The 56,812-nt window shown below is 74.8% G+C and carries 50 protein-coding genes and 1 riboswitch (1 of these 51 running past the window's edge); of the genes, 32 read left to right on the top strand and 18 right to left on the bottom strand.

All coding sequences use genetic code 11. The annotated features are described in order from the left end of the window. Positions 1-142 precede the first annotated feature (142 nt). Complete coding sequence (locus ACFWPT_RS00275; protein ID WP_380423767.1) at positions 143-574, top strand: Rrf2 family transcriptional regulator; 432 nt, start codon at positions 143-145, stop codon at positions 572-574. A gap of 96 nt (positions 575-670) precedes the next feature. Next, positions 671-1,408, top strand: coding sequence for an SDR family NAD(P)-dependent oxidoreductase (locus ACFWPT_RS00280; RefSeq protein ID WP_380368869.1), 738 nt, complete (start codon positions 671-673; stop codon positions 1,406-1,408). A gap of 91 nt (positions 1,409-1,499) precedes the next feature. Here ACFWPT_RS00280 and ACFWPT_RS00285 read toward each other — a convergent pair whose 3' ends face one another. From ACFWPT_RS00285 to ACFWPT_RS00295, 3 genes are all read right to left on the bottom strand, one after another. After that, positions 1,500-2,606: a serine hydrolase domain-containing protein gene (locus ACFWPT_RS00285; RefSeq protein WP_380478334.1), complete on the bottom strand. Its 1,107-nt coding sequence runs from the start codon at positions 2,604-2,606 to the stop codon at positions 1,500-1,502. Between the two features lie 376 nt (positions 2,607-2,982). Beyond that, entirely contained in the window at positions 2,983-3,927 is a 945-nt protein-coding gene (locus tag ACFWPT_RS00290; RefSeq protein ID WP_380478336.1) for a hypothetical protein, read from the bottom strand. Then, positions 3,924-4,457 carry a SigE family RNA polymerase sigma factor gene (locus tag ACFWPT_RS00295; protein WP_063349820.1) on the bottom strand — a complete coding sequence of 178 codons (534 nt, stop codon included), beginning with the start codon at positions 4,455-4,457 and terminating at the stop codon, positions 3,924-3,926. Before ACFWPT_RS00295 ends, ACFWPT_RS00290 begins: the two co-directional genes overlap by 4 nt. A 105-nt stretch (positions 4,458-4,562) precedes the next feature. Here ACFWPT_RS00295 and ACFWPT_RS00300 point away from each other — a divergent pair, with 105 nt between their 5' ends. Next, entirely contained in the window at positions 4,563-5,324 is a 762-nt protein-coding gene (locus ACFWPT_RS00300; RefSeq protein WP_380368876.1) for an alpha/beta fold hydrolase, read from the top strand. A gap of 20 nt (positions 5,325-5,344) precedes the next feature. Here the strand turns inward: ACFWPT_RS00300 and ACFWPT_RS00305 are convergent, their stop codons facing one another. Next, the gene (locus tag ACFWPT_RS00305) at positions 5,345-5,992 is read right to left on the bottom strand and encodes a MarR family winged helix-turn-helix transcriptional regulator (protein ID WP_380478338.1); all 648 of its coding nucleotides are present in this window, start codon (positions 5,990-5,992) and stop codon (positions 5,345-5,347) included. Beyond that, entirely contained in the window at positions 5,989-7,797 is a 1,809-nt protein-coding gene (locus tag ACFWPT_RS00310; RefSeq protein WP_380478340.1) for an MFS transporter, read from the bottom strand. Before ACFWPT_RS00310 ends, ACFWPT_RS00305 begins: the two co-directional genes overlap by 4 nt. A 616-nt stretch (positions 7,798-8,413) precedes the next feature. Here ACFWPT_RS00310 and ACFWPT_RS00315 point away from each other — a divergent pair. The 10 genes from ACFWPT_RS00315 (at position 8,414) to ACFWPT_RS00360 (ending at position 17,203) form a co-directional block, all read left to right on the top strand. Continuing rightward, positions 8,414-9,385, top strand: coding sequence for an urea transporter (locus ACFWPT_RS00315; RefSeq protein WP_380368885.1), 972 nt, complete (start codon positions 8,414-8,416; stop codon positions 9,383-9,385). Positions 9,386-9,475: 90 nt separating this feature from the next. Beyond that, positions 9,476-9,781 (top strand): urease subunit gamma, encoded by a 306-nt coding sequence (locus ACFWPT_RS00320; RefSeq protein WP_063349823.1) that lies wholly within the window; start codon positions 9,476-9,478, stop codon positions 9,779-9,781. Positions 9,782-9,784: 3 nt separating this feature from the next. Next, complete coding sequence (locus ACFWPT_RS00325; protein ID WP_380478342.1) at positions 9,785-10,645, top strand: sirohydrochlorin chelatase; 861 nt, start codon at positions 9,785-9,787, stop codon at positions 10,643-10,645. A 38-nt stretch (positions 10,646-10,683) separates the two neighbouring features. Further along, positions 10,684-11,082 carry an urease subunit beta gene (locus ACFWPT_RS00330; RefSeq protein ID WP_063349825.1) on the top strand — a complete coding sequence of 133 codons (399 nt, stop codon included), beginning with the start codon at positions 10,684-10,686 and terminating at the stop codon, positions 11,080-11,082. Then, positions 11,082-12,806: an urease subunit alpha gene (ureC, locus tag ACFWPT_RS00335; RefSeq protein WP_063349826.1), complete on the top strand. Its 1,725-nt coding sequence runs from the start codon at positions 11,082-11,084 to the stop codon at positions 12,804-12,806. Before ACFWPT_RS00330 ends, ureC begins: the two co-directional genes overlap by 1 nt. Continuing rightward, complete coding sequence (locus tag ACFWPT_RS00340) at positions 12,803-13,573, top strand: urease accessory protein UreF (protein WP_380478344.1); 771 nt, start codon at positions 12,803-12,805, stop codon at positions 13,571-13,573. The genes ureC and ACFWPT_RS00340 overlap by 4 nt, the downstream gene beginning before the upstream one ends. Positions 13,574-13,670: 97 nt before the next feature. Further along, positions 13,671-14,291: an urease accessory protein UreG gene (gene ureG / locus ACFWPT_RS00345; protein ID WP_063349828.1), complete on the top strand. Its 621-nt coding sequence runs from the start codon at positions 13,671-13,673 to the stop codon at positions 14,289-14,291. After that, positions 14,288-15,271 (top strand): urease accessory protein UreD, encoded by a 984-nt coding sequence (locus ACFWPT_RS00350; protein WP_380478346.1) that lies wholly within the window; start codon positions 14,288-14,290, stop codon positions 15,269-15,271. The genes ureG and ACFWPT_RS00350 overlap by 4 nt, the downstream gene beginning before the upstream one ends. A gap of 336 nt (positions 15,272-15,607) precedes the next feature. Beyond that, the gene (locus ACFWPT_RS00355; protein ID WP_380478348.1) at positions 15,608-16,132 is read left to right on the top strand and encodes a hypothetical protein; all 525 of its coding nucleotides are present in this window, start codon (positions 15,608-15,610) and stop codon (positions 16,130-16,132) included. Between the two features lie 165 nt (positions 16,133-16,297). Next, positions 16,298-17,203: a class I SAM-dependent methyltransferase gene (locus ACFWPT_RS00360; RefSeq protein WP_380478350.1), complete on the top strand. Its 906-nt coding sequence runs from the start codon at positions 16,298-16,300 to the stop codon at positions 17,201-17,203. A 41-nt stretch (positions 17,204-17,244) separates the two neighbouring features. On the opposite strand, the gene ACFWPT_RS00365 is transcribed toward ACFWPT_RS00360, so the two are convergent. The 5 genes from ACFWPT_RS00365 to ACFWPT_RS00385 form a co-directional block, all read right to left on the bottom strand. Next, positions 17,245-18,384: an alcohol dehydrogenase catalytic domain-containing protein gene (locus ACFWPT_RS00365; RefSeq protein WP_380478542.1), complete on the bottom strand. Its 1,140-nt coding sequence runs from the start codon at positions 18,382-18,384 to the stop codon at positions 17,245-17,247. Between the two features lie 27 nt (positions 18,385-18,411). After that, positions 18,412-19,815 (bottom strand): aldehyde dehydrogenase family protein, encoded by a 1,404-nt coding sequence (locus ACFWPT_RS00370; RefSeq protein ID WP_380478352.1) that lies wholly within the window; start codon positions 19,813-19,815, stop codon positions 18,412-18,414. Between the two features lie 8 nt (positions 19,816-19,823). Further along, a complete protein-coding gene (locus tag ACFWPT_RS00375; protein ID WP_063349831.1) occupies positions 19,824-20,579 on the bottom strand; it encodes a (5-formylfuran-3-yl)methyl phosphate synthase in 756 nt (251 codons plus the stop codon). A gap of 252 nt (positions 20,580-20,831) precedes the next feature. Next, a complete protein-coding gene (locus ACFWPT_RS00380; RefSeq protein ID WP_380478354.1) occupies positions 20,832-21,296 on the bottom strand; it encodes a protein-tyrosine phosphatase family protein in 465 nt (154 codons plus the stop codon). Between the two features lie 13 nt (positions 21,297-21,309). Next, positions 21,310-22,740, bottom strand: a complete 1,431-nt coding sequence (locus tag ACFWPT_RS00385) for a LuxR C-terminal-related transcriptional regulator (RefSeq protein WP_380478356.1) — start codon at positions 22,738-22,740, stop codon at positions 21,310-21,312. A gap of 166 nt (positions 22,741-22,906) precedes the next feature. Here ACFWPT_RS00385 and ACFWPT_RS00390 point away from each other — a divergent pair, with 166 nt between their 5' ends. Both ACFWPT_RS00390 and ACFWPT_RS00395 read left to right on the top strand, forming a co-directional pair. Further along, entirely contained in the window at positions 22,907-23,836 is a 930-nt protein-coding gene (locus ACFWPT_RS00390) for an NADP-dependent oxidoreductase (protein ID WP_380478358.1), read from the top strand. A gap of 115 nt (positions 23,837-23,951) precedes the next feature. After that, complete coding sequence (locus tag ACFWPT_RS00395; RefSeq protein ID WP_363366819.1) at positions 23,952-24,740, top strand: SDR family oxidoreductase; 789 nt, start codon at positions 23,952-23,954, stop codon at positions 24,738-24,740. 3 nt (positions 24,741-24,743) lie between these two features. On the opposite strand, the gene ACFWPT_RS00400 is transcribed toward ACFWPT_RS00395, so the two are convergent. Continuing rightward, on the bottom strand, positions 24,744-25,724 hold the full coding sequence (locus ACFWPT_RS00400; RefSeq protein ID WP_380478360.1) for an NAD(P)-binding domain-containing protein: 981 nt from the start codon (positions 25,722-25,724) through the stop codon (positions 24,744-24,746). Between the two features lie 132 nt (positions 25,725-25,856). Here ACFWPT_RS00400 and ACFWPT_RS00405 point away from each other — a divergent pair, with 132 nt between their 5' ends. Further along, complete coding sequence (locus ACFWPT_RS00405; RefSeq protein WP_380478362.1) at positions 25,857-26,276, top strand: MerR family transcriptional regulator; 420 nt, start codon at positions 25,857-25,859, stop codon at positions 26,274-26,276. A gap of 96 nt (positions 26,277-26,372) precedes the next feature. Then, the gene (locus tag ACFWPT_RS00410; RefSeq protein ID WP_380478364.1) at positions 26,373-27,215 is read left to right on the top strand and encodes a GNAT family N-acetyltransferase; all 843 of its coding nucleotides are present in this window, start codon (positions 26,373-26,375) and stop codon (positions 27,213-27,215) included. A gap of 13 nt (positions 27,216-27,228) precedes the next feature. Here the strand turns inward: ACFWPT_RS00410 and ACFWPT_RS00415 are convergent, their stop codons facing one another. The 3 genes from ACFWPT_RS00415 to ACFWPT_RS00425 all read right to left on the bottom strand — a co-directional run bounded on the left by ACFWPT_RS00415 (position 27,229) and on the right by ACFWPT_RS00425 (position 30,247). Next, entirely contained in the window at positions 27,229-28,431 is a 1,203-nt protein-coding gene (locus tag ACFWPT_RS00415; RefSeq protein ID WP_380478366.1) for a PP2C family protein-serine/threonine phosphatase, read from the bottom strand. Positions 28,432-28,569: 138 nt separating this feature from the next. Then, on the bottom strand, positions 28,570-28,992 hold the full coding sequence (locus tag ACFWPT_RS00420) for a MarR family winged helix-turn-helix transcriptional regulator (RefSeq protein ID WP_063349838.1): 423 nt from the start codon (positions 28,990-28,992) through the stop codon (positions 28,570-28,572). Positions 28,993-29,023: 31 nt separating this feature from the next. Continuing rightward, positions 29,024-30,247 (bottom strand): M48 family metalloprotease, encoded by a 1,224-nt coding sequence (locus ACFWPT_RS00425; RefSeq protein WP_380478368.1) that lies wholly within the window; start codon positions 30,245-30,247, stop codon positions 29,024-29,026. A gap of 281 nt (positions 30,248-30,528) precedes the next feature. Here ACFWPT_RS00425 and ACFWPT_RS00430 point away from each other — a divergent pair, with 281 nt between their 5' ends. The 7 genes from ACFWPT_RS00430 to ACFWPT_RS00460 all read left to right on the top strand — a co-directional run bounded on the left by ACFWPT_RS00430 (position 30,529) and on the right by ACFWPT_RS00460 (position 37,583). Beyond that, positions 30,529-31,707, top strand: coding sequence for a CapA family protein (locus tag ACFWPT_RS00430; RefSeq protein ID WP_380478370.1), 1,179 nt, complete (start codon positions 30,529-30,531; stop codon positions 31,705-31,707). A gap of 286 nt (positions 31,708-31,993) precedes the next feature. Beyond that, positions 31,994-32,779, top strand: a complete 786-nt coding sequence (locus ACFWPT_RS00435) for a 2,3-dihydro-2,3-dihydroxybenzoate dehydrogenase (RefSeq protein WP_063349841.1) — start codon at positions 31,994-31,996, stop codon at positions 32,777-32,779. A gap of 291 nt (positions 32,780-33,070) precedes the next feature. Further along, positions 33,071-34,222 carry an isochorismate synthase DhbC gene (dhbC, locus tag ACFWPT_RS00440; RefSeq protein ID WP_380478545.1) on the top strand — a complete coding sequence of 384 codons (1,152 nt, stop codon included), beginning with the start codon at positions 33,071-33,073 and terminating at the stop codon, positions 34,220-34,222. A 20-nt stretch (positions 34,223-34,242) separates the two neighbouring features. After that, positions 34,243-35,934 (top strand): (2,3-dihydroxybenzoyl)adenylate synthase, encoded by a 1,692-nt coding sequence (locus ACFWPT_RS00445; protein ID WP_380478373.1) that lies wholly within the window; start codon positions 34,243-34,245, stop codon positions 35,932-35,934. Between the two features lie 13 nt (positions 35,935-35,947). Next, positions 35,948-36,589 (top strand): isochorismatase family protein, encoded by a 642-nt coding sequence (locus tag ACFWPT_RS00450; protein WP_363366835.1) that lies wholly within the window; start codon positions 35,948-35,950, stop codon positions 36,587-36,589. Positions 36,590-36,594: 5 nt separating this feature from the next. Further along, entirely contained in the window at positions 36,595-36,819 is a 225-nt protein-coding gene (locus ACFWPT_RS00455) for a phosphopantetheine-binding protein (RefSeq protein WP_063349844.1), read from the top strand. Beyond that, entirely contained in the window at positions 36,819-37,583 is a 765-nt protein-coding gene (locus tag ACFWPT_RS00460; protein WP_380368951.1) for an AMP-binding protein, read from the top strand. Before ACFWPT_RS00455 ends, ACFWPT_RS00460 begins: the two co-directional genes overlap by 1 nt. Positions 37,584-37,715: 132 nt before the next feature. On the opposite strand, the gene ACFWPT_RS00465 is transcribed toward ACFWPT_RS00460, so the two are convergent. Beyond that, a complete protein-coding gene (locus tag ACFWPT_RS00465; protein WP_380368954.1) occupies positions 37,716-38,840 on the bottom strand; it encodes an amidohydrolase in 1,125 nt (374 codons plus the stop codon). Between the two features lie 124 nt (positions 38,841-38,964). Here ACFWPT_RS00465 and ACFWPT_RS00470 point away from each other — a divergent pair, with 124 nt between their 5' ends. From ACFWPT_RS00470 to ACFWPT_RS00485, 4 genes are read left to right on the top strand one after another with little or no spacing between them, the layout of a single operon-like run. Further along, positions 38,965-46,314: an amino acid adenylation domain-containing protein gene (locus ACFWPT_RS00470; protein ID WP_380478375.1), complete on the top strand. Its 7,350-nt coding sequence runs from the start codon at positions 38,965-38,967 to the stop codon at positions 46,312-46,314. Then, positions 46,307-46,492, top strand: a complete 186-nt coding sequence (locus ACFWPT_RS00475; protein ID WP_063349847.1) for an MbtH family protein — start codon at positions 46,307-46,309, stop codon at positions 46,490-46,492. Before ACFWPT_RS00470 ends, ACFWPT_RS00475 begins: the two co-directional genes overlap by 8 nt. Further along, positions 46,489-47,877 carry a DHA2 family efflux MFS transporter permease subunit gene (locus ACFWPT_RS00480; RefSeq protein WP_380478377.1) on the top strand — a complete coding sequence of 463 codons (1,389 nt, stop codon included), beginning with the start codon at positions 46,489-46,491 and terminating at the stop codon, positions 47,875-47,877. Before ACFWPT_RS00475 ends, ACFWPT_RS00480 begins: the two co-directional genes overlap by 4 nt. A 47-nt stretch (positions 47,878-47,924) precedes the next feature. Next, complete coding sequence (locus ACFWPT_RS00485) at positions 47,925-48,476, top strand: Uma2 family endonuclease (RefSeq protein WP_380368963.1); 552 nt, start codon at positions 47,925-47,927, stop codon at positions 48,474-48,476. A 24-nt stretch (positions 48,477-48,500) separates the two neighbouring features. On the opposite strand, the gene ACFWPT_RS00490 is transcribed toward ACFWPT_RS00485, so the two are convergent. The 3 genes from ACFWPT_RS00490 to fhuB form a co-directional block, all read right to left on the bottom strand. Continuing rightward, on the bottom strand, positions 48,501-49,355 hold the full coding sequence (locus ACFWPT_RS00490; RefSeq protein WP_380424015.1) for an MBL fold metallo-hydrolase: 855 nt from the start codon (positions 49,353-49,355) through the stop codon (positions 48,501-48,503). 12 nt (positions 49,356-49,367) lie between these two features. Continuing rightward, positions 49,368-49,435, bottom strand: a riboswitch (guanidine-III (ykkC-III) riboswitch). 73 nt (positions 49,436-49,508) lie between these two features. Beyond that, positions 49,509-50,624 carry an alpha/beta hydrolase-fold protein gene (locus tag ACFWPT_RS00495; protein WP_380478380.1) on the bottom strand — a complete coding sequence of 372 codons (1,116 nt, stop codon included), beginning with the start codon at positions 50,622-50,624 and terminating at the stop codon, positions 49,509-49,511. Positions 50,625-50,645: 21 nt separating this feature from the next. After that, positions 50,646-52,811 carry a Fe(3+)-hydroxamate ABC transporter permease FhuB gene (gene fhuB, locus ACFWPT_RS00500; protein WP_380478382.1) on the bottom strand — a complete coding sequence of 722 codons (2,166 nt, stop codon included), beginning with the start codon at positions 52,809-52,811 and terminating at the stop codon, positions 50,646-50,648. 105 nt (positions 52,812-52,916) lie between these two features. Here fhuB and ACFWPT_RS00505 point away from each other — a divergent pair, with 105 nt between their 5' ends. The 4 genes from ACFWPT_RS00505 to ACFWPT_RS00520 all read left to right on the top strand — a co-directional run. Then, complete coding sequence (locus tag ACFWPT_RS00505; protein ID WP_380368973.1) at positions 52,917-53,942, top strand: ABC transporter substrate-binding protein; 1,026 nt, start codon at positions 52,917-52,919, stop codon at positions 53,940-53,942. 135 nt (positions 53,943-54,077) lie between these two features. Further along, positions 54,078-54,863 carry an ABC transporter ATP-binding protein gene (locus tag ACFWPT_RS00510; RefSeq protein WP_380478384.1) on the top strand — a complete coding sequence of 262 codons (786 nt, stop codon included), beginning with the start codon at positions 54,078-54,080 and terminating at the stop codon, positions 54,861-54,863. Positions 54,864-55,055: 192 nt separating this feature from the next. Further along, on the top strand, positions 55,056-55,913 hold the full coding sequence (locus ACFWPT_RS00515; protein WP_380478386.1) for a DUF4132 domain-containing protein: 858 nt from the start codon (positions 55,056-55,058) through the stop codon (positions 55,911-55,913). After that, positions 55,910-56,812, top strand: the 5' portion of a protein-coding gene (locus ACFWPT_RS00520; RefSeq protein ID WP_380478388.1) for a hypothetical protein. It continues 4,266 nt past the right edge of the window; 903 of the gene's 5,169 nt are visible here — the first part of the coding sequence; its start codon is at positions 55,910-55,912; its stop codon lies beyond the right edge, outside the window. Before ACFWPT_RS00515 ends, ACFWPT_RS00520 begins: the two co-directional genes overlap by 4 nt.

The following is a 56,812-nucleotide window of genomic DNA, read 5'->3' on the forward strand; positions in this document are numbered from 1 at the left end:
ACCACCCCCCCACCCCCACCCCCCCCCACACGCTCGTCTTGTGGTTCGCGCCCCCCCCCCACACCCCCCTCGACTCCGCCGGGGCTTGTCGTAGGCCGATGTAACTATTACAGTTACGACATGGAGAGGGGTGATGGGCGGCATGAGTGCGAACAGTAGGTTGACCGTCGCCGCACACGCCCTGACCTGGATCGGGCTGTACCAGCGCCGTGGCCACGAGGTCGCCACCTCCGAGCAGATCGCGACGAGCGTCAACACCAATCCCGTGGTGATCCGCCGCCTGCTGGCCCAGCTGCGCAAGGCGGGCCTGGTCGACTCGCGAAGGGGTGCCGGGGCCGGCTGGACGCTGTCGCGGGACCTGTCGGCGATCACCCTGCTCGACGTCTACGAGGCGGTGGAGCCGGGACCGATCTTCGCCCTGCATCCCGCCACGCCCGACCCCGAGTGCGTCGTGGGCCACGGCATCGCTCCGGTGATGGCCGCCGTCTACGGCGGGATCGAGGCCACCCTCCGCCGGGAGCTGGCGGGGACCACGCTGGAGGATGTGCTGCGCGACGTGCTGAAGGCCGCCTAGCCTCGGCCGTGGCAGTGCTTCCTGCGTCGCTTCCTGCGCCGCTTTTTGTGCCCAAAAATGTAACAAGAATAGTTACGTCAAGATTCGGAGAATCTCATGGGACAGCTGGACAACAAGACCGCCCTCGTCACCGGCGCCTCCACCGGCATCGGCCTGGCCATCGCCCGCCGCTTCGCCGCCGAGGGGGCGACCGTGTACCTCACCGGGCGCCGCGAAGCCGAGCTGGCGGCCGCCGTCGAGCAGGTCGGCAGCCGGGGTGTCGGCATCCGGGGCGACGTGTCGAAGCTCGACGACCTCGACCGGCTCTTCGCCGAGATCACCGAACGCAGCGGCCGGCTCGACGTCGTCGTGGCCAACGCCGGCCTCGGGGACTTCGGCCTGCTCGGCGAGATCACCGAGGAGGAGTACGACCACACCACCTCCGTGAACCTCAAGGGCACGGTCTTCACCGTGCAGAAGGCCCTCCCGCTGCTGTCGGCCGGCGCCTCGGTGATCCTGCTCTCCTCCAGCGCGGCCCTGCGCGGCGTCCCGGGCCTGGGCGTCTACGCCGCCACCAAGGCCGCGATCCGCAGCCTCGCCCGCACCTGGGCCACCGAACTCGCCGGTCGGGGCATCCGGGTCAACGCCCTCACCCCGGGCCCGGTCGCGACCCCCGGGGCCGACGAGCTGCGGGCGGCGTACCCCCAGGTCGATCAGGCCGTCGCCACGACCCCGCTCGGCCGCATCGGCCGACCCGAGGAGGTCGCCGCCACCGCCCTCTACCTGGCCGGGGACCAGAGCTCCTTCACCACCGGCGCGGAACTGCTCGTCGACGGCGGCGTCACCCAGCTCTAGGGGATTCACCTCGGGACAGAACCTGAGCGGAGTGGAAAAGCGGAGTGGGAAGTCGGACCCGCCGACTTCCCACTCCCTCACCGGACTTCGGTCAGCGGCACAGGGCCGTGTCCACGACGTTCTCGACGTGCTCCGAGCCGGCGGCGTCCGGCGGGACGGTGGTCACCGCGATGTTGACGGCGCGGCCGTCGTCCGTCGCCCCGCCCCGGGTCTCGTAGCCGGGGATGTCGCCGCCGTGGCCCCAGTAGACGCCGCCGCAGGACAGCGGCCGGCTGATGAGCCCCAGGCCGTAGGCGGCGCCGCTGTCGCCGATGGGGACGGTGGTGCGCATCTGGGCGAGCTGGGCCGGTTGCAGGAGGCGGCCGCCGAGGAGGGCGGTGAAGAACTGGTTGACGTCGGAGTTGGTGGAGATCATCTGGCCCGCCGCCCCGCCCGCGGAGGGGTCCAGCTCGGTGAAGTCGATCAGGTGCCCGTCGGCCGCGTCCTTGCGGTAGCCCTGGGGGTGGGCCTCGCGGATGGTCCGGTCGCCCTGGGCGGGGTAGTAGGTGTGTCGCAGGCCGAGGGGCTTGATGATGCGCTGGTCGATCTGCTCGGCGATGGGGCGGCCGGTGACCTTCTGGACGACCAGGCCGGCGAGCACGTAGTTGGTGCTGCTGTACTTGAAGCTCGCCCCCGGGGCGAAGTCGGCCTTGTGCTGGAAGGCGATGTCCAGCAGGTCGCGCGGCTCGAAGTACCGGTGCTGGAGGGAGGGTTCGTCGAGGTATCCCTCGTAGTCCGGGAGTCCGCTGGTGTGCTGGAGGAGCTGACGGACCGTGGTGTGGCGCCCGTCGATGCCGTCGCCGCGGACCAGGCCGGGGAGGTAGGACTCGACGGGCTCGTCGAGGCCGATCTTCCCCTCGCCGACCAGCTGCAGCACGACCACCGCCGTGAACGTCTTGGTGTTGCTGCCGATCCGCACCTGGCCGTCGACCGGCACCTTCGCGCGGGTGGTGACGTCGCCGACCCCCGTGGTGTAGGTGCGGGTGCGGCCGTCACGGCCCTGGACGCTGGCCAGCGCGGCGGGCAGGCCGTCGTCGCGGACCAGCGCGTTCAGCCCCTGCTGGACGGTGTCCGGGCGGGGGGCGGCGGCGGCCGTGGACGGCGCCAGGGCGGTGCCCGCGGTCATGACGCCGACGGCCACCGCGGCCGCCGCCGCCACGACGACCCCGCGCCGACCGGCCTGCGGGCGCCGGGAGGAAAGTCCGGAGGAAAGCCGGGACGAACGCCAGGAGGAAGGTCGGGAGGAAAGCGGCTGCCACATCTGCTCACGCACGAGTCAACTCCGGTGCAATCAAGGGGAGGCCGGGAAGTCCTCCCCGGCTGTGATCGCCAGTCTGCTCGGGCGGCCCGCCGATGACCTCCCTCGACCGGGGGAGCACTTTCTCCCACGTTTCCGCGATGCGCACCGACCGCCCCGCACGCCGACCGCCCCGCGCACCGACGAGGGGCCGGCCCGCCGGGGGAGCGGGCCGGCCCCGCGGGCCTGGTCGGGCGGTCGTGGCCGCCCGGTCGTGTTCAGCCGATCGCGCCGACCGCTACTCGGTCAGCATCTTCTCGCCGGCGTCCGGCAGCTTGGTGCCGTTCTTGTCGAAGAACTGCCACGACGTCACCTTCTTGCCCGGCTGCTCGGGGACCACCAGCCGCTGGTACGGGGAGTCCCCGACGGCCTTCAGCCACGGCTCCATGACCGTGCCGTCCGACCAGGTCACCAGGACCTTGCCGACGTCCGGGCCGAGGGCCATCACGGCGAGCTTGATCGGGAGCGGACCGGGCGTGCCGGACTTGTCCCGGGCGCCCATCAGGCCGCCGCTGAACGTGTCGGCCATCCGCGGGTCGAGGTGGCCCGGCGCCGGGTAGCTGCCCGCGTTGTCGTGCGGCTGGCGCACCCCGTCCAGGGTGACGTAGTCGTTCACGACGTCCTCGTTGGGCTGCCAGTACTGCTGGACGTACGCCTCCGTCGGCTTGTCGAGCGAGGGGTCGACGGCGTGGCGCTCCTCCCAGACGGCCACCGCCTGCTCGTACGCCCGCTCCTTCGGGGCGACCGGCCAGAGCGCCGTCCAGAGCTTCCACGTCTTGCCGTCGGGGGTGTTGCCCTGGGCGAGCGTCACCCGGACCGGGGTGAACGGGTCCCGCTCGGCCGTCGCCGTGCCGGACGGCTGGGCGGCCGGGCCGCCCCCGGTGCCGCCGCCGGGACCGCCGTTGGCCGGGACGAGCGCCTGGGCGCCGCTGCTCGCGGGGGAGCTGTGCAGACCCGCCATCGTCCCGCCGCCCAGCACCACCACCGAGGCCAGTGCGAGCGCGCCGACCACCGACCGGCGCCGGCGCCGGATCCGGCGGCCGCCCGCCATGATGTCCGCCATCGGCGCCGGGCTGATCGTGGCCCCGGCCGCCACCTCCGCCAGGCCGAGTCCGACCCACACGTCGCCGTCGTCGCCCGCCGCGCCCATGCCGACCGTCCCGCCGTTGCCGCCCGCGCTCATACCGCACCTCCGATGCTCGTCATGCCCTTGATTTCCTTCAGCGCTGCGGCCCCCCGCAGTCTCGCGATCCCCTTGGCCGCGTGGCTGCGCACGGCGCCCGTCGAGCAGCCCATCGCCTCGGCGGCCTGGCTGTCGCTCAGGTCCTCCCAGTAGCGCAGCACCACGGCCTCGCGCTGGCGGGCCGGCAGGGCGGCCAGCGCCGTCATCAGCGCGCCGCGCTGGTCGGAGCGGGCGTAGCAGTCCTCTGCTCCGGCCTCGTCCGGCACGGCGTACACCAGCAGTTCCGGCGCGCGGCGGCGCCAGCGGCGGGCGTGTTCGTTCACCAGGATCCGCCGCACGTAGCTGTGCGGATCGCCGGCCCGTCGCACCTTCGCCCAGGCCGCGCAGGCCTTCTCCGCCGCGGACTGCACCAGGTCCTCGGCCGCGTACTGCTCCCCGGCCAACAGGTACGCCGTCCGCAGCAGCCGTGGCCAGGCCCCGACGATGAACGCCTGGAACTCCTCGTCCCGGTCGGTCTTCGTGCCTCCCATGAGCACCTCCTCACCCACCTAGAGCCCGGAAGCGGCCCAAAGCGCTTACTCCCTCCGATCACCAAACCGGTTGGCGTCCCCCAGAGGCGTCGATACGATCCGCGGATGATCCTCTCCCATGACGTATCTCATGACCTGCCGGGCGACCGCCCCACCGTGGTGCTGCTGCACTCGTCCGTGTGCGATCGGAGGATGTGGGACCCGCAGTGGCAGGGGCTGGTCGACGCGGGCTACCGGGTGATCCGGGGCGACTTCCGGGCCTTCGGCGACACGCCGCCGGCCGACGCCCCGTACAGCGACGCGCAGGACGTGCTGGCGCTCCTCGACCACCTGGGCGTCGAGAGCACCGCGCTGATCGGCGCCTCGTACGGGGGGAAGGTCGCCATGGACGTGGCGGCGCTGCGCCCCGGGGCCGTCACCGCGCTGGCCCTGCTCTGCTCCGGGGCGGCCGAGCACGTCGCCGGTGACGCCCTGATGGCCTTCGCCGCACGGGAGCGGGAACTCCTCGCGACCGGGGACGTCGAGGGCGCCGTCGAGCTCAACGTGGAGACCTGGCTGGGCCCGGAGGCGGGCGACGAGGCCCGCGAACTCGTCCGCCGGATGCAGCGGCGCGCCTTCGAGGTGCAGACGGACGCCGAGATCGGCCCCACCGACGACGAAGCGGACCTCTCCCGGATCACGGCGCCCTGCCTGGTCGTGACCGGCGGCCACGACGTGGACGACTTCCGGCAGATCGCCGACTCCTTGGCGACCCGGATCCCCGGCGCCCGCCGGCTCGAACTGCCCTGGGCCGGCCACTTCCCCGGCCTCGAACGGCCCGAGGAGACCTTCGAGTTGCTCACCGGATTCCTCCGCGAGACGGCGTAGGCGCCCCGAGGAGCGCTGCCTCAGCCGGCGGAGTCGCGCCGGTCGGGGTAGGCCGGGTCGGGGCAGGGCGGGTCGGGGCAGGCTTGGCCGGGGAAGGCCGGGTCGGGATCGTCCAGCAGCAGCTCCAACAGCGGTACGGCCGCCTCCAGTTGACGGCACTGCTGCGGGGTGAGGCGCGCGCTGCGGCGGGCCAGCAGGGCGGAGCGCTCCCGGCGGATCCGGGTGATCGCCGCCAGGCCGGCCGGGGTGAGTTCGAGCAGCTGGGAACGGCCGTCCAGCGGGTCGGGGGTCTTGGCGATCAGGCCGTCGGCGGTCAGCGGGGCGATCGTGCGGAGCACGGACGGCACGGCCACCCCCTCCCGCGCGGCGAGTTCGCCGAGCCGCAGCGGGCCGTGCACCTCCACCCGGGCCAGGGCGGAGAGTTGGGCGACGGTGAGGTCCTGGCCGCCGGAGGCGCGGGCCATCTGCCGGTTGAGCCGGCCGATCGCCAGGCGCAGCCGGACGACGGCCTCGGCGGAGAGACCGGCCCCGGCTCCGCCGTGGCTCCCGGCCTGGGCGTCGGCGTCGGCGGCGGTTGCGGCCTCGGCGTCGGTCGCGGTGTCGGCGCCGGTCGCGGTGTCGGCGTCGGCGCCGGTCACGGAGTCGGTCACGGCATCGTGCCCGGTCATGGCCTGCGGGCCTTTCCGCGCGGTGCGGGCCGGCGCACGCCGGGCCGTTCAGCGGGCCCGACCGTGCCCGGCCGGGTGCGGCGGGGCCGGCGCGGCCCGGTCCGCTCGCGGACCAGCGAGGCCGCCGCGGCGACCAGCGACATGGCGATCGCCAGCCAGAACACCACGACCAGGCCGTCGTGGAAGGGGCCCGAGATCAGTTGCGGGAAGAACTCCCGGCCGGTCAGCGTCCGGGCGTTGGCCGCCGGCAGCATGCCGAGCACGTGCGGGCCCAGCAGCTGCTGGATCGGGTTGTACCCGAGGAACGCGGCGAAGAGCGTGCCGACCGGTGGCAGCGAGGCGATGGTGTGCGCGTCGGCGGCGGGCACGCCCTGCGCGGTCAGTCCGGCGGTGAGGGTGTGCGGCAGCGAGTCGGCCAGGCCGGCCACCATCAGCGAGAAGAAGACGCCGATCGAGAGCACCATGCCGGCGTTCTGGAAGGTGGCCCGCATGCCGGAGGCGGCGCCGCGGGCCTCGGCCGGCACGCTCGACATGATCAGCGAGGTGTTGGGGGCCGCGAACAGGCCGCCGCCCAGCCCGTTGAGGAACACCAGGACGGCGAACCACGGGTAGCCGAAGTCGGTGGGCAGGAGCAGCAGTCCGGCGAAGGACAGGGCCATCACCACCAGTCCACCGGAGGCGAACAGCCGGGCCCCGGCCCGGTCGGAGAGGTAGCCCGAGACCGGCCCGGCGGCCAGGAAGCCGACGGTCAGCGGGACGAGGTAGATGCCCGCCCACAGCGGGGTGTCGGCGTAGTCGTAGCCGTGCAGCGGCAGCCAGATCCCCTGCAGCCAGATGATCAGCATGAACTGGAGGCCGCCGCGGGCGATCGAACCCAGCAGGGTGGCCGCGTTGCCGCCGGCGAAGACCGGGTCGCGGAACAGCGCCAGCGGGAACATCGGCTCGGCGACCCTGGACTCGACCAGGCAGAAGGCGATCAGCAGCGCCACGCCGCCGAACAGCCCGCCCATCACCCAGGGGCTGGTCCAGCCCATGGTGTGGCCGCCGTAGGGCTGGATGCCGTAGGTGATCGCGGCGAGCAGGGCGGTCAGGCCGACGGCGAAGGAGACGTTGCCCCACCAGTCGATCCGGGCGGGCCGCCGTACGCCGGTCTCGCGCAGCGACCGGTAGGCCCAGACCGTGCCGAGGATGCCGATCGGCACGTTGACCCAGAAGATCGACCGCCAGTTCCACTCGGCCAGCAGCCCGCCCAGCACCAGGCCGATGAAGGAGCCGGCGATGCCCGCGACGATGTTCACCCCCAGCGCCATGCCGCGCCGGTGGGCGGGGAACGCGTCGGTGATGATCGCGGCCGAGTTGGCCATCAGCATCGAGCCGCCGATCGCCTGCACCACCCGCCAGCCGATCAGCCACAGCGCGCCCGGCCCGCCGTGCAGCGGGTCGAGGGAGAGGGCCACCGAGGTGAGGGTGAAGATCAGGAAGCCGGCGTTGTAGATCCGGACCCGGCCGTGGATGTCGCCCAGCCTGCCGAGGGTGACCACCAGGACGGCGGTGACCAGCATGTAGCCCATCAGCATCCACAACAGGTAGCTGACGTTGCCGGGTTGGAGCGGGTCGAGGCCGATGCCGTTGAAGATCGCGGGGAGGGAGATCAGGACGATCGAGGCGTTGACGGTGGCGATCAGGGTGCCGAGCGTGGTGTTGGAGAGGGCGACCCACTTGTACCGGGGATGGTCCGCCGCCACGGCTCCGCGGACCGCGCGGACGGGCCGGCGCCTGCCGTTGTTCGGGATCTTCGTCGCCACCGCTGCCCCCAGGTGAGTGGCAGACCGGGGCCGCCAGTCGGAGAGTACTTCGATAGCTTTCGCTAACTAACGATAGTCCGACCACCCCACTGCCGGTAGCCCGCAGGCGTCCCGGAGGCCGCCACCGGCCACCGGCCACCGGCCATCGGTCCGCTCCCGCGCTGCCGGGAGCCCGGCGGCCGGTTCGTGCTCGCGGGCCCGCGTTCGCCGACCCGGCTGCTTTCCGACGCGTCGCATGCACATTTCCGCCACATTCCCGCAGTGCTGCGCCGCCTTTCGCGGCGCCGGATGTCCGAATTGCCTGACCGGGGCGGCTTCGTGTCGAATTCCTTGACATGACCACCTTCTCGTTTTCGTCTGTCGCAAGTAAAACTTCGCAAAGAATGGCTCTCCACAGGGGGGTCACTGACCTGCGCAATCAACATATTGTTGCAGCTCAGAGGCCTGATGATCACCCTTCGCCATACGGGTGTAACCGGTCGTGTCCGCGCCGACCGGCATTCCGCAGGAGTACGGTTCCGGAGGAATCGCCGGGCGTGCTCGCGAGTAAAGTCGAGCAGCCTTGCGGGACTATTCGCCATGCCGTGAAAAGCCGTACCGGGAATTGGTGCGAAGTATGGGTCAGAAAAAGGGTGAGCCGGGGGCCTCGGGGGCCGCCCGCCCGATATCCCTCAAGTTAGCCGTCGAAGTCCTGCGCGGCGTCGCGCAGGTGGACTTCATGCCGTCCGCCGTCTGCGGCCTGTTCTTCGTGGCCGCACTCTTCGCGGCCGGCTGGCGCTACGGCGTCTACGGACTGCTCGGCAGCGCCGTCGGCACCGCCGTCGCGTACGGCCTGCGGCTGGCGCGCGACGCCGTCGAGGCCGGGCTGCACGGCTACAACGGCTGCCTGGTGGCGCTGGGGTGCGCGGTCTTCCTCGGCCCCGACCACCCCGCCACCGTCGCGGCGGCCGTCCTCGGCGCCGTCGTCGCCGTGGTGGTCACCGCGGGCCTCGGCGCGGTGCTCGACAGCTGGAAACTGCCCGCGCTCACCGCGCCGTTCTGCCTGGTCGCCACCGCGACGACGGCCGCGGCGCCCGGCTTCCGCCACCTGTGGCACGGCACCGGCGCCCCGACCGCCCTGGCCGGGCCGGCCGCCGGCCCGATCGGGCTGACCTGGGACCAGCTGTGGCACGGGTTCTTCGCCAACATCGGCCAGATCTTCTTCATGCCCCAGTGGTACGTCGGCCTGCTGTTCCTGGCCGGCATCTTCGCGGCCAGCCGCCCGGCCGGCCTGCTGGCCTGCGCGGGCAGCGCGACCGGGCTGCTCACCGCCTGGGCGCTCGGCGCGCCCGCCGACGCCGTCGGCCAGGGGCTGCTCGGGTACAGCGGGGTGCTCGTCGCGATGGCGCTGTGCGGCGTGTTCGTCGCCCCCGGCGGGTGGAGCGCGGCCTACGCCGTCCTCGGCGCGGCCGCCGCCACCGTCCTGACCCCGGCGCTGGCCGCCGCCACCGCGCCGTTCGGCGGCCACGCCTTCACCTGGCCGTTCGTCCTGACCACCATGCTGTTCCTGGCGGCGGTGCCGGCCATTCCCCGGCTGCGCAGAGTCTGACCGGGTTTCGGTAGCCCGAATTCCCGCCCGTGACAGGCGTGTTCATTCGGAGTTCCTGCGGAGTTCCCTCGGAAAGGAAGAGTGATTCCCGTGAATCTCGCCCCGCGTGAGATGGACAAGCTGTACATCTACGTCGTGGCCGATCTGGCCCGCAAACGCCGCGACCGCGGTGTGAAACTGAACTACAGCGAGGCCTGCGCGCTGATCAGCGAGGCGATCATGGAGGGCGCCCGGGACGGGCGCACCGTCGCCGAGTGCATGGAGATCGGCAAGCAGGTCGTCAGCGGCGAGGACGTCATGCCCGGCGTCCGCGAGATGCTGCCGCTGCTCCAGGTCGAGGCCGCGTTCCTGGACGGCACCAAGCTGGTCTCCTGCCACGACCCGGTGGGTGCCTGAGCCATGACGGTACGTCAGTCGGAAACGGTGACCGGTCCGACGCCCGCGCCGACCTCGGCCCCGACGTCCGCCGCCACGGTGGTGCTGGCCGGCGGGCACGAGAGCGACGGCGGCCGGGACCTGGCCGCCCTGGTGGAGCGCGAGCCCGCCGTCCACGCCGCGGCCGCCGCCGGCCGGGCGCTCGGCGAGGCCGTCCGCTCGGCGCTGGCCGCCACCGACGGCCCGGTGTGCGTCGTCCCGATGACGCTGGGCCGCGACCCGAAGCTGGTGGCCGACACCGCCCGGGCGCTGCGCTGGCTGGCAGCGGGGGAGGGGCGCGGACGACTCGCCCTGACCGGGGCGTTCGGCGGCAAGGACCACCTCGTCGGCTGGCTGCGGGCCGCGGCCTCCGCCGCCCCCGGGCCCGACGGCGCCGTGCTGGTCACCGCCCCGGCGGCCGGCCCCTTCGAGGACGCGGACCTGTTCCGGATCGCCCGGCTGGTCCGCCAGTACGGCCACCACCGCTGGGTCGAGGTGGCCTTCGCGGGCGGCGACCCCGACCTCGCCGAGGGCGCCGAACGCTGCCGGCTGCTCGGCGCCCGCGAAGTGACGGCCGTCCCGGCCTCGTTCGGACCGGCGCTGCGCACCGAACTGCCCGGGGTGCGGGACGGCGGACCGCTGCTGCGGCCGGCCGCGATCGCCGGCGTCGTCGCCGCCCGCACCGCGGCGGCCCTGCACCTGCTCGGCCACGGCGAGGACGGCATCCTGGCCGGCCTCGACGCCGAGCACGGGCACGGCTACGCGCACAGCCACGGCCCCGGCGGGGACCACTCGCACGGCCACGGTGCCACCGGCGGACACACCCACGGCCACACACATCACTGAACCGACTGAACTGAACCGACAGAGAGGAAGGGCCCGCCATGTCTGGTGGCGCCACGTACCTGTACGGCGACGACCCGGTGGAGATCAACGCCGGTCGCGCCCAGGTCACCATCACGGTCAGCAACACCGGCGACCGGGCGATCCAGGTCGGCTCGCACTACCACTTCTTCGAGGCCAACCGCGCCCTCGACTTCGACCGCAACGCCGCCTACGGCAAGCACCTGGACATCCCGGCCGGCACCGCCGTCCGCTTCGAGCCGGGCGACACCAAGGACGTCACGCTCGCCGAGTTCGGCGGCCACGGCCGCCTGATCGGCTTCAGCAACCTCGTCGACGGCGGCATCAGGTCGGCCGACACCCGCGCCCGGGCGATCGACCGGGCGATCGCCCTCGGGTTCAAGGGCACCAACCTCGACCACAAGGAAGGCGACCGCTGATGGCCACGCTGTCCCGCAAGCAGTACACCGATCTCTTCGGGCCCACCGTCGGTGACCGCTTCCACCTCGCCGACACCAACCTCGTCGTCGAGATCGAGAAGGACTTCAACCAGGGCCACTACGGCGACGAGGCCGTCTACGGCGGCGGCAAGGGCATCCGCGACGGCATGGCCCAGGACCCGGCCGCCACCTCCGCCCAGGGCGCGCTGGACCTGGTGATCACCAACGTCGTCGTGATGGACGCCGTCCTCGGCGTGGTCAAGGGCGACATCGGCGTCAAGGACGGCTTCATCACCGCCGTCGGCAAGGCCGGCAACCCGCACACCCAGAGCGGCGTGCACCCCCGGCTGGTCATCGGCCCCGGCACCGAGGTGATCTCCGGCGAGCACCTGATCGCCACCGCCGGCGGCATCGACACCCACATCCACTTCATCGCCCCGCAGCAGGTGCAGGAGGCGCTGAGCAACGGCATCACCACCCTCATCGGCGGCGGCACCGGCCCCTCCGACGGCACCAACGGCACCACCTGCACCCCCGGCCCGTGGAACATCCACCGGATGTACCAGGCGGTCGAGGACCTCCCGGTCAACGTCGGCCTCCTCGGCAAGGGCAACGGCTCGCTGCCCGGCGCCCTGCGCGAGCAGGTCGAGGCCGGCGTCTGCGGCCTCAAGGTGCACGAGGACTGGGGCAGCACCCCCGCCGCCATCGACAGCGCGCTCGGCGTCGCCGACGAGTACGACGTCCAGGTGGCCATCCACACGGACACCCTCAACGAGGGCGGCTTCTTCGAGGACACCCTCTCCGCCATCGACGGCCGCACCATCCACACCTTCCACACCGAGGGCGCGGGCGGCGGCCACGCCCCCGACATCATGCGGATCGCCGGCGAGCCCAACGTCCTGCCGTCCTCCACCAACCCCACGCTGCCCTACACCGTCAACTCGGTCGACGAACTGCTGGACATGGTGATGGTCTGCCACCACCTCAGCCACGACATCCCCGAGGACGTCTCCTTCGCCGACTCCCGGGTCCGCGCCGAGACGATCGCCGCCGAGACCGTCCTGCACGACGAGGGCGTCATCTCGATCTTCTCCTCGGACTCGCAGGCGATGGGCCGGATCGGGGAGTCCTTCACCCGCGCCTTCCAGACCGCCCACCACTGCAAGGACCAGCGCGGCAAGCTCGACGGCGACACCGAGCGCAACGACAACTTCCGCGTCCTGCGCTACCTCGCCAAGCTCACCATCAACCCGGCCATCGCCTCCGGCACCGCCGACCACATCGGCTCGCTGGAGAGCGGCAAGCTCGCCGACATCGTGCTCTGGCCGATCAACTCCTTCGGCGCCAAGCCCAAGATGGTCATCAAGGGCGGCGTCATCAACTGGGCGCTGATGGGCGACCCGAACGCCTCGCTGCCCACCCCGCAGCCGGTCTACTACCGCCCGATGTACGGCGCGCTCGGCCGGGCCAAGCAGGCCACCCGGGTCTCCTTCATGTCGCAGGCCGCCATCGACCTCGGCGTCCCGGCTCAACTCGGCCTGGACAGCAGGGTCCTGCCCGTGCGGCGCTGCCGCTCGGTCGGCAAGCAGCACATGGTCCGCAACGACGCGCTGCCGAAGATCGCCGTCGACCCGGAGACCTACAAGGTCACCCTGGACGGCGAGCCGGCCACCATCGAGCCCGCCCGCGAACTCCCGCTCAACCACCTGTTCTACCTCGCGTGAGCGGCGCTTCGGGGCTCGGCTCTTCGGGGCCCGGTTCGTCGGGGTCCGGTTCGTCGGGGCCCGGCTCTCCCGGGCTCGGGGGAGGCCTCGACGCCCTGCTGGTCAGCCTCCAGCTGACCGACTCGGCCTTCCCCAGCGGCTTCTACACCCTCTCGCACGGCCTGGAGGGCTACGCCCAGGCCAAGGCCGTCACCGCGGACACCATGCCCGACCTGCTCACCGACCTGCTGCGCCACTCGGTCGGCCCCGGCGACGCCACCGCGCTCGCCCTCGCCCACGGCGCCGCCCGGGCCGGCGACTGGGGCCTGCTGGTCGAGGTGGACCAGCGGCTGCACGCCACCAAGCTCAACCGCGAGCTGCGCCTGGCCTCCACCCGGACCGGGCGCCAACTCCTCGACATCGCCCGGGAGTCGATCGGCGGCGAACCGCTGGACCGGTACGCCGAACTGGTCGCCGCCAAGCAGGCCCCCGGCTCCCAGCCGGTGGCCGCAGGAGTCGCCTACGCCTCCGCCGCCGTGCCCGTCGACCAGGCCGTCGCCGGCGACCTGTTCGCCTTCTGCACCAGCTTCGTCGGCGCCGCCCTGCGGCTGCGGCTGACCGACCACCGCAAGGCGCAGGTGGTGCTGCGGGCCGCGGCGCCGGTGATCGAGGAGACCGTACGGGCCGCCCTCACCCGGGAGTTGGACGACCTGGGCGGGTGCGTGCCGGTCGCCGACGCGATGTCCGGACGGCACGAACGGGCCGAGGCCCGGCTGTTCGCCAGCTGAACCGCGTCCGGGAGGTGCGGGCGGGCGCCGGAGTGTCGCAGCTCCCGCTCCTCCCGGACACAGAACCAACGTCACACCGCATCAGAAGGAGACAGCAATGACCGAGAACGTGCTCCGCGTGGGCATCGGCGGGCCGGTCGGCTCCGGCAAGACGGCGCTCATCGAGGCCCTCGTCCCGGTGCTGATCGCCAACGGCCACCGCCCGGCGGTCATCACCAACGACATCTACACCCAGGAGGACGCGCAGCACGTGCGTCGCACCCTGGCCGGCGTCCTCGACCCCGAGCGGGTCGTCGGCGTCGAGACCGGCGCCTGCCCGCACACCGCCGTCCGGGACGACCCGACGATGAACCTCGCGGCCGGCGCCGAGATGCTGGAGCGCTTCCCCGACGTCGACACCCTGCTGTTCGAGTCCGGCGGCGACAACCTCACGCTGACCTTCAGCCCCGTCCTGGTCGACCTCTTCCTCTTCGTCCTGGACACCGCCGAGGGTGAGAAGATGCCCCGCAAGCGCGGCCCGGGCATCACCGAGTCCGACCTGCTGGTCATCAACAAGATCGACATCGCCCAGTACGTCCGCGCGGACCTCGGCATCATGGAGTCCGACGCCCACCGCGTCCGCGAGGGCGGGCCGGTCGTGCTCACCAACTGCCTCACCGGGCACGGGCTGGACGAGATCGCCACCTTCCTGGAGACCTTCCGCAAGGTCCCGGCATGACCGTCACTGCGGCCGCGGGGGAAGCGGCTGCGGGGGAGGCCGCCGAGGCCGCCGTGCCCCGGCTCGATCCGCGGCACTACGAGCCGGCCCGCGTCCCGTACGCCGTCCGCCGGTACGCCGGGGCGCCCGACACCCTGGGTGTCGGGCGCCCCGGCAAGGTCGGCCTGCTGGAGCTGGCCTTCGAACGGATCGGCGAACGCACCGAACTCACCGGCCACTACCAGAAGTCGCCGCTGCAGATCATGCGCCCGCTCTACTTCGACCCGGCCCGCCCGGACCTCGCCGTCACCTTCCTGATGTCCACCGGCGGCGGCATCCTCCAGGCCGACCGGCTCCGCACCGACCTGCGCTGCGGCGCCGACACCGCGACCCACCTCACCACCCAGGCGGCCACCAAGGTCTACCGGATGGAGTTCGACTACGCGACGCAGCTGGTCAACCTGGACGCCGGCCCCCGCGCCTACGTCGAGTACCTGCCCGAGCCCGTCATCCCCTTCGTCGACTCCCGGCTCTACCAGCGCACCGTCCTCACCGTCGACCCCACCGCCACCGTGCTGGCCGGCGAGACCGTCCTCGCCGGCCGCCTCGCCCGGGGCGAGCGCAACGCCTACCAGGTGTTCGCCTCCGACCTCGAAGTGCGGCGCCCCGACGGTCAGTTGATCGCCGTCGACACCGTCCGGCTGGAGCCCCCGGAGGCCGGTGTGACCGGCCCGGCGGTCCTGGCCGGCCACGACGTCATGGCGAGCCTCTACGTCGTCACTCCGCTCGCCCCCGCCGCGCAGGTCGCCGACACCCTGCACGAGGCCCTGGCCGGCAGCGGCCTGCTCCACGGCGTCAGCGTCCTCCCGCACGACAGCGGCGCCTGGCTCCGCCTGCTCGGCTCCGACACCCGCGCCTGCGCCGCCGCCCAGCGCACCGCCTGGGACGCCGTGCGCCGGCTCCTCATCGGCGCCCCGGCCCCGGCCCTGCGCAAGACCTGACCCCGCTCCGCACCTCCCCGCACCTCCCCGCACCTCCCCGAAGCGCCCCGGCGCCTCGGGGAGGGGGCGCGAGGGGGCGAGGGCGGCCCCGGATGCAGCCGGACCGGCCTGGTCGCAGCATGGAACCGGAGGCTCTCATGCACCGACCCACGTTCGGACCTTCCCCGCCCGACCCCGTATCCGGCCCGGCAGCCGATCCCGCCCCGGCCCCCGCCCCGGCCCCCGCCCCCGGCCCCCGCCCCCGGTCCCGGTCCCGGTCCCGGTCCGGGGCCGGGACGCCAGGGCCGGGGCGGTCTGCGGTCCGGTTCGGTCTTCCTCTCGTTCGTCCCGTGGATCGTGTTCGACGTCATCGCCGGGCCGAGCACCTGGAAACTGGCGGCCCTGACGGCGCTGGTCGCCGCGCTCGTCGTCGCCCTGCCGGACGCGCGCCACCGTGCGCTCAAGGTGCTCACCATCGTCGGCGTGGTCTTCTTCGCCGTGCTCTGCGTACTGGGCCTGGTGCTCGACCGGCACAGCCTGGTCTGGCTGGAGACCTACGCGCAGGTGCTGTCCAGCGGCGTGCTCGCGGCGGTGGCCCTGGGATCGCTGGCGTTCACCCCGTTCACCGAGCAGTACGCCCGGGAGTCCACGCCGCCGGAGGTCTGGGGCACGCCGCGGTTCCGGCGCACCAACCGGTTGCTGACCGCGCTCTGGGGCACGGTCTTCCTGATCACGGCGCTCCTGGGGCTGGCGGCCCTGCACGTCGGCTCGGCGAAGGACTGGCTGACCTGGGTCATCCCGGTGATCCTGCTGGTGCTGGCGTTCCGGATCACCCGCTGGTACCCCGAGCACGTGCGCGAACAGGTCCGGCGCGGTCGGTGAGCAGCAGCACACCCGGGGGGCGTCCGGGCGCCGTGACGGCGGGATTCACCCGGTCGGGTGGATCCGGTGGGACCGCTCCCGGGCGGGCGAGGGCCGGCTGGATAGTGAGGAGGCAGTCGCATTCCTCGCTGTTCGCGTTCTCAACTCGCTTCAAGAGGAGGACACATGGTCGGTACGGCGCACCGGAGCACCGGTGTGGAGGGGGTGGAGGGCGGTGTCGGTCTGACGGCCCTCCTGGTCGCCGCGGCACGCGCGATCGAGACCCACCGGGACGACACCCTGGCGCAGGACGTCTACGCGGAACACTTCGTGCTCGCCGCGCCGGCGTCCGCGGGCTGGCCGGTCCGGATGCACCAGGTGCCGGACGGGGACGCGAACCCGCTGTGGGGGCGGTTCGCGCGCTACTTCGGCCTGCGGACGAGGGTCCTCGACGACTTCCTGCTCCGGTCGGTGCACTCGGGCGCCCGTCAAGTGGTCCTGCTCGGCGCCGGGTTGGACACGCGGGCGTTCCGGCTCGACTGGCCTCCCGGCTGCACGGTCTTCGAGGTCGACCGGGAGGGCGTACTGGCCTTCAAGCACGGGGTGCTCGGCGGGCTGTCGGCCTCCCCGAAGGCGGTGCGCGTCCCGGTCGCCGCCGACCTGTGCGCCGACTGGGCCGCAGCGCTGACCGAGGCCGGCTTCGACGCGGCCGTGCCGAGCGTCTGGCTGGCGGAGGGGCTGCTCTTCTACCTGCCCAACGGCGTGGAGACGCAACTCATCGACACGGTCGGCCGGTTGAGCGCGGGCGGCAGCGCCATGGCGTACGAGGTCAAGCTGGAGAAGAGCCTGTTGGACTACCGCGAGAGCCCGCTCTACACCTCGACGAAGCACCAGATCGGCATCGACCTGCTCGATCTGTTCGACGCAGAGCCGCGGCCCGACTCCGCGGGCGCCCTGGCCGGCAAGGGCTGGATCACCTCGGTCCACACCCCCTTCGACTTCACCCACCAGCACGGACGCGGCCCCCTGCCCGAGCCGAACGACGCGCTGGAGGGCAACCGCTGGGTGTTCGCGCACAAGCCCCGGGTGTAGGCCCTGTCCGGCCGAGGCACAGGGAGGGCGGAGCGCCTCGCTCAGCGGGCGCTCCGCTCCGGGACCAGGACGGGTTTGACCACCCGGCCCGCGTCGCAGTCGCGTTCGGCCTCGTTGACGGCGGCGAGCGGGTACCGGCGGATCAGCTGGTCGAAGGGGAACTTCCCGGCCTGCCACAGCCGGGTCAGCCGGGGGATCAGCAGCGCGGGCACCGCGTCCCCCTCGCAGATGTGGGAGATCCGCCGGCCCCGGTCCAGTGTCCCCGGATCGAGCGGCAGTGTGGTGCGGAGCCGGGCGACCAGCCCGAGGTGGCCGGTCGGGCGCAGGGCCCGGAGCGCCTCGTTGATCAGCGGGGCGGAGGCCGTGGTGTCCAGTGCGTATTGGGTGCCGCCGTCGGTCAGCCGCTGGATCCGCTCGGCCAGTCCGGGCCGGGGGACAGGGTCGGGCCCGGAGGCCTGGTCGGCTGGTCCGGCGCGCAGCGGGATCGCGCCGAACCGCTCGGCGAGGTCGAGCCGTTCGGGGTACCGGTCGACGGCCACGGTCACCGCCCCGGCGGCCGTGGCCGCCATCACCGCGGCCAGGCCCACCGCCCCCGCGCCGAGGACCACGACGGTGTCGCCGGGGCCGGCGCCGAAGGAGTTGAACACCGCCCCGGCACCGGTCAGGAAGCCGCAGCCGAGGGGCCCGAGCAGGTCGAGGGGCAGCGAGCGGTCGACCCGGACGGCGTTGCGCGCCGGAACCATCGCGTACTCGGCGAACGAGGACTGGCCGAACCACCGGGGGGCCAGTTCGCCCCCGGCCGCGTCGGTGAACCGCGCCGCGTCCTCCTTGCGCCCGCCGAAGAGGTTGAGCGCGGCGAAGGAGTCGCAGTAGGCGGGGGCCGCACCCAGGCAGTTCCGGCAGTGTCCGCAGGAGTCGAAGCTCAGCACGACGTGGTCGCCGACGCTCAGGCCGGTGTGCGGGCCGCCGGTCTCCACCACGACCCCGGCCCCCTCGTGCCCGAGCACCGCCGGCAGCGGCGAGCGGCCCGCCGAACGCCGGACCGCGAGGTCGGTGCGGCACATCCCGCAGCCCGCGATCCGCACCAGGACCTCGCCGTCGGCCGGCCCCCCGTTCAGGACCACCTCCTCGACGGCGAACCCGCCCTCGTACGAGCGCAGTACCGCGGCGTCGAACCTCATCGTCACCGTCACGCCTCCTCCGGATCGTCAAGCCCCCTCCGGCCGGTGCACGACGAACGGCCTGAGGTTCCCGTAGAGCCCCCACGGGCCGCCCGCGACGCCGACACCGCTCTCCTTGATGCCCGCGAAGGGCTGGGCGAGGGACAGTTCGGCGTGGTGGTTGATCCACGCCGTCCCGCACTCCAGCCGGTCGGCCACCGCCTCGGCCCGGTCGAGGTCCGTCCCCCACACCGAGCCGCCCAGTCCGAATCCGGTGTCGTTGGCCGCCTCGACGGCCTCGTCGACGCTCCGGTACGGCAGCACCGGCAGGACCGGGCCGAACTGCTCCTCCGTCACCACCGGACTGTCGGCGGGGACGTCGGCCAGGATCGTCGGGGCGAAGAAGTAGCCCGGCCGGTCCAGTCGGTGGCCACCGGCCACGGCCCGGGCGCCGCCTGCCAGGGCCCGGGCCGTGTAGTGCTCGACCCTGGCCAGTTGGGGGGCGTTGTTGACCGGCCCCAGCCGGGTGCCCGGGTCGAGTCCGGCGCCGACGACGACGCTCTTCGCCCGCTCCGCGAGGGCCTCGACCACCTGGGAGTGGAGCCGGGCCGGGGCGTAGACGCGCTTGACCGCCATGCAGACCTGCCCGCAGTTGCGGAACGCCGCCCAGAACAGCCGGTCCGCGATCCGGTCCACGTCCACGTCGTCCAGCAGGACGGCGGCGTCGTTGCCGCCCAGCTCCAGGGTGACCCGGGCGAGCGAGGCGGCCGCGCCCGCCGCGACGGCCCGACCGGTGGGGACCGAGCCGGTGAAGGTCACGTGGCGGATCCCCGGGTGGGAGGCGAGCCGGGCGCCGAGGGGTTCGCGGCCGGTGACGATCGTCAGGACGCCCTCGGGGAGGGCGGTGGCGAGGACGGACCCCAGCAGCCGGGTGGCGAGGGGGGTGAACGGGGAGGGCTTGAGCACCATCGTGTTGCCTGCGGCGAGCGCGGGCGCGAACTTCGCCGCCGCGAGCTGGAGCGGGAAGTTCCACGGGACGATCGCGGCGACCGGCCCCAGCGGCCGCCAGCGGATCTCGCTGCGCACCGGGCGGCCGTCCGGGATCGGCTGGGGCGTGGGGGCCAGGTCGGCGAAGTAGCGCAGGCGGGCCGCCGTCCGGGCGACCTCGGCGGCCGACTCGGCCAGGGGTTTGCCCTGTTCCCGGGTGAGCAGCGGGGCGAGGTCGGCTCCGGCCGCCTCCACGGCGTCGGCTGCCGCGCGCAACGCGGCGGCGCGGGCGGCGGGGTCGGCCCGCCAGCCGCGCCAGGCCTCGTGGGCCCGGCCGACGACGGCGTCCAGCATGTCCGGCTGCTGGTCGGGGGCCTCGGCGAAGGCCTCGCCCGTCGCCGGGTCGACGACGGCGAAGCGCCCGCCGTCGGGCCCGGGCGGGCGGCCGGGCCGGCTCGTCGGCATGCCGGCGGTCAACTCGCGGCGGCGACGACGGCCGCGTGCTCCCGGGCGTGCCGGTCCATCTCCGCCCGGAAGTCGGCCACCAGCTGCGGCCGGATCCTTCCGGCGGTGCGGTCGCCGCCCTCGCAGACGGCCCCGCGCACCCCCACGATGTCGGTGCCGATGCGGGTCAGCGTGCCGAGGTCCGCCGCCTTGACGCTGCCCGCGAGCGCGGCGAGCAGGTCGGCTTCGTGGGCCAGCCGGACGAACTCCGCGCAGACCTCGGGCGGAACGTGGTCGAACAGCCTGGTCCCGTCCTTGATCGCGGTGTCGAGCATGGCCGCGTCGGAGCCGGAGCGGCGGGCGATGTCGGGCAGCGCGAGCGGGTTGACGCAGCCGATCCGGTGGGCGTCGGCGTAGCCCGAGGCGACGACGAACGCGTCCGGCCGGTAGTCCTTCACGGCCCGGACGACTCCTCGCATGACGTCGACGGCCTGTTCGGGCGTCGTGCACCCGTAGAGGCCGACCTTGATGTACGTGGCGCCGGAGACGGCCGCACCGAGCGCGGCCTGGGCCACCGTGCCGGGCTTGTACGGGACGTCCCCCACGGTGGCGGACAACGGCTTGTCCGCCGGGACGGCGTCGCGGATCTCCCGGATGACCCACGGGAAGTTCGCGCCGAGCGAGCCCTCGTCCGGCTTCTTGACGTCGACGATGTCGAGGTGCTCCGCCGCCTTCGCACAGTCGAGGGCCTCCTCGACACTGTCCGGGGAGATGAGCAGCAACAACGTGGGCTCCTTCCACCGCAGGTCCACCGGCCGGGGCCGGTGTGCGGGGTCGTCTGGATCACGTGCGATCCGCTCATCATTCCTTCGGCCCGCGACCCCCGGTAGGGCGCGCGGAGCCCGAACGGGTCACTCCCGTGGCGCGGCCACCCATCGGCGCGCCGGACACTCCAGTTCGAACCCGTCGCACGCGAGTGCGGCCGGGTCGCCGGGTCGGGATTCCCGCTCCCGGCCGCCGGGACGGCCGTTCAGGCCTCAGGCCCACCGCTCCACGAAGCGGCGCTGCCAGGGCGTCTCCACCGCGTGCTGGTCGTAGTGCTCCCGGACGTACGCGACGGCCTCGGCGGCCGGGACGCCGTCCAGGATCGCGACGCAGGCGAGGGCGGTGCCGGTGCGGCCGTGGCCGCCGACGCAGGCGAGTTCGACGCGTTCGGTCGCCGACCGCCGCCAGACCTCGCGGAAGGCGTCGGCCGCGTCCGCCCGGTCGGCGGGGAGCCGGAAGTCGGGCCAGCGCACCCAACGGCCCTGCCACGGGAGCGGCTTGGGCGGGCGGCCCAGCAGGTAGAGCCCGAAGGAGGGGTGCGGGCCGGGCGGCAGCGGGCGGCTGAGGCCGCGCCCTCGCAGCAGCCGGCCGGAGGGCAGACGCAGCACGCCGGGGGCGGCCGGGTCCCAGGGCGTGGTCGGCCCGGTCGGCCCGGGGGTCTTGGGGGTCTCGGTCATCTCGTGGTTCTCCTCAGGACGCGACGTGCAGGGCCGGGGTGCCCGGCATCCCGGCCCGGTGGGCCAGGGCCGCCGCCTCGCCGCGCGAGGAGACGCCGAGCTTGGCCAGGATGTTGGCGACGTGGAACTTCACCGTCGACTCGCTGATGTGCAGCGCCACGGCGATGTCCCGGTTGCGCCGGCCCTGGGCCAGCTGGTCGAGCACCTCCAACTCGCGCGGCTGGAGGCCGTCCAACGGGTCGGTGACGCGCGGGTGTTCGGGCAGGCCGAGCGGCAGGTCGACGCTCACCGTGGTGCCCCAGCCGGGGACGGCCTCGATGGCGCAGCGCCCGCCGAGGGCGGCGATCCGGTCGGCGGTGCGGTGGACGGCCAGCGCGTCGGCGGCCAGCAGGCCGGGGCCGTCGTCCCGCACCACCGCCCGCAGCGTGTCACCGGCGAACCGCCAGCTCACGTGCAGCCTGGTCACGGCGTCCTGCTCCAGCATCACGAGGACGGCCGCCCGGACGGCGTCCCGGGCGGCGTGCGCGGTGTCCGCCGGCACGGACCGGCCGGCCTCCGCCGGCGGTGCCACGTCCAGCCGCACCCGGGTGTGCCGCAGCAGCGGGCGCAACTGCTGGTCGAGCCGGGCGAACGCGGCGTCGGCGGGCTCCTCGCTGAGCGCCCGGTCCAGGTCGGCGCCCCGGCGCAGGTCGAGCAGCGCCGTCACGGCCAGTTCGGTGGCGGCGCGGCGCGCGGTGGCGTCGTCCAGTGCGGCGGAGCGCAGCGGCGCGAGGATCGCGGTGAGCGCGGCGCCGTGGGAGCCGGTGAACTCGGCGATCGCCCGGGCCCGGGCGTTGGCAGAGGCCCGGGAGGCCGCCGCGTGGGTGGGGCCGGCGTCGGTGGCGCGGTGGTGCGAGTGGGTGGTGACCAAGTCCCACAGCTGCTGGAGGACGGCGAGCGCCCCGGCCGCCACCGGGTCGGCGCCGCCGTCCCGGACCAGCACCAGCACCGCGGTGGTGGCGTCCGACGCCGACGCCGTGACCACCACGACGGACCTCGCCCGCCCGGCCAGCTGCGCCTCGCCCTGCCAGGCCCGGCCGTCGGCCGTCGCCGAGGTGGTCGTCTCGGCCAGCTTGGCGAGCTCCAGGCCGCTGACGGCGGCGGTCAGCTCGGGCGGGCCGAAGGCGAGCGTGGGGGAGTAGGTGCAGATGCCGCTGAGCTGGGCGATCGCGACGTGCGGGACGAGGGTGGCGACCACCTCGGAGAGCCGGTCCATGAGGTGCGGCCGGGGCGTGCGCAGCACCTCGACGGCGTGCGCCAGCGCCTCTTCGGGGCGGCCCCAGTGCTGCCGCCACCTCTCGTCCACGCTGTTCCCGTCCCTGCCGTTCCCGTCCCTGCTGTCCACGTCCCCGCCGTCCACGTCCTCGCCCGTCTCGTTGCGCACGCCCTTGTCAACGCCTGTCAACGCCGATGCCGTCGCCCGTGCCGGCCAGCCTAGCCCGGGGGCCAGGGTGGTGGCCTGGCCGTTCGGACAGGTGGAACCATCCGAAAGGCGGGCCTGGCGACCGCCCCGGACGATCCAGGATGGAGCCGTCGGAAGAAACAACTCACCGAACCCGCAAGGACATTCCATGACCAAGGCGATCGCCTTCTCCGAGTACGGCGGCGTGGACGTGCTGCGCCCGACCGACGTCGAGCTGCCCGCCCCGGGCCCCGGCCAGGTGCGGGTCGCGGTCCGCACGGTGGGCGTCAACCCGCTGGACCACAAGGTGCGCAGCGGCTCGATGGTGGCGGCCTTCCCGGTCTCCTTCCCGCACGTCGGCGGCTACGAGCTGGCCGGTGCGGTGGAGGCCGTCGGCCCGGACGTGACCGCGTGGGCGCCCGGCGACGAGGTGTTCGGCGCCGTCATGGGCGGCGCGTACGCCGAGCAGGCGCTCGTCGACGCCGACCTGCTGGCCCGCAAGCCCGCCTCGCTGAGCTGGGAGGAGGCTGCGGCGATCCCGGTGGCGGCCGAGACCGCCGAGCGGGTGCTCGGCGTCCTGGGCGTGCGGGCCGGCGAGACGCTGCTGGTGCACGGCGCGGCCGGCGGGGTCGGCACCCTGCTGCTGCAACTGGCCCGGGCGCGCGGGATCACCGTGGTCGGTACCGCAGGCGAGGCCAACCACGCCTACCTGCGCGAGCTGGGCGCGATCCCGGTGGCCTACGGCGACGGCCTGGCGGAGCGGGTGCGGGCCGCCGCCCCGGGCGGGGTGGACCGGGCGCTGGACGCGGCGGGCAAGGGCGGGGTGCTGCCGCTCTCCATCGAGCTGACCGGCTCCGCGGACCGGGTGGTGACGATCGTCGACTTCGCGGGCTCCGCCGAGTACGGCGTCCGCTTCAGCGGTGGGGCGGAGGGCGTCGAGTCCTACCACCAGCGCGCCTATGCCGCCGTGCTGGCGCTGCACGAGGCGGGCACCCTGCGGCTGCCGCTGCACCAGGTGCTGCCGCTGGCGGAGGCGGCCGAGGCGCACCGGCTCAGCGAGCACGGGCACCTGCGCGGCAAGATCGTGCTCACGGTCTGAGGCCATGGGCGCCGGGGGCGCCGGAGGTCGTCGATGTTCGGCGACCGGCCCGGTGCATTGATCAACTGGTCGATGCACCGGGCTTCCTGACGTGGAATCGGTAGAGTCCGGTGGCATGGTGACTGAGAACACATCAGGGGTGTCGGCGGGCCGCCTGGCCGGGCGGTCCTGCGTGGTGACGGGCGCGGCCAACGGCATCGGCCGGGCCGTCGCCGAACGCTTCGTGCGCGAGGGCGCGTCGGTGGTCGGCACCGACATCGACGCCGAGGGCCTGCGCCGGCTGGCCGACCGGTTCCCGCACGCCGTCAGCACGGTGGTCGGCGACGTGGCCAGCGACGAGGACGCCCGCCGGATGGTCGACGCCGCCGTCGAACGGTACGGCCGCCTCGACGTCCTGGTGGCCAACGCCGGGGTGATCCCGCTCATGGAGGTCACCGAGGCCACCGCCGAGGAGTGGGACCAGGTCATGGCCGTCGACGGCCGCGGCATGTTCCTCACCTGCAAGTACGGCATCCAGGCGATGGCCGCCCAGGAACGGCCCGGTGGGGCGATCGTCTGCGTCTCCTCCATCTCCGGCGAGGCCGGCCAGCGCGGCCAGGCGGTCTACGGGCCCGCCAAGTTCGTCGCCTCCGGCCTCACCCGGCACCTCGCCGTCGAATGGGCCGACCGCGGCATCCGGATCAACGCCGTCGCCCCCGGCACCATCGCCACCGACCGCGTCGCCCGCCTGTACGACGAGCCCGGCGGGACGGAGTACCTCGCCGCGATCGAGAAGCGCCACCCCATGGGCCGCCTCGGGGCCCCGGCGGAGGTTGCGGCGGCCGTCCTGTTCCTCGCCTCCGACGACGCCTCCTTCATCACCGGCGCGGTGCTGCCCGTCGACGGCGGCTACCTCGCGCAGTAGCCGTCAGCCCTCGGTGTGCTCGACGCCACCGGCGGTCGCGGCGGCCCCGGCGGTCTCGATGGTCCCGGCGGCCCCGACGGTCTTGATGGTCCCGACGGTCTCGACCAGGGCGGACACCCCGTCCGGGCCGTGACCGGCCGCGACCGCCCGCCGGGTGACGGCCAGTGCCGCGTCCAGCACGGCGGTGTCCAGGCCGCGCGCCCGGGCGGTGTGGGCGACGTGCGCCAGACCGGCCTCCGCCGAGGCCACGCTGCTGCGGTCGCCCGGGTGGCTGCCCTGGTCCGCCCGTTGCGCGAACTCGTCGATCAGCGCCGGCAGCAGCCGGGGCAGGCCCTGCGCGTACAGGGCGAGTTCGGCGCCGCTGATGCCCTCGGCGCGGGCCAGCGCCAGCGCGTGCAGGTAGCCGTGCACGGTGGTCCAGAACAGGTCCAGCAGCGCCGCGTCGAACGCCGCCGCCCGGCCCGGATCCCCGCTGTCGAGCAGCCGGACGCCCCCGCCGAGGGTGCGCAGGGCCGCCTCGTGCGCGGCGAAGGCCCCGGCGTCGCCGCTCAGCAGCACGGCGCCCTCGGGCCGCCCGATGGTCGGGGTGGGGGTGAGGATCGCGGCGTTGAGCAGCCGGAAGCCGCCGGCCCCGGCCCGGGCGGCGTTCGCGCGGGCGTCGTCCGGCGTGACGGAGGTGGCGTTCACCAGCGTGCGGCCGCGCAGCGCGGCCCCGGCGGAGTCCAGGACGGCCCGGACGGCGGCCTGGTCCCGGACGCAGAGCAGGGCGAGCGGTCCGGCGGCGACGGCCTCGGCCGCCGTCGCGGCGGACCGCGCCCCGAGCGCCCGGAGTTCGGTGTCCCGCCCGGGCGTGCGGTTCCACACCGTCACCGGATGCCCGGCGGCCAGCAGGGCCCGGGCCAGCGCCCGGCCCATCGGGCCCAGGCCGAGGACGGCAACTGCGGTGGGGGAGAGAGGGGTTGCGGAAGATCGTTCGGTCGGCATGGCGGCTACGCTAGACCTTCACGTCGACGTCAGAGTCAACGGCGGAGTCGACGTCAGAGCCGGCGTCGGAGCCGACGTCGGCGTCAACGGCGGAGTCAACGGCGGAGTCGGACGAACGAAGGACGGCACGGCATGCGGATCGGAGAACTCGCCCGGCGCACCGGCGTCAGCCCCCGCGCCCTGCGCTACTACGAGGAACAGGGCCTGCTCGCCCCCGCCCGCCGCCCCAGCGGCTACCGCGAGTACGGCGAACCCGACATCGACACCGTCCACGGCATCCGCACCCTCCTCGCCGCCGGCCTCGGCAGCGCCGCCATCGCCCGGATCCTCCCCGGCCTCCCCCGCCCCGGCGCGCGCCGCCCCGGCCCCACCTGCCCCGAGCTCCTCACCGGCCTCGCCCGCGAGCGCGCCCGCATCACCCGCCAGATCGACGAACTCACCGCCGCGCGAGGGCTGTTGGACGCGATCATGGGGGCCGACGCGCCGAGCGACCTCATCCGCGCACCCCGCCCGGACCAGGATTCCGCCCGCCGCCCTCCCCGCCGGGCCTGAGCCCTGTCGTCCCGTGGCGTGCGCCCGCCGGGCCCGGGCCGCGCAGCCGGGAGAAACCCGATCGCGCGGCACGCCGCCCTGTGCTGGAGTGGGCGGATGGATCATGAGGACACACTCGCCCTGTTCGACCGCCGACTGAGGCGCGAAGCGAAGCCCGACGGCCCCGGCACCCGGATCGAGCGGGACGGCGACGTCATCCGGCAGGTCGGCGCCGCCCACGACTGGAACGGCGTCCTGTGGTCGGACCTCGACGAGGCCACGGCGGATCGGGCGATCGCCGCGCAGGTGCGGTACTTCACCGCACTGGGCCGCGAGTTCGAATGGAAGACCTACGCCCACGACCGGCCCGGTGACCTCGGGGAACGGCTGCGGGCGGCCGGGTTCACGGCCGAGCCGCAGGAGGCGGTGATGGTGGCCCGGATCGAGGACCTCGCCACCGACACCGCCCTGCCCGAGGGCGTCCACCTGCGTTCGGTGACCGACCGGGCCGGGGTGGACCTCGTGGCGGACGTCCACGAGCAGGCCTTCGGCACCAGCGGCGCCCGCCTGCGGCAGCGGATGCTCGACCAGCTGGCCCGGAGCCCGGAGACCGTCAGCCTGGTCGTGGCGATGGCCGGCGAGCGCCCGGTGTGCGCGGCGCGGATGGAACTGAACCCGGGCACCGAGTTCGCGGGCCTGTGGGGCGGCGGCACCGTCGCCGACTGGCGGGGGCGGGGCATCTACCGGGCCATGGTCGCCCACCGGGCCCGCATCGCCGCCGACCTCGGGTACCGCTACCTCCAGGTCGACGCGAGCGACCAGAGCCGCCCCATCCTGCAACGGCTCGGATTCGCGATCCTGACCACGTCGACCCCGTACGTCCACCAGCCGCCCGCCTCCTCGGACGCCGGCCAGGGGAGCCAGGGGAGCCAGGGGAGCCAGGAGAGCCAGGGGAGCTAGGGAAGCCGGGGGGCTAGGGAAGCCGGGGGAGCTGGGGGAGCCGCTCGACGATGACCATCGCCGCGTCGTCGTCCAGCCGGCCGCCGACGTGGGCGAGCAGATCGCGGCGCAGGTGCTGGAGCAGGGCGGTCGGACGTTCGTCCTGCCAGGCGGTGACGCGGTCGGTGAGCGGGTAGAAGCGCCGGTCGGCGTCGCGGGCCTCGATCACGCCGTCGGTGTAGATCAGCAGCCGGTCGCCGGGCTGGAACGGGAAGGTCTCCACCTCGTAGCGGACCGGGGCGAGCTCGCCCAGGCCCAGCGGCGGCGCCGGGCGGCGGGCGGCCAGCGTGATGATGCCGTCGGGGCGCAGCAGCAGCGGGGGCGGGTGGCCGCAGTCGATCAGCCGGACCGCCGTGCCGTCGTCGGGGATGTCGAGCAGGACGGCGGTGATGAAGGACTCGCCGCTGTCCTCCGGCGGGGCCGCCTCGTCCGGGTCCTCGCCGCTCAGGCGGCGCCGGCGGGCCTGTTCGCCGAGCTGGGCGAGGTCCCAGCAGACGCTGCCGTCGAGGTAGGCGGCGAGCCCGGGCAGGTCGGCGTGCAGGTGGGCGGCGGCGCGGAAGGCGCCGAGCAGCAGGGCCGCGTCGCCGAGCGAGGACAGGCCCTTGCCGCGGACGTCGCCGACCAGCAGCCGGGTGCCGGTGGCGGTGCGGGCGGCCGCGTACAGGTCGCCGCCGACCTGCGCCTCGGCCTCGGCGGCCAGGTAGACGGAGGCCAGGTGCAGCGGCCCGATCCGGTCCGGCAGCGGGCGCAGCAGGACCCGCTGGGCGGCCTCGGACACCGAGCGGACCTGGGCCAGCTCGCGCTCGTACCGTTCTCGCAGTGCCCGCAGTCCGATGATCAGGGCGGAGACGACGAGCTGCGCGCCCAACTGGGTCTCGATGTTGGCGCTGGTGAGGCCGTCCCGGAGGATGCCGATGACGGTGAGCGCGGCGAGGGCCAGCAGGGCGACTCCGGCGGTGGCCCGGGCGCCGGCGTAGGAGGCGGTGAGCGCGGGGGCGACGATCAGCAGCGGGCCGAGGTGGATCTGTGCGGGGGAGAGGATGTCGACGACGGTGATCACGACGATCAGCGCGAGCGACAGCGCCGTCAGCGCGCGACGGTCGGGCCGCCGGGGGTGGCGGCGGTCGCGCGGGCGGTCGCGGGGCTGCGGGTCACGGGGACGCTGCCGGAGTGGCACCTTTCCTCTGTACACCGTCGGGGCGGTGCGGCGCACCCCGGGCGCTCCTCGGGTGCACCCCGGAGGCCCTCGGGCGCACTCCGTACAGGGCTCTCAGTACGGGGGGTCTCGGTGCAGGGGGGCTCAGTGCAGGGGGTCTCAGCCCTCTTCGCCGTAGCGGGCCAGGTAGGCGGCGAAGCGGGCGACGTCCTCGTCGGACCAGTCGGTGAAGCGGGCGGTGAAGGCCAGCCGGCGCTGCTCGTTGGCGTCCTGCAGCAGGGCGAGCCCGGCCTCGGTGGCGCGCAGGATCTGGCCGCGCTGGTCGTCCGGGTCGGCCTCGCGCCGCAGCAGGCCGAGCTTCTCCAGGGCGGTGACCTGGCGGCTGACGGTGGACTTGTCGAGCATGAAGTGGGCGGCCACGTCGGCGGCCCGGCAGCCGCCGCGCTCGGTGATCAGGTCGAGGATGCTGTAGGTGACCAGGGAGAGGTCGGGGTGCAGCTGGGAGGCCTTGTGCCGGGCGCGCCGGGCGAAGGCGGTCAGCTCGCGCTGGATGGCGTCGATGGACGACTGGCGGCCGGGCACGGGCGTTCCTACCTCCTCGATATTTGTTGCACTATACAACGGAATCCCCCGGGTCCGCGCGCCGCTCCGGGCCTCCCTGCCCCTGAGTGGCCTGCCAGGCGCGGGCGGCGGCAATCCGGCGGGTCGCACTCGGGTGAGTGGCGAACAGTAGCTCAAGCGCCCTCGGCGGGTCGACATCGGAGACGTTCGCCAACGCCAGTCTGCGTTGCATCGCGACGAACTGCTCGGCGTCCGACGTCAGTTCGAGTGCGTGCCGGTCCGCCCTGGCCTCGATCCGGCGGCTCACCGCGCACTGGGCCGGCCCCGACAGCGCCCCCAGCAGCGCCGCGCACGCCGCCAGCAGCGGCAGCGCCCGCGGATCGGCCGCATCCGCCGCCCCCGCCGCCGACAGCAGCGGCTGCCAGGCGCCCAGCACCCCCAGCACGGCCACCGCCACGGCCGCGCCCACCGCGCCCAGCAAGGTGCCGAACGGCACGTCCCGGTGCTTCACGTGGCCCAGCTCGTGCGCCACCACCAGTTCCACCTCGCGCGGCGTGGCCGTCGACAGCAGCGTGTCGTACGCGACGATCCGGCGGGTCGCGCCCAGCCCCGACACGTACGCGTTGAGCGCGGTGGTCCGCCGCGAGGCGTCCGCCACCAGGACGTCCCGCACCCGTACGCCGTCCCGCTCGGCCAGCGCCAGCAGGGCGCTGCGCAGCGGGCCCGGCGGCATCGGAGTGAAGCGGTTGAACACCGGCTCGATCAGCAGCGGGTGCAGGAAGGACAGCGCCGCCGTCAGTACCGCCGCCGCGCCCGCCGCCGGCAGCCACCAGTGCCGCGGCGACCAGGCGGTCAGCGCGAACAGCCCGAGCGCGAGCGGAAGGACCAGCACGAGGGCCAGCCCCAGGCCACGCAGCGCGTCCACCGCCCAGCCGGCCCAGCCCTGCGTCACCAGCCCGTACCGGGCCCGGACCGCCCGCAGCCGGGCGCCGAACGGCAGCTGCAACGCCTGGCCGAGCACCACCAGGGCCGCCGCGCCCGCCAGCACCCCGGCCGTCCGGGAGCCGCCGAACCAGCCGCCGACGGCCGAGACCAGGCCGGCGCCGGCCGGGGTCAGGCCGAGCAACAGGGTGAGCGCCAGGCCCGCCAGCCGCCCGCCCAGCGCCCAGGGCAGCTGGGCGCGGCGCAGCGCGCGGCCACGGGCGCGCTCGGCGGGGGTGAAGTCGACTGGTGGGCGGCCGGCGGGGGCGGAGGCGGTGGTCTCGGTGTCGTCCATGGGGTGGGTGCGGCTCCGGGCTCTGGCGGACGGGGGCGGGTGGGGCGGTTCAGCATCTCCTACCGCGCCGGGGCGGCGCTCAGTCCTCGGCGTCCGGTGCTCCAGCCGTTGGTGTTCGGCCCGCCGTTGGTGTTCGGCCCGCCGGTGCTGTGCTCGGAATCCGGTGTCGTGCTCGGAATGGAGCCGGTGTTGTGCTCGGAATGTTGCGGAACCGAGGCGGATGGGTGCGGAAGCCGTGCCGTAGGCTGACCGCTTCTGGATCGACCCGGGGGGAACCACTCATGCGCCGTGCCGCGGCCGCCGTCGCGCTGTTCGTCGGCCTGACCGCCATAGCCGCCTGCGGGCCCGACGACCCCGCCCCGGCGCCGGCCGCCGCGCCCGGCTCGACCGCGGCCGCCTCGGGCGGGGCGGCGGGCACGCCCACCAGCCCGGGCGCGACGCCCTCCGGAACCGCCGCCGGGAAGAACGCCGCGCCCCGGCCCGACGGCAGCATCACCGTCGCGTTCGCCGGAGACGTCCACTTCGAGGGCCGCACCGAGGCCCGGCTCGCCGTCCAGCCGCCCGAGCAGGCCCTCGGCCCGCTCTCCCGGACGCTCGCCGACGCCGACCTGTCCGTCCTCAACCTGGAGACGGCGATCACCGGGCGCGGCGCCCCCGAGCCGAAGACCTACACCTTCCGCACCTCGCCCAAGGCGCTCTCGGCGCTCAAGGACTCCGGCGTCGACGTCGTCTCCATGGCCAACAACCACGCCGTCGACTTCGGCGCCGACGGCCTCACCGACACCCTCGCCGCCAAGGACTCCTCGCCGATCCCGGTCGTCGGCGTCGGCCGCAACGCCAAGGAGGCGTACGCCCCGTACGTCACCACCGTGCGCGGTGTGAAGGTCGCCGTCGTCGCCGCCAGCCAGGTCGAGGACCTCACCAACCAGAAGTGGCGGGCCGGCGCCAACAAGCCGGGCATCGCCTCCGCGCTGGACGTCCCCGAGCTGGTCAAGGCGGTCGAGGCGGCCAAGCAGCAGGCACCCGTCGTCCTCGTCTACCTGCACTGGGGAGACGAGGGCAAGGCCTGCCCCACCGGCCCGCAGACCGCCATCGCCAAGAAGCTCGCCACCGCCGGCGCCACCGCCGTGGTCGGCACCCACGCCCACACCATGGTCGGCTCGGGCATGCTCGGCAACACGTACATCGGCTACGGCTTCGGCAACTTCCTCTGGTACGGCACCTCCAACTACGCCTTCTCCAACGAGACCGGCGTCACCACCCTCACCCTCACCCGCGACGGCAAGGTCACCGGCGAGGCCTTCGCCCCGGCGACCATCGACGACAAGGGCGTCCCCGTCCCGGTCGCCGGCGCCACCGCCGAGGCGGCCCGCAAGCGCCGCGACGCCCTCCGGGGCTGCACCGGCCTCGCCCCGGCCCCGGCGGCTCCGTCGGCTCCGGCGACCGGCGCGACGGGCTGAGTCGTTTCCGGGGGCCCGTGGCCCTCTCGTGAGCGACCGGGAGCCGCCCTCAGCTCCCGGTCGCCGTCCGACAGTTCGCCGCCCTCCAGCCGCTGCGGCACCGTGGCCGTGGGAGGTTCGGTCCACCATCTCGGCGAGACGAAACGTCTCGTACCGGCGCGCCCGGAAGCGGCGGCGATCGGGCCGGAGTCGAGGGAGCGGCGGTGAGTTGACGACTGCACAGGGCATCGGCGCAGCCGAACATATGTGTTAGGTTAGGCTTACCTAATATTGCTGGTCGGAGGGGATGTCCGTGCAAAAGTCCGAATTCGCCGGTGCCGTCGCGATGGTCACCGGGGCCGGGCAGGGCATCGGTGCGGCCGTGGCCCGGGCGCTCGTCGCCGAGGGGGCCGTCGTCGCCGCGGTGGACCGCAACCCCGGCCCGCTCGCCGCCCTCGCGGCGGAGTCGCCCGCCGTGCACCCGTACGTCCTGGACGTCGCCGACGGCCGGGCGGTGGACGACACGGTCGACCTGATCGAGCGTCAACTCGGGCCGATCGCCGCACTGGTGAACGTCGCCGGGATCCTGCGCACCGCACCCGTCGTCGAACTCACCGACCAGGACTGGGCGGAGACCTTCGCGGTCAACACCACCGGCGTCTTCCACACCGGCCGCGCGGTCGGCCGCCGGATGGCCGACCGCGGCCGCGGCGCCGTGGTCACCGTCGGCTCCAACGCCGCCGGGGTGCCGCGCGCCGGCATGGCCGCGTACGCGGCGTCCAAGGCGGCGGCCACCATGTTCACCCGCTGCCTCGGGCTGGAACTCGCCCGCTCCGGCGTGCGGTGCAACATCGTCTCGCCCGGCTCGACCGACACCGGGATGCAGCGCGCGCTCTGGGGCGAGGACGCCGAGGCCGCCGAACAGCGGGTCATCGACGGCGACTTGGGCGCCTGGCGGGTCGGCATCCCGCTCGGGCGGATCGCCGCACCCGCCGACATCGCCGAGGCGGTGGTCTTCCTGGCCTCCGACCGGGCCCGGCACATCACCATGCACGACCTCTACGTCGACGGCGGCGCGACCCTGCGCGCCTGACCGCCCTGACCGCCCTCGCCGTCCCCCCGCCTTCCCCTCCGCTCCCCTCCGCGCCCCGGGCAACCCCCGGGCGCCGGCCATGCCCTGACCTCCCTCCCTGACCTCCCTCCCCGACCCTCTTCCCTGACGCGCAGACCGTCCAGACCGTCCCAGACTGGAGACTTCACGGTGACCACGGTGCACCACGCCCCCGCCGGGGGTGTCGCCGAGCACGCCGCTCCCGCCCCCGCCGCCGCCCCGGCCCCCGCCGGGCCCGCCGACGCTTCCGCCCCGGGCCCCGACCACGCCGTCATCGGCGCGGCCAGCGGCCTGCTCGGCCAGTACCGGGCCGCGGCCGACGAGGCGTTCTTCGCCTCGCCGACCCGCACCCTGCTCACCGCCGGGGTGCACGCCCGCGTCCCGCAGGACGAGCGCCCGCTGCCCGTCCGGGTCGCCGCGACGCTGGCCGAGGCCCGTCGCGCCGGGGTCGAACGGCCGCTGGTGGTCGGCGCGGTGGCGTTCGACCACGACAGCCGGGTCGAACTCGCCGTCCCCGAGAGAGTCCGCAGAGCCGGGGCGCTGCGCGACGACCCGCTGATCGCGCTGCCCGCGCCGCCGGCCGAGCCGGTCGACTGGCAGGTGCGCCCGATCCCCGAGCCGGCCGCGTACGGCGCGGGCGTCGCGGCGGCCGTCGAGCGGCTGCGCGGCGGCGAGTTGAGCAAGGTCGTGCTGGCCCGCACGTTGGAGCTGAGCGCCGACCGCCCGTTGGACCTGCCCGCGATCCTCCAGCGGCTGGGCCGCCGCGACCCGGGCGGCTACACCTTCGCCGTCCCCGCCGGCGGCGGGCGGACGCTGATCGGCGCCAGCCCCGAACTCCTGGTCTCCCGGCGCGGAACGGCCGTCCTGGCCAACCCGCTGGCCGGCTCGGTGCCGCGCAGCGCCGACCTCGGCGAGGACGTCCGGCGCGCCGCCGCGCTGCTGGAATCGCCCAAGGACCTGCACGAGCACGCCGTCGTGGTGGATGCGATCCGCGCCGCGCTGGCGCCGTACTGCCGCACCCTGGACGTGCCGGCGCGGCCGACCCTGGTGCGCACCGCCGCGATGTGGCACCTGGCCACCACCATCACCGGCGAACTGGCCGATCCGGCGGTCTCCGCCATGGAGTTGGCCACCGCCATGCACCCGACCCCGGCGGTCTGCGGCACGCCGACGGCCGTCGCCCGGCGGGTGATCGGCGAGGTCGAACCCTTCGACCGAGGCCTGTACACCGGCATGGTCGGCTGGGGTGACGCGGACGGCGACGGCGAGTGGGTGGTCACCATCCGCTGCGCGGAGGCGGACGAGCGGACCCTGCGGGTGTACGCGGGTGCGGGCGTCGTCGACCGGTCCCGGCCCGAGGACGAACTCGCCGAGACCAGCGCCAAGTTCCGCACCTTCCTGGACGCCGCGGGGGTGTCGCAGTGACGGCGCCGGAGAGTTTTCTGATGCAGGGTCAGTTCGCCGTTGTGGACCAGGTCTCCCTTCAGGAGTCCGCCTTCACCCCGTACCCCGCCGAGTTCGCCGAGCGCTACCGGGCCGCCGGGTACTGGCGCGGCGAGACCTTCGGGCGGATGCTGCGCGAGCGCGCCGCCGCGCACGGCGAGCGGATCGCGATCGTCGACCCGGCGGGGGAGGGGCGGCGCTGGACGTACGCCGAACTCGACCGCCGCGCCGACCGGATGGCCGCCGGGCTGCTCGCCCGGGGGATCGGGCGCGGCGACCGCGTGGTGGTCCAACTGCCCAACGTGGCCGAGTTCTTCGAGGTGGTCTTCGCGCTGTTCCGGATCGGCGCGCTGCCGGTCTTCGCGCTTCCGGCCCACCGCGCCACCGAGATCGGCTACTTCTGCTCCTTCACCGGGGCGGCCGGCTACGTCGTCGCGGCCGTCGACAACGGCTTCGACTACCGCGAACTGGCCTCCCGGGTCAAGGCGGAGAGCCCGGCGCTGCGGCTGGTCCTGGTGGCCGGGGACGACCCGGGCGAGCACCTCCGGCTGGCGGACGTGCCCTGCGACGGGCCCGGTCCGGCCGAGGAGCCGGAGCCCGGGAGCGTCGCCTTCCTCCAGCTCTCCGGCGGCAGCACCGGTGTGCCCAAGCTGATCCCGCGCACCCACGACGACTACATCTACTCGCTGCGCGGCTCGGTCGAGCTGTGCGCGCTCGACGAGGACAGCGTCTACCTGTGCGCGCTGCCCGCCGCCCACAACTTCCCGCTCAGCTCGCCCGGTTCGCTCGGCACGCTGTACGCGGGCGGCCGGGTGGTGCTGTGCCCGCGGCCCAACCCGGAGACGGCCTTCCCGCTGATCGAGCGCGAGGGCGTGACCATCACCGGGCTGGTGCCGCCGCTGGCCCTGCTCTGGCTGGACGCCGCCGAGCGCGACGCGGGCGGCCCCGGTGCGGGGGGCCTGGACAGCCTGGAGGTGCTGCTGGTCGGCGGCGCCAAGTTCAGCGCCGAGGCCGCCCGGAGGGTGGGCCCGGTGCTCGGCTGCACGCTCCAGCAGGTGTTCGGGATGGCCGAGGGGCTGGTCAACTACACCCGCCTGGACGACCCGGAGGAGCTGATCACCACCACCCAGGGCCGGCCGATCTCCCCGGACGACGAGGTCCGGGTGGTCGACGACCAGGACCAGGACCTGCCCGACGGCGTCACCGGCCACCTGCTCACCCGCGGCCCGTACACCATCCGCGGCTACTGGAACGCGCCCGAGCACAACGCCAACTCCTTCACGGCCGACGGCTTCTACCGCACCGGCGATCTCGTCCGCCGCACCCCCACCGGCCACCTGGTGGTCGAGGGCCGGGCCAAGGACCAGATCAACCGGGGCGGCGAGAAGGTCGCCGCCGAGGAGATCGAGAACCACCTGCTCGCCCACCCCGCCGTGCACGACGCGGCGGTGGTGTCGATGCCCGACCCCTACCTCGGCGAACGCACCTGCGCCTACGTCGTCCTGCGCGCCGAGAACCGCGAACAGCCGCCGAAGAGCATCGAGTTGAAGCGCTTCGTACGCCAGCGCGGACTGGCCGAGTACAAGGTGCCGGACCGGGTCGAGTTCGTCGACGCCTTCCCCGCCACCGGGATCGGCAAGGTCAGCAAGAAGGACCTGCGCGCCGCCATCGCGGCCGCAATCCCTACTCACTGAAGGAAAGACCACCGTGGGCCTGCCCCGCATTCCCTCCTATCCCCTGCCCGCCGCCACCGAACTGCCCGCCAACCGGGTCGAGTGGACGGTCGATCCGGACCGCGCCGTGCTGCTGGTGCACGACCTGCAGAACCACTTCCTGGACGCCTTCGACGCCGCCGCCGCGCCGGTGCCCGAACTCCTCGGGAACGTCGGCCGGTTGGCCGAGGCGGCGCGCGCCCACGGCATGCCGGTGCTCTACTCGGCCCAGCCCGGCGGGCAGAGCCCGGCCGAACGCGGCCTCCAGCAGGACTTCTGGGGCCCGGGCATCCCGGACGACCCGCGCGCGACGGCGATCGCCGACGCCGTCGCCCCCGCACCGGGCGACACGCTGCTCACCAAGTGGAAGTACAGCGCCTTCGTGCGCACCGACCTGGACCGGCTGCTGCGCGAGCAGGGCCGGGACCAGCTGGTGATCACCGGCGTGTACGCGCACATCGGGGTGCAGGCCACCGCCTGCGACGCCTGGATGCGCGACCTGCCGGCCTTCGTGGTGGCCGACGCGGTCGCCGACTTCGGCCCGGACGAGCACCGCGCGGCGCTGTCCTGGGTGGCCGGCCGCTGCGGGCAGGTCACCACCACCGACGCCGTCCTCGCGATGCTGGAAGGGAAGTGACGGGCATGGCCTTCACCGTGGAGCGGATCCGGGCCGAGGTCGCCGACCTGCTCGGAGAGGACCCGGCGGACGTCCCGCTGGACGAGAACCTGGCCGACTGGGGCCTGGACTCGGTCCGGCTGATGGCGCTCGCCGAGCGCTGGCGGGCCGAGGGCGCCGAGGTGGCGTTCGTGCAACTGGCCGAGCGCCCGGCCGTCGAGGCCTGGGCCGCACTGCTCGGCGCGGCCTGATGGAGACCGTGCTGCTGGAGGCCGCCGGGCCGCAGGCGCCCCCACGCACGGACCGGGCGGCGAAGTACCCGCCGACCACCGTCGTGGGGCCGGTCGAGGCGCAGGCGGCCCGGACCCCGGACGCCCCCGCCGTGCTGCTCGCGGGCGGCGCGGTCGTCACGTACCGGGACCTGAACGCCGCGGCCAACCGGCTGGCGCGCGCCCTGGCCGCGCGCGGCGCCCGGCCGGGGGCGGTGGTCGGCCTGGCGCCGGCCCGCCACCCGGCGCAGCTGCTGACCGCGCTGCTCGCGGTGGCCAAGTCCGGCGCGGCGTACCTGCCGCTGGACCCGGCGGACGCGCCCGGACGCCGGGAGCGGCTGCTCGCGGAGACCGCGCCGGTCTGCGTGCTGGGGGAGGGGGTGCCGGAGGCGCTGGCCGGGCTGGACGTGGACGGCGAGCTGGCCACCGACCCGCCCCGGGCGCTCACGCCGCAGCACCTGCTGTGTGTCGGGTACGGCCCCGGCGGGCGCCCGGACGCCGTCCGGCTCACCCACGCCGAGGCCGACCGCCGGGTGCGCGAGCTCCAGGCGGCCCACCCGCTCGGCCCTGGCGACCGGGTGCTGCAACTGGGCCTGCCGCTCTGGGAGTTCCTCTGGCCGCTGCGGACCGGCGCCGCCGTGGTGCTGGCCGACCCGCAGCGGCCGGGCGAGGTCGGGGAGCTGGTGAGGGAGCTGGGTGTCACGGCGGTGCGGGCGACGCCGGCGGCGCTGCTGGGCGGCAGCTGAAGGGGGCGGGGCGGGGCACGGGCGGGGCGAGGGCGAGCGCGGGGAACAGATGACAACATTCAGCGAACAACTTTCAGATAACAGATGTTGAAATCTGTTATCTGAAAGTTGTCATCTGTCAGCCGCCGGCTGTCAGGCGTTCGCCGCCAGGTCCGCCGCCGTCCAGGCCATGGCGACCGCGCCGTCCAGCACCGCCCGGTCGGCCTCCGCCCCCACCGCGGCCTCGGCGAACGCGGCCTCGTGCGGGGCGCAGGCGCCGCCGGTGATGTCCAGCACCGGGTGGATGGCGGGTACGGCGTGGGAGACGTTCCCCATGTCGGTGCACGCGAACGGCCCGCTCTCGACCGGCTCCGGCCGGCCGAGCGCCGCCGCGTTGGCCCGCCAGAGGGCGAGCAGGGCGGGGTCGGAGCGCATGTCCAGGTAGTCCGGTTCGGGCCGGTCGAGTGTCACCTCGCAGCCGGTGGCGAGCGCCCCGGCCCGGAAGCAGTCCTCGACCCGGGCGCGCAGCTGCGCGAGGTCCTCGGCCGCCGAGGCGCGGATCTCGTACTCCGCGCTCGCGCTGTCGGGGATCAGGTTGGGCGCGGTGCCGGCGGCCGTGGTGATGCCGTGCACCCGCCACTGCGGCGGCAGGTGCTGGCGCAGCAGCCCGAGGGCGACCTGGGCGACGGTGAGCGCGTCGGCGGCGTTGCGCCCCTGGTGCGGGTTGAGGCTCGGGTGGGCGGCGCGGCCGGTGTAGCGGACGGAGAGGGTGCCGAGCGCGAAGGAGCGGAAGTCGGCGACCTCGACCGGGCAGGGGTGCACCATCATCGCCGCGTCCACGCCGTCGAAGGCGCCCGCCTCCAGCAGCAGCGCCTTTCCGGCTCCGCGCTCTTCGGCGGGCGCGCCGATCACCCGTACGGTGAGCCCGAGTTGGTCGGCGTACGGGGCGAGGCCGAGCGCCGCGCCGAGGCCGGCGGCGGCGATCAGGTTGTGCCCGCAGGCGTGCCCGAGGCCGGGCAGCGCGTCGTACTCGCAGACGAGTGCGACGGTGACCGGCCCGCTGCCGAGGCTCGCGGTGAACGCGGTGTCCAGTCCGTGCGCGGGCGCGGTGACGGCGTAGCCGTGGGCGCGCAGGAGTTCGGCGCACCAGGCGGCCGCGCGGTGCTCCTCGAACGCGGTCTCGGGGTGGGCGTGGATGCGGTGGCTGAGCGCGAGCAGTTCCGCGCGGTGCGCGTGGACGCGTTCGCGGACGGCCTGTTTGGTCGCGGTCAGGGGCATGGGCGGCGCCTCCGGGATGTCAGGGCCCCCGTACTGGGAGGCCGTTGACCAGATCATATGAAGTTAGATTAGGCTAACCTAACTAGGCGTTTCGTTCGCCGGACCCCGAGGAGCACCCCGAACCATGCCTGCCGTCGAAACCCAGGCCGTCGATGTCCCGCTGCTCGCCGCCCAGGCCGCCATCTGGTACGCGCAGTCACTCGACCCCGACAGCCCGGTCTACAACACCGGCGACGCCGTCGAGATCACCGGCCCGCTCGACGAGGGCCGGTTCGAGGACGCGCTGAGGCAGGCGGTCGACGAGGCCGAGGCGCTGAGCGCCGTCGTCGTCACCGGCCCGGACGGCACGCCCCGCCAGCAGCCGCGCCCCGGCCGCCGCTGGCCGCTGCACCACCTCGACCTGCGCGCCGCGCACGACCCGGCCGCCGAGGCCGAGGCCTGGATGCGCGCCGACCTCGCCCGCCCGGCCGACCTCGCCGAGGGCCCGCTGTTCACCCACGCGCTGATCCGCCTCGCCGACGACCGGTACCAGTGGTACCGGCGGATCCACCACCTCGCCGTCGACGCCTACGCGTTGAACCTCCTCGGCGAGCGCCTCGCCGAGCTGTACACCGCGCACGCCACCGGCGCCGAGCCCGCCGCACGCCCGTTCGCCACCCTTGCCGAGGTCGCCGCCGAGGAGGCCGCCTACCGGGACGGCGAGGAGTACCCGGCCGACCGCGCCTACTGGGCCGACCGCCTGGCCGGCGCCGACACCCCGGCGACCCTGCCGGGCAGCCCGGCGCCCGCGCTGTCCGCAACCCCGGCCCAGGCCCCCCTGCGCCTCACCGCCGAACTGCCCGCCGGCACCCGCGACCGACTGGAGCGCGCCGCCGCCACCGCCCGCGCCACCTGGGCCGAACTGCTCCTCGCCGCCACCGCCGGCTACCTGCACCGCCTGGCCGGCACCGAGGACGTCGTGCTCGGCCTGCCGCTCGCCAACCGCCGCGGACCGGCCGCCCTGCGCACCCCCGTCGCCGCCGCCAACGTCCTCCCGCTGCGCCTGGCCGTCCGCCCCGCCGACAGCGCCGAGGCGCTGCTGCGCCGGGTGGTCCGCGAGCTGCGCGCCGTCCGCCGCCACCAGCGCTACCCGCTGGAGGACCTGCGCCGCGACCTCGGGCTGACCGGCGAGCGGCGCGCCCTGTTCGGCCCGATGGTCAACATCAAGGCCTTCGAGGGCGATCTCGACCTGGCCGGCCTGCCCGGCGTCGTCCGCAACCTCGCCGCCGGGCCGGTCGACGACCTCGCCGTCGGCGTCTCGCCCGCCCCCGGCGGCGCGCTGCGCCTCGTCCTCGACGCCGACCCCGCCCGCCACGACACCGCCTCGCTCGCCGCCCACCGCGACGGGCTGCTGCGCTACCTCGACGCCCTCACCGACCTGCTGCTCGCCGCCCCGCAGACGCCCATCGCCCGGATCGACCTGCTCGACCCGGACGGCCTGCGCCGCGCCACCGCCGGCCGCGCGGAGCCGCCGCTCGACCGGACGCTGCCCGAGCTGTTCGCCGCGCAGGCCGCCCGCACCCCGGCCGCCGTCGCCGTCCGCAGCGGCAAAACCGCCCTCACCTTCGCCGAGTTGGACGCCGCCGCCAACCGCCTCGGCCACCACCTGAACGCCCTCGGCGTGCGCGCCGGTGCGCCGGTCGCGCTCGCCCTGCCGCGCGGCGTGGACACTCTGGTCGCGATGCTCGGCGTGCTCAAGGCCGGCGGCGCCTGCGTCTCCCTCGACCTCGCCCACCCCCGGCAGCGCCTGGCCGCCGTCCTGGACGACGCCCGCCCGGTCTGCGCGGTCGGCACCGCCGACGCCCTCGCCCAACTGGACCTGCCGGCCGGCCTGCCCGCCGTGCTGCCCGGGGACGCGGACGCCGAGCCCGCCACCGCGCCCCCGGCCCCCCGGCCCCACCACGCCGCCTACGTACTGCACACCTCCGGCTCCACCGGCCGCCCCAAGGGCGTCGTCGTCACCCACGCCTCGCTGGCCAACCTGTACGCGGGCCACGGCGAGGACCACATCGCCCCGGCCGTGCGCCGCACCGGCCGCGAACGCCTGCGCGTCGCCCACAGCGCCTCGTTCGCCTTCGACGCCTCCTGGGACCCGGTGCTGTGGATGGTCCACGGCCACGAGCTGCACCTGCTCGACGACGCCACCTACCGCGACCCGGCCGCCCTGGCCGGCCACCTGCACCGGGAGCGCGTCGACTACCTCGACGTCACCCCCTCCTACCTCGAAGTCCTGCTCTCCGAAGGCATCCTGGACGAGGAGTGGCACCGCCCGGCGGTCATCGCGGTCGGCGGCGAGGCCACCCCGCCCGCCCTCTGGCAGCGCCTCACCGCCGCAGCCGGCCTGCACCCGATCGACCTCTACGGCCCGACCGAGACCACCGTCGACGCCTACGCCTGGACGCCCGGCCCCGACGGCGCCCCGGTCGGCCGGGTGGTGCGCGGCTCCCGCGCCTACGTCCTCGACGGCTCGCTGCGCCCCGCGCCCGACGGCGTCTCCGGCGAACTGTACGTCGCCGGGGCCTGCCTGGCCCGCGGCTACCTCGGCCGCCCCGACCTCACCGCCGAACGCTTCCTCGCCGACCCGTTCGGCCCGCCCGGCGACCGGATGTACCGCACCGGCGACCTCGCCCGCCGCCGACCGGACGGCACCCTGGAATTCCTCGGCCGCGCCGACGACCAGGTGAAGATCCGCGGCTTCCGGATCGAGCCCGGCGAGATCGCCGCCGCCCTCGCCGAACTGCCGGGCGTCGCCCAGGCCGTGGTGATCGCCCGCTCCGGTCCGCAGGGAAAGCGGCTGCTCGGCTACGTCGTCCCCGAGGCCGTTGCCGAGGCAGCTTCCGAGGCGCTTTCCGAGTCCGAGGCGGCTCCCGAGTCCGAGGCCGTCCCCGAGACCGTTGCCGAGGCCATGTCGGAGGACGCCGCCGAATCCGCCCCCACCCCCCGCGTCGCCCTCGACCCGGCCGCGCTGCGGGCCGCGCTCGCCGCCCGGCTGCCCGGCCACATGGTCCCAGCCGCCGTCCTGGTCCTCGACGAACTGCCGCGCACCGCCCACGACAAGCTCGACCACCGCGCCCTGCCCGAACCCGCCGCCGTCGAGCCCGGCACGGCCCCGGCCACGCCGCAGGAGGAACTGGTCTGCGGGCTGTTCGCCGACGTCCTCGACCTGCCGCAGGCGCCCGGGCGGGACGCCTCCTTCTTCGACCTCGGCGGCCACTCGCTGCTGGCCGGCCGCCTCGCGGCCCGCCTGCGCGAGACCTTCGCCGCCGCCGTCGGGTTCGCCGACGTCTTCCGCCACCCGACCCCGGCCGCGCTCGCCGCGCTGCTCGACGCGCACCACGGCGGCGAGCCCGAGGCCCGCCCCGCGCTGGTGCCCGTGCCGCGCACCGACCGGATGCCGCTGTCACCCGCCCAGCGCGGCCTGTGGTTCCTGCACCGGCTCCAGGGCCCCAGCCCCACCTACAACATCCCGCTCGCCCTCACCCTCACCGGCCCGCTCGACCGGACCGCCCTCACCCTCGCCCTCGGCGACCTCGCCGCCCGGCACGAGGTGCTGCGCACGGTCTACGGCGAGGAGCCGGACGGCACGCCGTACCAGCGGGTGCTGCCCGCCGCGCCCGTCGAACTGCACGACGGCACCGAGCTCGCCGAAGCCGTCCGGCACGCCTTCGACCTCACCGGCCGGCCGCCGCTGCGCGCCACCCTGTTCACCCACGGCCCGGCCGAGCACACCCTGCTCCTGCTGCTCCACCACATCGCGAGCGACGGCGCGTCCACCACCCCGCTGGTCCGCGACCTGTCCGCCGCCTACACCGCCCGGCTGGCCGGCTGCGCACCGGAACTCCCGGCGCCCGTCGTGCAGTTCGCCGACCACGCGGCCTGGCAGCGGCAGCTGCTCGGCACCTCCGAGGCGCCCAGCCCGCTCGCCGCGCGGCAGTCGGAGTACTGGCGCACCGCCCTGGCCGGCCTGCCCGACCAGCTGGAACTGCCCACCGACCGCCCGCGCCCCGCCGTCGCCGGCCACCACGGCGCCACCGTGCCCTTCACCCTCGACGCCGAGGCGCACGCGGCCCTCGCCGCGCTCGCCCGGACCGCCGGCGGCACCGTCTTCATGGCCGTCCAGGCCGGACTCGCCGCCCTGCTCACCCGGCACGGCTGCGGCACCGACATCCCCGTCGGCACCCCGGTCGCCGGCCGGGACGACCCCGAAACCGCCGACCTGGTCGGCTACTTCGTCAACTCCGTGGTCCTGCGCACCGACACCTCGGGCGATCCGACCTTCCGCGAGCTGCTCGGCAAGGTCCGCAGCACCGTCCTCGCCGCCCACGAGCACGCCGACCTGCCCTTCGACCGCCTGGTCGAGGAGCTCAACCCGCCGCGCTCCCTCGCCCGCCACCCGCTGTTCCAGGTGATGCTCGCCTGGCAGAGCCGCCCCGACGAGCCCCACCCGCTGGGCGGCGGCCTCACCGCCCGGATCGCCGCCGTCCCCAGCGGCACCGCCAAGTTCGACCTCACCCTCAACGCGGGCGAGCTCCCCGGCGGCGGCATCGGCGGCTTCCTGGAGTACCGCACCGACCTCTTCGACACCGCCACCGTCGAAGGGCTCGCCACCCGCCTCGCCCGGCTGCTCACCGCCGCCGCCACCGCGCCCGACACCGCGATCGGCCGGCTCCCGCTGATCGGCGAGGAGGAGCGGCTGCGCGCCCTCGTCGAGTGGAACGGCACCCCGCACACCCCGGCCCCGCACACCCCGGCCCCGCACACCTCGGACACCCCGGCCCCGCACACCCCGGCCCCGGACGCCACCCTGGCCGAGCTGTTCGAGGCCGCGGCCGCCGCCAACCCGCGGGCCGTCGCCGTCAGTTGCGGTGACGAGCAGCTCGACTACACCGAACTCGCCGCCCGCGCCGACCGCCTGGCCCGGCTGCTGGCCGCCAACGGCATCGGCCCCGGCACCATCGTCGCCCTCGCCCTGCCGCGCTCGCTCGAACTCGTCGTCGCCCTCCTCGCGGTGGCCAAGTCCGGCGCCGCCTACCTGCCGCTCGACCCCGACTACCCGGCCGACCGCCTCGCCTACATGCTGGCCGACGCCGCCCCCGCCGCCCTGCTCACCGACCGCGGCACCGCACCCCGGCTGCCCGCCCACCAGGTGCCCCAACTGCTAGTCGACGGACCGGAGTCGGCCGCCCACCCGGCCACCCCGCTGGCCCAGCACGAGCGCACCCGCCCGCTGCACGCCGAGGACACCGCCTACGTCATCTACACCTCCGGCTCCACCGGCCGGCCCAAGGGCGTGCCCGTCACCCACCACAACGTGGTCCGGCTGTTCCGCTCCACCGACCACTGGTTCGGCTTCGGCGCCGACGACGTCTGGACCCTCTTCCACTCCTACGCCTTCGACTTCTCCGTCTGGGAGCTGTGGGGAGCCCTGCTGCACGGCGGCCGCCTGGTCGTCGTCCCGCACCTGGTCAGCCGCGACCCGGCGGCCTTCCTCGACCTGCTCGCCCGCGAGCGCGTCACCGTGCTCAACCAGACCCCGTCCGCCTTCTACCAGCTCAGCGCCGCCGACCGGGACCGTCCCGGCGCCGAACTCGCCCTGCGCTACGTGGTGTTCGGCGGCGAGGCGCTCGAACTGGCCCGGCTCGACGACTGGTACGCCCGCCACCCGGAGGACGCGCCCACCCTGGTCAACATGTACGGCATCACCGAGACCACCGTGCACGTCTCCTACATCGCCCTCGACCGGGCCACCGCCGCCGCCGGAAGCAGCAGCACCATCGGCGTCAACATCCCCGACCTGCGGGTCTACGTCCTGGACCAGCACCTCCAGCCCGTCCCGCCCGGCGTCACCGGCGAGATGTACGTAGCCGGGGCCGGCCTGGCCCGCGGCTACCTCGGCCGCCCCGACCTCACCGCCGGGCGCTTCGTCGCCGACCCGTACGCCGAACTGTTCGGCGAACGCGGCACCCGGATGTACCGCTCCGGCGACCTCGCCCGCCGCCGCGCCGACGGCGTCCTGGAGTACTTCGGCCGCGCCGACCAGCAGGTGAAGCTGCGCGGCTTCCGGATCGAACTCGGCGAGATCGAGGCCGTGCTGGCCGCCCACCCGGGCGTCGCCGACGCCGCCGTGGTCGTCCGCGAGGACGCCCCGGGCGACAAGCGACTGGTCGGCTACGCGGTCACCACGGCGAGCCCCGAGGAGTCGCACGCCGTCGCCGTCGCCGCCGTCACCCCCGAGGACCTGCGCGCCCACGCCGCCGTCGAACTGCCCGCCCACATGGTGCCCTCCGCCGTAGTCCTGCTGGACCGGCTGCCGCTCACCGCCAACGGCAAGCTCGACCGCCGCGCCCTGCCCGCCCCCGAGGCGCCCGCCACCGGCGCCGGACGCCCGCCGCGCACCCCGCGCGAACAGCAGCTGTGCGAACTCTTCGCCGAGGTGCTGGGCGTCGCGGCGGTCGGCGTCGACGACGACTTCTTCGCCCTCGGCGGCCACTCGCTGCTGGTCGTCCGCCTCGCCGGGCGGATCCGCGAACTGCTCGGCCTGGACGTCGGCATCGGCACCCTGTTCCAGTCGCCCACCGTCGCCGCCCTCGACGCGGCCCTGGCGGCCGGCTCGCGGAGCGCCGACGCGCTGGACGTCCTGCTCCCGCTGCGCCCCGCCGCGCCCGGACGCCGTACCCCGCTGTTCGCCGTCCACCCCGCCGGCGGCCTCAGCTGGTGCTACACCGGCCTGATCCGCCACCTGCCCGCCGACCAGCCGATCTACGGCCTCCAGGCCCAGGGCGTCGGCGCCGCCACGGCGGCCCGGCCCCTGCCGCAGACCCTGGACGAACTGGCCGCGCACTACGTCGACCGGCTGCGCGAGGTCCAGCCCGAGGGCCCGTACCGGCTGCTCGGCTGGTCCACCGGCGGGATCATCGCGCACGCCGTCGCCGTCCGGCTCCAGGACCTCGGCCACGCCGTCGAACTGCTCGCGATCCTGGACGCCTACCCCGCCGAGGGCTTCCGCGACCTGCCCGTCCCCGACCAGGCCGAGGCGCTGGAGGCGCTGCTCACCATGGGCGGCTACGGCCCCGAGGACCTCGCCGGGCGGCCGCTCGAACTCGCCGCCGTCACCGAGCTGCTGCGCCGCGAGGGCAGTCCGCTCGCCGGGCTCGACGACGCCACCGTGGCCGCCCTCAACCGGATCTACCTCAACACCAACCACCTCGTCCGGGGCCACGACCACCGCCCCTTCGACGGCGACGTGCTGTTCTTCCGCGCCACCGTCGACACCATCGACGAGACCCTGGTGCCCGAACTCTGGATCCCGTACGTGTCCGGCCGCATCGACAACACCGACGTCGCCTGCTCGCACAAGGACATGACCCTGCCCGCCCCGATCGCGCACATCGCCCGCGTGATCACCGACCACCTGGAGAAGTCCTCCGATGAGTGACGCCCCCGCCAACCCCTTCGACGGTGACGGCGAGTTCCTCGCCCTCGTCAACGACCAGGGCCAGCACTCGCTCTGGCCGGCCTTCGCCGCCGTCCCGGCCGGCTGGAACGTCTCCCACGGCCCGTGCGAGCGCGCCGACGCCGTGCAGTGGATCACCGCCCACTGGACCGACCTGTGACCCCTCCGGCCGTCGAGGCCGCCCCGGCGCGCCCCCTGCTCGCGGGGCGCGCCGCGGTGGTCGTGGTCTACACCGCCGCGATGTGCATGAACGGCCTGGACTCGACCATCGTCAACCCCGCGCTGTTCACCATCGCCGAGGACTTCGGGCGGCCCGTCTCGGCCGCCAACGCCGTCGAGACGGCCTTCCTGGTCGGCCTCGCCGTCGGCCTGCCGGTGGCGGGCTGGCTCGGCGACCGGTTCGGCGTGAAACGGGTCTTCCTCGGCTCCCTGGCCGCGTTCACCCTCGCCTCCGCCCTGTGCGCCGCCGCGCCCGGCCTCGGCTCGCTCGCCGCCGCGCGGGCCGTCCAGGGCGTGGCCGGCGGGCTGCTCACCCCCGTCGGGATGACCCTGCTGTTCCGGGCCTTCGCCCCGCACGAGCGGGCCGGCCTGGGCCGGTTCCTGATCGTCCCGACCGCCCTGATGCCCGCCCTCGGCCCGCCGCTCGGCGGCCTCCTGACCGAACACCTCTCCTGGCACTGGCTGTTCCTGGTCAACGTGCCGATCGGGGTCGCGGCCGTCGTGACCGGGCTCATCGGCCTGCGCGCGGCGGACGAGCCCCCGGCCGGCCGCTTCGACACCACCGGCTTCCTGCTCGCCACCCCCGGCCTCGGGCTGCTCACCTACGCGCTCGGCTTCGGCCCGGCGCACGGCTGGTCCTCGCCCGGAGTGGCGCTCAGCGGCGTGGCCGGGCTCCTCCTGCTCGTCATCGCCGTGCGCCACCAACTCCGCGCCGCCGAACCACTGGTGGACCTGCGGCAGCTCGCCGACCGCACCTTCGGCACCGCCACCTGGCTGGCCCTGCTCACCTCGGCCGGCCTGATGGGCGCCCTGTTCGTCCTCCCGCTGCTCTACCAGGCCGCCCTCGGGGCCTCGGCCCTCGACGCAGGGCTGAGCGTCTTCCCCGAGGCGATCGGCCTGATGGCCGCCTCCCAGGTGGTCGACCGCCTGCTGCCCCGGTTCGGCCCCCGCCGCCTCGCGCTGCCCGCGCTGCTGCTCGCCGCGCTCGTCCTGGCCGCCCTCGGCTTCGCCGAGAACCCCTGGGCCGTACGGGCGTTGATGTTCGCGGTCGGGCTCGTCCTGGGCACCGCCGTGCTCACCGTCCAGATCGCCGGCTTCGCCGACGTCCCCGGGCCCGCGATGGGCCGCGCCATGGGCCTGTTCACCATCGTCCGCACCCTCGGCGGCGCCCTCGGCATCGCCGCCACCGCCGCCCTCATCGGCGCCCTGGACACCGAAGGCGGCTCACCCGGCCCCTACCGCCTAGCCCTCCTGCTCACCGCCGCCCTGGTCGCCGCCGGCACCCTCCTCACCACCCGCCTCCCCCGGGAGGCACCGGGACCCTGAATCGGCTCCGGCTGCCGTACGGTGGCCGGAGCACTGGAGGAGAGTCCATGAACCCCGAGCGCTACCGTCTTCTCGAAGAGGCCCGGCGCAGTCTCCCGGACGGCTACAAGGTGGAGTTGTCCGGCGACATCATCGTCATGCAGGCGTCACCGTCGTCGGTCCACCAGCTGAACCTCGCGCTGGTCCAACGCCAGTTCGAGGCGCACTGCCCTCCCGGCTACTTCCCCACCGGGAACAGTGATCTCTCCTCACCCGAGGTCGGCTCCGTGCGCAATCCCGACCTCACGTACCTGCCCGAGGACGTCATCGACCTGGCCGGCCACGACATCCCCGCCGAGCTGGCCCTGATCGCCGTCGAGATCGTCTCCCCGTCCAATCCCGAGAACGACTGGACGGGGAAGGTCCGCGACTACCCGCGCATGGGCTTCCCGCTCTATCTGATCGTGGACCCGCGGCAGCGGACGGCCACGCTGTTCTCCGAGCCGAACCACGACCGGTACCACACGAGGACCGAGCGGGAGTTCGGCGAGACGATCAGCGTTCCCGATCCGTTCGGCTTCGAACTGGACCTCGCGCGGCTCGTCCCGTACAAGGACTGATCGCCGAGCGCCTGACCGATGGGCTCAGGCGCTCGGCCAGAGGATCAGGTCGGGCAGGGCGTGCCGGCGCGGCCGGTCGCCGAGGTCGGCGAGTGCGGTGCGGATGGCCCGGAGGTGTCCGACGGTCAGTTCCAGGGGCGGCTCGTCGGGCTGGTGGGTCGTGCGGATGGGGTAGTCGACGCCGGGGGTGCGGGTCATCTCGATGTGGCAGCCGAGCAGATGCGTCACGGGGCGGCGTTCGGCGAAGTCGATCAGCCGGTCGACGGTGCGGGTGAAGGCCGGCCAGTCGTCGATGTAGAGGCGGCCCGGGTAGACGGTGTCGCCGGTGAGCAGCAGGCCCGTCCACGGGTCGTAGTAGGTGACGGCCGCCGGGTGGTGGCCCGGGGTGGCCAGGCATTCGAGCACCCGGCCGCCGCCGAGGTCCACCTGGGCGACGGCGTCCGGGTCCTGGTCGAAGCCGAAGTACGGCCAGGCCGTGGCCGGGTCGGCGCCGACCAGGGTCGTCGCGGGCCGGTCGGCGAACTGCCCGTCGCCCGCGACGTGGTCGCCGTGCGGGTGGGTGTGCAGGACGAGCAGCCCGTAGCCGTCGCGGGGGTTGTCGGCGAGCCACCGGTCGATGAGCCCGTCGACCACGGTGCGCAGCGGGAAGTACGCGGCGGAGGCGGTGGCCCCGGTGTCGATCAGGACGGCCCGCTCGCCCCCGAACAGCAGGAACAGGAACGGCGCCTCGTAGTTGACCGCCTTGTTCTGCCGCAGGATGACGGTGTGCTCGTCGTACGCGTGGACCTGGATGTCCGGGTCCGTGTTGTGCTTCGCGGACGGGGATCCGTGGATCCACCGCACGTCGAGCGGACGGGCGATCGGGGCACCGGCGGCCATGACGTCTCCCTGGGTGCGTCGTCTTGGCGGGCCGGGTACGGCGCACATCTCGTCCGGGGCGGTCGCCGGCGCGCCGCCACCGGGACGCTAGCACGCTCCCGTCGCCGCGCGCCGGTCCGCCGATTCGTCGATTCGCCGATTTGCCGGGAACCGTCAGGCACGCCCCAGCAGGTGCGCCAGCCCGTCCGCCAGCCCGCCGCGCCAACAGGCGTAGTCGTGGCCGCCGTTGAACTCGCGGTACGCGAGGTCGTAGCCGCGGGCGGTGAGGACGTCGCGCAGGTGGCGGTTCTGCGGGAGCAGCATCCACTCCTGTAGGCCGACCTCGACGTAGAACCGGGCCTCCCGCCGTTGCTCGCGGGCGAATTGGCGGGTCAGCCACTCACTGCCCTCGTCGAACTCCGTCTCGTCCGGCCACCAGAAGGAACCGGACTGGCAGAGCGCGCCGCCGAAGAGGTCGGGGCGCCGGAACGCGGCGAAGGCGGCGGTGAGGCCGCCCGCGCTCTGGCCGGCGATGACGGTGCCGGCCGGGTCGGTGGTGGTGCCGAACTCGGCTGCCGCCCAGGGGAGGAGGCGGTCGGCGAGGAGGTCGACGAAGGCCGGGTTGCAGCTGAGGTCGTCGGGGCGGCAGGGGCCCATGGTGTGGACGAGCAGGGCGACGGTGGGCGGGATGGCGCCGTCCGCCGCGAGGTTGTCGAGGGTGTCGCCGACCGACAGCACCTCGCCCCACATCTCGCCGTCCAGCAGCACGGCCACCGCGAACGGCCCGCCACCGGCGGACGCTCCGCCACCGGCGGGGAGGTGGACGTCCACCCGCCGCCCGGCCACCTCGTGGGCCACCGTCCGCCCGCGCGGCACGCCGTCGCGCCGCCGGGCGTACGGCTGGGCGGGGGCGTCGGGCAGGCTGAGCACGGACGACGGGTGGCGCCCGTCGCGGGCGGGCAGCCGGGGGGCGGCGTCGTGCGGGTCGGGGCGGGCGTGGTCGAGGACGCGCAGCCAGTCCGCCCGGGTGGTGCCGGGGGCGTCCCCCCGGAACGGGTACAGCTGGTAGGACGCCCGGTGGTCGGCGCGCAGCCGGTAGGTGATCGACCAACGGCCGTCGTCGCGGCGGGTCATCAGGTGCGGGGCGAGGTCGCCGGCGTGCCGGTCCTTGTCGGTGACGGTGTGCAGGAGCGCGAGCACGCCGTCGCACGACGCGTCCTCGTGCACGAAGGTGACCAGGCGGTAGGCGGGGTCGGCCGGATCGGGCTCGACCAGGGGAAGGGTTTCCATCTGCGGGACTCCTCGGGGAGGTTAGGCGGGGGTGCCCTTGCGGCCGAGCAGCACCCAGAGCAGGAAGGGGCCGCCGAGGACGGTGGTGACGATGCCGACGGGGATCTCCACCCCGCCGATCAGCACCCGCCCCACGGTGTCGGCGAGCACGACGAGGACGGCGCCGGTCAGTGCCGAGCCGAGGACCGGTACGCGCGCCGGCCCGGCCAGCCGCCCGGCGATCACGGGCGCGGCCAGCGCGACGAAGCCGACCGGCCCGCACACGCCGACGGCCAGTCCGGCCAGCGCGACGGCCAGCAGCAGGCAGCCGAGCCGGACCCGGCCCGGGTCGACGCCCAGCGAGGCGGCCACGCTGTCGTCGAAGCGCAGCACCGCCAGCCGCCGGGCCGCCGCCAGCGCGAGCGGCACGAGCACGGCCAGCCCGATCAGGACCGGGGTGGCGACGGCGTAGTCCCGCCCGTTGAGGCTGCCGGAGGTCCAGACGTACAGCGAGCCGGCCGAGTTGAGCGAGCGGCGGGCGAGCGCGACCTGGATGACGGCCGAGGCGAGCGCGGACATCGCGAGGCCGACGACCAGCACCCGGTAGCCCTGCGCGCCGAGCCCGCCGGAGACCAGGGTGACGACCAGGACGGCGGCCAGCGCGCCGAGCGGGCCGGCCCACCAGGCGCCGAAGGTGCCGGAGACGGTGGCGGAGATCAGGACGGCGGCGGTGGCGCCGTCGTTGACGCCGAGCAGTTCGGGGGTGGCGAGGCGGTTGCGGGCGAGGGTCTGGGTGAGGCAGCCGGCCAGGCCGAGGGCGGCGCCGGCGGCGAGCCCGGCGACGATCCGGCCGAGCCGGAACTTCTGCACCAGCAGCACGTCCAGCCGGTCGCCGTAGCCGAACACGGCCTGGAGGGTGCGGCCGAGGCCGAGTTCGCTCTGCCCGGCGTGGGCGGACACGACGACGACGGCGAGCAGCGCCGCGGCCAGGGCGAGCGAGGCGAGCAGCGCCCGGCGGGGGAGCAGCAGCGACCAGGCGCCGCGCCGCAGCACCAGGTCGGGTTTGGGCGCGGGCGGCTCGGACCGCCGGACGGGGGCGGGCTCGGCCGGATCGGCCATGCCGAGCGCGGCGGTCCGGCGGGAGCGGACGATCGCGATCAGCGCGGGGGCGCCGACCAGGGAGACGATCACCGACACCGGCGCCTCGAACGGGCGGGCCACCACCCGGGCCAGCACATCGGCCCCGGTGAGCACGGCGGCGCCGAACAGCCCTGCGAGCACGGTGAGTTGCCCGACCCTGGGGCCGGCGACGGCCCGCCCCAGGAACCCGGCGAGCAGGCCGAGGAAGGAGATCGGGCCGGCCAGCGCGACGGCCGAGGCGGTCAGCAGGGTGACGGCGAAGGCGACCGCGGCCCGGGTGGCGCCGGGGCGGTGGCCGAGGCCGCGGGCGAGGTCGTCGCCGAGCGCGAGCGCGGTGAGCGGCCGGGTGGCGAGCAGGGCGAGCAGGAAGCCCACGCCGAGCACCGGGGCGAGCTGGCGCAGCGTCGTCCAGCCCTCCACCCCGGCCAGCGAGCCCAGCACCCACACCCGGTACCGGTCGTACGCCTCGGGCGAGTTGACGATCAGCACGCCGGTGAGCCCGCCGAAGGTGGCGCCGACCGCCGAGCCGCCGAGCACCAGCCGCATCGGCGACCCGCCCCGGGCGCCCGCGATGAGCAGCACCAGCGTGCTGGCGAGCACGGCGCCGCCGAAGGCGAAGGCCAGGTACCCGTACGAGGTCTGGATGCCGAGTACGGCGATGCCGAGCACGACCCCCAGGGAGGCGCCGGCGTTGACGCCGAGCAGTCCGGTCTCGGCGAGCGGGTTGCGGGTGACGGACTGCAGTTGCGCCCCGGCGACCCCGAGTGCGGCGCCGACCAGCAGGGCGGTGGCCGTGCGGGGCAGGCGCAGGTCGCCGACGACGAGGGCGAGCCGGCTGTCCGCGCGGGCGCCGTGGCGGTTCAGCAGGTAGTCCAGCACCCGCCCGGGGCCGACCTCCCCGGCGCCGACGGACAGTGAGAGCGCGGCGAGGGCGAGCAGGACCGCGACCGCGCCGAGGGCGATCGGCCAGGCGGCGCGGCGGCCGTCCCCGCGCGGTGGCGGCGGTGGCGGCGGGGCGTCCGGCTCGGTGCGGGACTCCCCGGGGGCGCCCACTTGCGACAATGTCATAAGGTAAGGCTAACCTAATGAGCGCATCGTCCTGTGGGCACCGCCACCGTGCCGGGTCACCCGGACGCCGCCCAACCCCCGTACCACCGCTGCCCGGAGGCACCCATGCCGTTCGCCCAGAGCCCGCTCCACCCCGTCCGCCGCCGCGCGGCCCGGGCGCTGGCCGTCACCGGGGCGGCCGCCCTCCTGCTCGCCGGGTGCGGCTCCTCCGGGTCCTCCTCCGGATCCTCGGGCTCCGCGGGCGGCTCCGCCGCCGCCGGCAGCCCGGCGGCGGACGCGGCCGGCGGCAAGCGCACCGTCAAGGACGCGACCGGCAAGGCCGTCGAGATCCCCGCCGCGCCCCAGCGGATCGTCACCCTCACCCAGGAGGACCTCGACGCGGTGCTCGCCCTCGGCGTCAAGCCCGTCGGCATCACCAACGGCCAGGGGCTCAACGAGCCGCCCGCCTACCTCAAGGACAAGGTCCAGGGCGTCCCGGTGGTCGGCAACCTGCTGCAGCCCGTCATGGACAAGGTCATCGCCGCCAAGCCCGACCTCATCCTGGCCGGCGACATGCAGGACGAGCAGATGCTCAAGCAGCTGCGCGAGATCACCCCCGCCACCCTCGTCACCATGGCACCCACCGACGACTGGAAGCTCGCCTTCCGCGGCATCGGAAACGCCGTCAACAAGCTCGACCAGAGCAACAAGGTGATCGCCGACTACGAGGCCAAGGCCGCCAAGGCCGGAGGCGACCTCGGCAAGAACAAGGGCGCGGCCGTCTCCATCGTCCGCTGGAACCCCACCGGGCCGAGCTGGATGGAGAAGAAGCAGTTCGCCAGCGGCGTCGCCCTCGACATGGGCCTCACCCGCCCGGCCGCGCAGGACAAGGACGGCAACGCGCACAGCCCGGCGCTCAGCCTGGAGAAGCTCGCCGAGATCGACGGCGACTGGCTGTTCCTGTCCACCCTCACCGACGACGGCAAGACCGCGCTCAAGGACGTCCAGTCCAAGCCCGCCTACCAGGAGCTGGGCGCGGTGAAGAACAAGCACGCCGTCACCGTGGACGGGTCGGTCTGGTCCACCCGCGGCGGGCCGCTCGCGGCCGACGTGGTCATCGGCGACATCGGCAAGGCGCTCGCCGCCTCCTGACCGGCCCGCGTTCGGGCCCCGTTCCGGGCCCGTGTCCGCGCTCGGGCTCGTACCCGGCCGGGCCCGCGCCCGTGCCCGGCCGGCCGGCACCTCGCCCGGCCGGCCCGCAGCCCCCTCCAACCGAAGGAACCCTCGATGGAGTTGACGATCCAGGGCCTCACCGCCGGCTACGGCCCCGGCCGCCCGGTGCTCGCCGGCGTCGACCTCACCGTCCCGGCCGGCCGGGTGGTGGCCGTCGTCGGCCCGAACGGCTGCGGCAAGTCCACCCTGCTGCGGGCCGTCGCCCGGCTGCACCGGCCGGACGGCGGGCGGGTGCTGGTCGGCGGTGAGGACGTCTGGCGGCTGCGGCCGCGCCAGGCCGCGCACCGGGTCGCGCTGCTCCCGCAGAGCCCGCAGGCCCCCGAGGCGGTCACCGTCGCCGGACTCGTCCGCTACGGCCGCCACCCGCACCAGGGGCTCTTCCGCCAGTGGTCGGCCGACGACGAGCGGCTCACCGCGCGGGCGCTGCGCGCCACCGGCGTCGAGGAACTCGCCGACCGCCGGCTGGACCGCCTCTCCGGCGGCCAGCGGCAGCGCTGCTGGCTCGCCATGGTGCTCGCCCAGGACGCGCCCGTCGTGCTGCTCGACGAACCCACCAGCGCGCTCGACCTCGGGCACGCCGTCGAGGTGCTGGAACTGGTCCGCGAGGTCGCCGCCGGCGGGCGGACGGTCGTCATGGTGCTGCACGACCTCGCGGCGGCGGCCCGTTACGCCGACCTGGTCGTCGCCCTGCGCGACGGCTCGGTGGTGGCCTGCGGCCCGCCCCGCGAGGTGGTCGACGCACCGCTGGTGCGCGCGCTGTACGACATCGACAGCGACGTGCTCGCCGCCCCCGGCGACGGCGCTCCGGTGATCGTCCCCCGGGCGGCGTCAGTACGTTGACGATGCGTCAGGTATGACCTGGCGGGCGACGGGAGACGGGTGACGGGGCAGGCGGCGTGCCGCCCTGCCCCGTTCACTCGTTCGACGGGTTTGCGCCCCGGAAGCCGCGCAGCGGCCTCCCCGGCCGCCGCTTTGTCAGTGGTCCTCGCTACGTTCCTCGCATCGCTGACCGGCAGGTGGGAGGAGACGTCCGTGGCATGGGTGGAAACAGGCGCGGGAGGGTACCGCGTCGCGCTCGACGGGGAGGGCAAGGTCGTCTGCCGCAACGCGGCGGGCCGCGAGCTGAAGTCCCTGCCGTCGAAGCTCGGTGACGATCCGGTGGTCACCCAGCTCAGGCAGCTCACCGAGTGGCTGGCCGCGCACGAGCGGCGCTGCCAGGAGGACGTCGAGCGGTGGATGGTGCGCTCGCTGCCGGTGCCCGCCGCCGTGCTGACCGCGGTCTGGGCGGACGAGGCCTGGCAGGCCGTCCTGCGCGACCTGGTGGTCACCGGCCCGGACGGCGCCGTCGCCGGCTTCCTGCGCGGTGCGGACGCCGAGCGCGGGCTCGGCCTGGTGGACCTGGACGGCGACACCGTCCGGCTCACCGACGGCGAGATCCTGATACCCCACCCCGTGCTGCTCCTGGACCTCGACGACCTGCGCGAGTTCGCCGTCGAGCTCGGCGTCTCCCAGCGCGTGCCGCAGCTCTACCGGGAGGTCTGGCACCGGCCGGACGAACGGCCGACCGGCACCGAGGTCACCACCTACGCCGGCGGCCGCTACCGGGAGCTGCGCGAACTGCTCGGGCGCTGCGCCCGGCTCGGCCACCGGGTGCGCGGCGGCTCCGCCGTCCAGCCCGTGGTGGAGGCGGGGCGCACCGTCGAGGCCCGCGTCTGGGTGGGCGACTACTACGAGTACGACGCCTGCGAGACGGGCGCGCTCAGCTGGGCGGGCCCGGACGGCCGGGTGCTGCCGCTCGCCGAGGTCGGCCCGATCGCCTGGTCCGAGGGCATGCGGATGGCCGCCGCACTGTACGCAGGCCGCACCATCGAAGGGGAGGACGCCGCATGACCGCCACCGGACTCGACCAGAGGGCCGTTCAGGACGCCGACCGGACGGCCGCCCAGGACGCCGGGCCGCACGAGCGGCTGCTCGACGCGGGGGCCGTGCTCCCGCCCGGCACCCTGCCCGGCGTCGGCCGCCCCGACAGCGCCGCCGACGTGCTCACCGCCCGCGCCTACACCCACCCCGCGCTCGACGGGCGCCGGATCGTCCGGCTGGTCCCCGGCGCGCTCGGACCGGCCGAGGACCTCGCTGTCGACTTCCTCGGGCTGGTCCCCGACGGCACGCCCGCCGAGGTCGGCCAGGTCCGCCAGGAGGCGCTCGGCTTCCCCGCCTGGGCGCTGGTCCACGACCCGGCCAACGGGCACCACGCGCTCGCCCTGGTCAAGGAGATGGAACGGCTCTCCCGCCAGGCCCGGTCCAAGCCCGGCACCGCCAAGGACGGGTTCGAGGCGCTCGCCGCCCGCCTCGGCCGCGCCGTGCCGCACTTCCTGCCCACCTTCTGCGAGGAGGTCGGCCGGATCTTCCTCGCCCACGGCAACCAGACCTACGCCGCCGGCTACTTCGGCAAGGCCCGCGAGGCCGAGCGCACCTACCGCCTGACGGTCGACGAGGAACGGCTGCGCGCCGTCTTCCTGGAGTTCGCCCTGGCCGGCGCGCTCACCGTCAAGTCCCTGCGCCAGTACGTCAAGGAGCTCGCCGAACGGCTCGACGCGCTGACCGCCTGGCAGCGCTTCCGCCAGCTCTGCACCGAGCGCTCCGCCGCCGGCATGGCCCCCTACGCCGGGGTCGCCGAGGACGCCCGCGCACTGATCAAGGCCGCCGGGTTGGACCGCGCCGAGCACGAACAGGCGCTGCTCGCCGAACTGCTGGCCGGCCCGGGTGCCAACCGGGCGCCCGGGGCGTTC

The sequence above is a fragment of the Kitasatospora sp. NPDC058478 genome (genome assembly GCF_042720345.1).
Classification (GTDB): domain Bacteria; phylum Actinomycetota; class Actinomycetes; order Streptomycetales; family Streptomycetaceae; genus Kitasatospora.

Coding starts and splice junctions, on each gene's coding strand:
- ACFWPT_RS00430 (WP_380478370.1), top strand. CDS start 30,529: ATGCGCCGTGCCGCGGCCGCCGTCGCGCTGTTCGTCGGCCTGACCGCC.
- ACFWPT_RS00435 (WP_063349841.1), top strand. CDS start 31,994: ATGTCCGTGCAAAAGTCCGAATTCGCCGGTGCCGTCGCGATGGTCACC.
- ACFWPT_RS00405 (WP_380478362.1), top strand. CDS start 25,857: ATGCGGATCGGAGAACTCGCCCGGCGCACCGGCGTCAGCCCCCGCGCC.
- ACFWPT_RS00445 (WP_380478373.1), top strand. CDS start 34,243: ATGCAGGGTCAGTTCGCCGTTGTGGACCAGGTCTCCCTTCAGGAGTCC.
- ACFWPT_RS00470 (WP_380478375.1), top strand. CDS start 38,965: ATGCCTGCCGTCGAAACCCAGGCCGTCGATGTCCCGCTGCTCGCCGCC.
- ACFWPT_RS00330 (WP_063349825.1), top strand. CDS start 10,684: ATGTCTGGTGGCGCCACGTACCTGTACGGCGACGACCCGGTGGAGATC.
- ACFWPT_RS00275 (WP_380423767.1), top strand. CDS start 143: ATGAGTGCGAACAGTAGGTTGACCGTCGCCGCACACGCCCTGACCTGG.
- ACFWPT_RS00380 (WP_380478354.1), bottom strand. CDS start 21,296: ATGACCGAGACCCCCAAGACCCCCGGGCCGACCGGGCCGACCACGCCC.
- ACFWPT_RS00495 (WP_380478380.1), bottom strand. CDS start 50,624: ATGGAAACCCTTCCCCTGGTCGAGCCCGATCCGGCCGACCCCGCCTAC.
- ACFWPT_RS00475 (WP_063349847.1), top strand. CDS start 46,307: ATGAGTGACGCCCCCGCCAACCCCTTCGACGGTGACGGCGAGTTCCTC.
- ACFWPT_RS00455 (WP_063349844.1), top strand. CDS start 36,595: ATGGCCTTCACCGTGGAGCGGATCCGGGCCGAGGTCGCCGACCTGCTC.
- ACFWPT_RS00400 (WP_380478360.1), bottom strand. CDS start 25,724: ATGCCGACCGAACGATCTTCCGCAACCCCTCTCTCCCCCACCGCAGTT.
- ACFWPT_RS00425 (WP_380478368.1), bottom strand. CDS start 30,247: ATGGACGACACCGAGACCACCGCCTCCGCCCCCGCCGGCCGCCCACCA.
- ACFWPT_RS00280 (WP_380368869.1), top strand. CDS start 671: ATGGGACAGCTGGACAACAAGACCGCCCTCGTCACCGGCGCCTCCACC.
- ACFWPT_RS00360 (WP_380478350.1), top strand. CDS start 16,298: ATGGTCGGTACGGCGCACCGGAGCACCGGTGTGGAGGGGGTGGAGGGC.
- ACFWPT_RS00295 (WP_063349820.1), bottom strand. CDS start 4,457: ATGGGAGGCACGAAGACCGACCGGGACGAGGAGTTCCAGGCGTTCATC.
- ACFWPT_RS00305 (WP_380478338.1), bottom strand. CDS start 5,992: ATGACCGGGCACGATGCCGTGACCGACTCCGTGACCGGCGCCGACGCC.
- ureG (WP_063349828.1), top strand. CDS start 13,671: ATGACCGAGAACGTGCTCCGCGTGGGCATCGGCGGGCCGGTCGGCTCC.
- ureC (WP_063349826.1), top strand. CDS start 11,082: ATGGCCACGCTGTCCCGCAAGCAGTACACCGATCTCTTCGGGCCCACC.
- ACFWPT_RS00410 (WP_380478364.1), top strand. CDS start 26,373: ATGGATCATGAGGACACACTCGCCCTGTTCGACCGCCGACTGAGGCGC.
- ACFWPT_RS00390 (WP_380478358.1), top strand. CDS start 22,907: ATGACCAAGGCGATCGCCTTCTCCGAGTACGGCGGCGTGGACGTGCTG.
- ACFWPT_RS00290 (WP_380478336.1), bottom strand. CDS start 3,927: ATGAGCGCGGGCGGCAACGGCGGGACGGTCGGCATGGGCGCGGCGGGC.
- ACFWPT_RS00350 (WP_380478346.1), top strand. CDS start 14,288: ATGACCGTCACTGCGGCCGCGGGGGAAGCGGCTGCGGGGGAGGCCGCC.
- ACFWPT_RS00395 (WP_363366819.1), top strand. CDS start 23,952: ATGGTGACTGAGAACACATCAGGGGTGTCGGCGGGCCGCCTGGCCGGG.
- ACFWPT_RS00315 (WP_380368885.1), top strand. CDS start 8,414: ATGGGTCAGAAAAAGGGTGAGCCGGGGGCCTCGGGGGCCGCCCGCCCG.
- ACFWPT_RS00485 (WP_380368963.1), top strand. CDS start 47,925: ATGAACCCCGAGCGCTACCGTCTTCTCGAAGAGGCCCGGCGCAGTCTC.
- ACFWPT_RS00365 (WP_380478542.1), bottom strand. CDS start 18,384: ATGAGGTTCGACGCCGCGGTACTGCGCTCGTACGAGGGCGGGTTCGCC.
- fhuB (WP_380478382.1), bottom strand. CDS start 52,811: ATGACATTGTCGCAAGTGGGCGCCCCCGGGGAGTCCCGCACCGAGCCG.
- ACFWPT_RS00465 (WP_380368954.1), bottom strand. CDS start 38,840: ATGCCCCTGACCGCGACCAAACAGGCCGTCCGCGAACGCGTCCACGCG.
- ACFWPT_RS00505 (WP_380368973.1), top strand. CDS start 52,917: ATGCCGTTCGCCCAGAGCCCGCTCCACCCCGTCCGCCGCCGCGCGGCC.
- ACFWPT_RS00460 (WP_380368951.1), top strand. CDS start 36,819: ATGGAGACCGTGCTGCTGGAGGCCGCCGGGCCGCAGGCGCCCCCACGC.
- ACFWPT_RS00490 (WP_380424015.1), bottom strand. CDS start 49,355: ATGGCCGCCGGTGCCCCGATCGCCCGTCCGCTCGACGTGCGGTGGATC.
- ACFWPT_RS00370 (WP_380478352.1), bottom strand. CDS start 19,815: ATGCCGACGAGCCGGCCCGGCCGCCCGCCCGGGCCCGACGGCGGGCGC.
- ACFWPT_RS00510 (WP_380478384.1), top strand. CDS start 54,078: ATGGAGTTGACGATCCAGGGCCTCACCGCCGGCTACGGCCCCGGCCGC.
- ACFWPT_RS00325 (WP_380478342.1), top strand. CDS start 9,785: ATGACGGTACGTCAGTCGGAAACGGTGACCGGTCCGACGCCCGCGCCG.
- ACFWPT_RS00300 (WP_380368876.1), top strand. CDS start 4,563: ATGATCCTCTCCCATGACGTATCTCATGACCTGCCGGGCGACCGCCCC.